This is a genomic window from Dysosmobacter acutus, from assembly GCF_018919205.1.
Classification (GTDB): domain Bacteria; phylum Bacillota; class Clostridia; order Oscillospirales; family Oscillospiraceae; genus Oscillibacter; species Oscillibacter acutus.
The window spans coordinates 1,711,202-1,767,349 of sequence record NZ_JAHLQN010000001.1 but is presented as its reverse complement, the minus strand read 5'-3'; the positions used below and the strand labels follow the sequence as shown (position 1 = coordinate 1,767,349).

Sequence of the window (56,148 nt, the reverse complement as noted above, 5' to 3'; positions counted from 1 at the left end):
TGTCTTTTCAAAAGATATGCAGAGAAAAAGTGCCTGCCGCGCCTTCTTTGGTTCGCAGCACTGTTATATCATTGACTTTATTCAAAAGTCAACCCGCAAGGCGCGCGTTTTTTTGCGCGTACGGGTCATGTGGATCGCCGCGCCCTTTTTTAGGTTCGGCCTCTGCGCAGCGCGGCTTTTCTTGATGGCACCGGCGCTGCGTATGGCGTTTTCCGGCTTTTGCGGAATACCCACTCTCTTTTTGGGCACATACTATTGATAACGGCCTTGACAAATACCCCACCTGGGTATATAGTAAATCAAAAAATACCCCCACGGGGTATTATAAAGGAGACATTCCCATGCGCGAAGAACAGTATCGAATAGAAGGCATGCACTGCGCCGCGTGCAGTTCCTCTGTGGAGCGGGTCACCCGGAAGCTAAGTGGTGTGGAGCGCAGCGACGTGAACCTGACCACAGGGCTGATGACCATCTCCTATGACGAGGCCCAGGTGTCGCCGGAGCAGATCATCGCCAAGGTGGAAAAGGCCGGCTTTGGCTGCCGGCCCAGAGAGGAGGAAAAGGCGGAGGTGTCCGCGGAAGAGGAGGCGGACCCGCTCAAAGCCAAGCGGCAGAATCTGATCGGCGCCGCAATGACCACCGTGGTGCTTCTCTATGTGTCCATGGGCCAGATGCTGCCCACTCCCCTGCCGCTGCCGGACATCCTCTCCATGGTGACACATCCGGTGAATTTTGCCATGGCGCAGCTGATCCTGACCATACCGGTGATGTGGTTTGGGCGGGACTACCTGATCGGCGGCTTCAAGGCCCTCTTCCATCTGAATCCCAACATGGACTCCCTTGTGGCCATCGGCAGCACCTGCTCCTTCCTCTACAGTCTGGTGATGACCTTTTTGATCTCTGATATCCCCCACCATGTCCACCACCTCTACTATGAGTCGGCGGCGGTGGTGCTGACGCTGATCATGTTAGGCAAATTCCTGGAGAGCCGCAGCGTGCAGAAGACCAAGGGCGCCATCACCGCCCTGATGGAGCTCTCGCCGGACATGGCCGTGCTTGCGCAAACCGGTGAAACCGTGCCCACCGGCTCCCTGAAGGTGGGCGATGTGATCCTCATCCGGCCCGGCGACCGGATCGCCGCCGACGGCAAGGTGGTCCGTGGTGAAAGCAGCGTCAACGAGGCCATGCTCACTGGAGAAAGCCTGCCGGTGGAAAAGCACACCGGCGACGAGGTCATCGGCGGCAGCATCAACGAGGACGGTGCTCTCCACGTCTCCGTGACCCGGGTGGGCAGCGACTCCACACTGTCAAAGATCATCCAGTTCGTGGAGGATGCCCAGGGGAAAAAGGCCCCCATCTCCAAACTGGCGGACCGGGTTGCCGGCGTATTTGTACCGGTGGTCATGGCCATCGCCCTGATCGCCGCCATTCTCTGGCTGGCCGCCGGGCAGGAGTTCTCCTTTGCCCTGCGCATCTTCACCTCCGTGCTGGTCATCGCCTGCCCCTGCGCCCTGGGGCTTGCCACGCCAACCGCCATCATGGTAGGCACGGGCCTTGGCGCCTCCCACGGCATATTGATCCGCAGCGGTGAAGCGCTGGAGACCGCCCACAAGATCGACACCGTGGTACTGGACAAAACCGGCACCGTCACCGAGGGAAAACCCGCCGTCACCAGTGTGTTCCCCCTGGGCATGGACCAGGAGGAGCTGGTGAACATCGCCGTGGCTGTGGAGTCCAGCTCCGCCCATCCGCTGGCAAGGGCGGTGCTGGAGTATCAGGGCAGCTCCCCCTATCGGACAGCGGAGTTTGAAAACCGCTCGGGGCTGGGCCTGCGCGCTGTGTTGGAGGATGGCCGTGTGGTGCTGACCGGCAGCCGCCGCTTTCTTGAATCCGAACACATCGACTGCTCCCCCCTGCTGGAGCGGGCCGGTCAGCTGGCCGGCAAGGGCCAGACCGCGCTGCTTTTCGCCGTGGACGGCAGGGCCGCTGGCCTCATCGGCGTGGCAGACGCCATCAAGCCCTCCAGCGCGGAGGCCATCCGGCGCCTGCGGAAGATGGGCCTGCACACCGTGCTGCTCACCGGGGACAGCAAAGCCGCGGCGGAGCAGATCGGCGCCCAGGCCGGCGTGGACGAGATCATCGCCGAGGTACTCCCGCAGGACAAGGCCGGCAAGATTCAGTCCCTTCAGGCCCAGGGCAAGCAGGTCATGATGGTGGGCGATGGCATCAACGACGCCCCGGCCCTGGTCCAGTCCGACGTGGGCTGCGCCATCGGCGGAGGCAGCGACATTGCCATTGAGTCCGCGGACCTGATTCTGATGCGCAGCGACCTGAGCGACGTGTCCCGGGCCATCCGTTTAAGCCGACTTACCATCCGCAACATCAAGCAGAACCTCTTCTGGGCCTTTTGCTACAACACCATCGGCATCCCCATCGCCGCCGGCGCGCTGTATCTGAGCCATGACCTTCTGCTCTCGCCTATGTTTGCCGGCGCGGCCATGTCCCTGAGCTCCATCTGCGTGGTCACCAACGCCCTGCGGCTGCGGACCAAGAAACTGTAAAGGAGAATCGCCATGGAAGACTTTTGCGACCGCAGCCGGCATAAGCACCGGGAACAGCCGGAGTACGAAGCACTGATCCGCCGGCTGAACCGGATTGAGGGCCAGGTGCGGGGCATCCGGGGCATGGTGGAGAAGGATGCCTACTGCACGGATATCCTGACCCAGGTCTCCGCCGTTCAATCGGCGCTGAACGCCTTCTCCAAAGAGCTGTTGGGCAGCCATATCAAGACCTGCGTGGTGCAGGACATTCAGAACGGGCACACGGAGGTTGTGGACGACCTCCTGACCACCATACAAAAATTGATGAAATGAGGCTTCAACATGAAAGTAATCAACGTCCCCGACATGATGTGCGAAAATTGTGTCAGCCGCATCACCAAGGCGCTGACCGATGCGGATTTGAAGTTCACCGTCAGCCTGGCCGACAAGACCGTCACCATTGACGGCTGCGCCCAGTGCCTCCAGACGGCTCTGGGCGAGTTGGAAGACCTGGGCTTTACCCCGGAGGCCAAATAGGCAAAAAAAGGCCCGCGCCATGTGGCGCGGGCCTTTTTTTCTCTTATCTGCGGGAGAACATCTCCGTGTCCTCTCCCTTTGCGATTCTGGACACCGTGCCGGACAGAGCCAGCAGGGCCAGCAGGTTGGGCGCCACCATCAGGCCGTTGAACATGTCGGACATATTCCACACCAGATCTACCTTCAAGGCGGAACCCAGCACAATGCAAACCACCACGATCAGCGCATAGACCTTGACGCCCGCCTTGCCAAAGAGCGCCTTGACGTTGGTCTCGCCGAAGAAGTACCAGCCCACAATGGTGGAGAAGGCGAAAAACAGCATGCAGATGGCGATGAAGATCGTACCGAAGCTGCCAAACGCCCGGTCAAAGGCCATCTGAGCAAGGACGGATCCGGTCTCACCGGAGGAAACCGCGCCGGAGGAGATGATGACCAGCGCTGTCAGAGTCAGGATGACAAAGGTGTCGATGAACACGCCCATCATGGCCACCTCGCCCTGGTCCTGGGGCTTTTGCACCTTTGCCAGTGCGTGGGCATGGGGTGTGGAGCCCATGCCGGCCTCGTTGGAAAAGAGCCCTCTTGCAACGCCAAAGCGCAGGGCCTTCTGGATGGTGATGCCCAGGACACCGCCGCCCATGGCCTGGGGATTGAAGGCCATGACAAAAATCTGCCGGATGGAGTCCAGCAGCACGGCATGGTTGATGAACAAAATCACCACGCAGCCGGTGATGTACAGCGCCGCCATAACGGGCACAACCTTCTCGGTGAAGGCGGCAATACGTTTGACACCGCCAAGGAAGATGAACGCGGCGATCACCGCAAGCACAATGCCCACATACAGCGGCTTCACATGGAACGCGGCCTTAAAGGACTCGCCGATGGAGTTGGACTGCACCATATTGCCCATAAAGCCCAGGGCCAGGATGATGGCCACGGAGAAAAAGCCTGCCAGGAACCTGCCGAACTTTCCCTTGAAGGCTGCACGGATATAGTAGATGGGGCCGCCGGTGACCGCGCCGTCCACCACAGTCTTATACTTTTGCGCCAAAACCGCCTCGCCGTAAATCGTGGCCATGCCGAAAAAGGCGGAGACCCACATCCAGAAAATCGCGCCCGGCCCGCCGGAGGCAATGGCGGTGGCCGCGCCGGCGATATTGCCGGTGCCCACCTGGGCCGCAATGGCCGTTGTCAGCGCCTGAAAGGAGCTCATCCCGTCGTCGCCCGCCTTCTTTCCCCGGAGGCTGAAGTTGCCGAACAGCCGCTTCCAGCCCGACCGGAACCTGCGCACCTGGATGAAGCGCAGACGGATGGTGAAATAGATCCCGCTGCCGCACAGCAGAACCAAGAGGATGTTTTTGTCCCAAAGGTAGGTATTCAGTGTCTTTACAATCTGCTCCAATACTTCCATTTCTACTCTCCCCTGTTTTTTTCCGGCAGACAGCAAAAAAGCCAAATGCAGGAAATCCTGCACTTGGCTCCATAAGACAACAAGAGGACCGCTTATTTTCAAACGCCTCTTTTCTGTCTACTCTGTCCTTTTGCCTGAGAGATTTGCGCATTGCGCGCATTGCACCTTCGGCACTCAATCTGAGTTTCTCCAGAGCCACATCTGTTCATAGTCCCCGTCCGGTTCCGGACACCTGAGAGTTTTACTCCTTCGGTAAGCATTTACGCTGTTTTTCTATGAACTTCGTCTGCCGTTATTTCATTATGCTCTTACATTATCATGGCCTCAATATGAAGTCAAAGTAGTATCCTTCATGTTTAACATGAAGATTTCTCATGTTGCGCACAACTGATTGACCGTCCCACCCAAGCTTTTTTGGTCTTTTAAAATGAATCTTTTCCTGCACATCGGCAAAAGCGCCGCTTTTGCCTGATTCAGGCGGAAAAGGCACACATAAAACCGGACAGGCGCGGAAGACTATGGGTGAGGTGAGCGAATATGGATCCGCTGCGGGACCTTCCCATGGGATTCGGCATGGCCCTGGTGCAAAACCAAAGTGCCATGGAGGCCTTCTCCTCCATGACGCCGGAACAGCAGCAGGCGATCATCAGCCAAACCCACCGCGTACACTCCAAAGAAGAAATGCAGACCCTTGTGGAGAGCATTGTCCGCTGAGCCGGGCAATGCTCTTGATTTTCCTACAGCCGCTTGACTGCGTCCGTGGCCAGCACAGAGCGCTCACATTCCTGGGCGGAAAGCGTGATCTGCCAGCACAGCGGACTGCCCCGCATACATTTGGCCGCATAGCTGAGCCCATTGGTACGCTCGTCTAAGAACGGCCGGTCAATCTGATCTGGATCGCCCAGCAGGATGATCTTTGTGTCCTTTCCCGCGCGGGTGATGATCCCCTTCACCTGATTGGGCGTCATATTCTGCACTTCATCAATGATCAAATAGGTCTTGGAAATGGAGCGGCCGCGGATAAAATTCAGCGCCTCTGTCTGAATGATTCCCCGCTCGAATACCTCCTTCACCTTGTCGCCAAGGAGCGCCTCGTCTTCATACCGGCTTTTTTCATCCGAATCCAGGAGCTGCTCCAGGTTATCCACCACCGGACGCATCAGCGGAGCGATCTTCTCCTGCTCGTCGCCGGGCAAAAATCCGATATCCTCGTCAAACTGTGCGTTGGGCCGGCTGACCAGAATGCGGCGGTACTCCCGGTTGTTGTAGACTTTCTCCAGGCCAACCGCCAGGGAATAAAAGGTCTTTGCCGTCCCGGCCATCCCCTTAATGATCACCAGCGGCGCCCGCTCCGCGCTCTGCATCAGCGCCTCCTGGATAAAATACTGGCCCATATTCCGGGGCGTCACGCCGTAGGGCTTGCTTTTTTTGTAGCTCAGCGGGACCGCCTTTTCCCCCTCCACCCGGCCCAGCAGCGTTTTCTTTGACGTCTGATCTGGCTGGATTGTCAAAAATTCATTTTCCGTCAGCTCCAGCGGGATTCTCTCCCCATGGCTGTCCGCCGTGTAAAGCGCGGAAACCGGCACCCCGCTCTTTTTGAAGTCCTTCACCAGTTCCTCCGGCAGGTAAACTTCTGCGCGCCCGGTGTACTGGGCGTCGGCATCGGTGACCTGCTCGGTGGTGAAGTCCTCCGCCCGGATTCCCAGAATCTGGGCCTTAATGCGCATAACCAGGTCCTTTGTGACCAGGATCACCTGCCCCTCCCCCTGGCTCAGCCCCCTGCAGACTTTGAGAATCCGGTTATCCGGCCGCTGCTCCGGCAAATCCTCCGGCAGCGCCACATCGGTAAAGTTTTTTTCCACCCTCAATATGCCGCCGCCCGCAAGCGAAACACCGTAAAGCAGGTCCCCTTGGGAGCGAAGCTCTTCCAGAGACCGGATCGCCGCCCTTGCGTTCGCACCCCGTTCGCCGGCAGATCGTTTCAGTCCATCCAATTCCTCTATCACCGCCAGAGGAAGGACGATATCGTTGTCCTCGAAACAGCTAAGGGCATAGGGCGCCTGGATTAAAACGTTTGTATCAATGACGTATGTTTTCTTCATACCGGGTCCTCTTCCCGCCGCGCTTTTTGGGTTGGAGCGTCCTTCCCGCGCGGTGAAGGGAAGCGCTTCCGTCTATCCGTGGAGCCACCGCTTTACGCGTTCGATCAGGGAGATGCGCGCCTCCGTTTCCGCCGGCACCGCCCTCTGCGCATCCTCCATCAGCACCTCTTGGCTGTTGAGCGGGGCATGGCTGCCGGGGACAGGGCGGTAAATCCCATCGCTGCCCATCCGCCGCGCCTTTACATTGTCCAGCCGCTGCGCCTCAATCAGTCGGTGGATTTTTTCCCTTGCGCTCCGGCTGTAAACGGGGCATCCCACCTCCACCCGGCGGTCCATATTGCGGGTCATGAAATCGGCGGAGGAGAGATACATCTTCTCATCCTCGCCGCTGCCAAAGAGATAGATGCGGGAGTGCTCCAAGTACCGGCCCACGATGCTGGTCACCTGAATATTTTCGGTCTCCCCTGCCACGCCCGGCAAAATACAGCAAATTCCCCGGACAATCATCTCAATCCGCACGCCGGAGCGGGATGCCTCCCGCAGCTTTTGGATGAGATCCAAATCGGTAATTGAATTGAGCTTGAGAAAAATCCTGCCCTGGGACCCTTTCCGTATCTCTCCGTCAATCAGCTCGATCAGCCGGTCTTTCATGGCGTAGGGCGCGACGAGAAGGTGCTGGTAGTTTCCTCTCAGGTTTCCGATGGCCATATTTTTGAAAAATTCGTTGGCGTCGTTTCCGATATCCAGATTGGCGGTTATGTAGGAGAGGTCCGTATATTGGGCGGCGGTCTTTTCATTGTAATTTCCGGTGCCGATCTGGGTGACATAGGAGATGCCCGAGCGCTCTTTCCGGGTAATCAGGCAGACTTTTGAATGGACTTTGTATGCGTCGAATCCATAGAGGATCCGGCAGCCCGCCTCCTCCAGCCGCTGGGACCAGTCGATGTTGTTCTGCTCGTCAAACCGGGCCCGCAGCTCAATGAGCACCGTCACGTCTTTTCCGTTCTCCGCCGCCGCGCAGAGATACTCCACCAGCTTGGCCCGGCTGGCCAGACGGTAAATGGAAATTTTGATGGAAATAACCGAGTCGTCTCTTGACGCCTCCCGCAGCAGCTGCAAAAAGGGCTCCATGCTCTCAAAGGGATAGGAGAGAAGCAGGTCGCCTTTTGCCGCCTGGCGGAGGACGCTCTCCCCCGCAGGCAGAGTTCTTTGCGGGGCAAAATCCGGATACACCAGATTCCGGCGCACCAGCGAGTCCACATGATCCGGCAGGGAGAACGCAAAGGACAATTTCATAGGCGAATGGGTCACGTACACCTGCTCTCTGCTCAGCAGCAGTTTTTCACAGAAGTATTGCAAAAATTGCCCGGAAACGCCGCAGCTGAGTTCCAGGCGGACCGCAGCCAATTTGGTGCGCTGGCGCAGCAGCTTTTTCATCTTGTTGCGGAAGTCCTCGTCCACCTCGAAGTTTTCATCGTTTGGTGTGATGTCCGCATTGCGGGTAATGCAGAAAACGGTTTTTTCCTCCACATCATAAGACTTGAAAATCTTCTCCACCTGGGACAATATGATGTCTTCTGTGAACACATAGCGGACATCGGCGCCCGGCAGATACACAACCTCCGGCAGCGATGCCGGCACGGGGATTACCCCGAACACCTCCGGTCCTTTCCCCTTGAGCCGCGCCCCGATATGCAGCACCTTGTTGACAAGATGGGGAAAGGGATGATGGCTGTCCACAATCTGAGGCGACAAGATGGGGTCTATCTCATTTTGATAAAGCTGTTTGATGTATTTCTGTTCGCTTTTCTCCAGCTCCTCCAGTTTGAGCGCCGTAATCCCATAGGAGCAGAGCTGGCTGTTCAGCCGCGCGTATATCTCGTCCTTTTCCACAGTCAGCGGCCCCACCGCCTGGTAGATCTTCTGAAGCTGCTCCTCCGCGCTGAGCCCCGTCTTATTGTCCACCGCTCCTTTTTTGATCAGTGACAGGTCGTGGAGGCTGCCCACACGAATCATGAAGAACTCGTCCAGGTTGCTGGTAAAAATTGCCGCGAACTTCAACCTCTCCAGAAGCGGCACGCTCTCATCCGTGGCCTCCATTAACACCCGTTCGTTGAACCGCAGCCAGGAGAGTTCCCGGTTTTGCATGTACTTATCCATTGGCCTCGCCGCCTTCCAGCATGTAGAGCAGATACCCCTCCCGGACGCCATAGGGGCTGGCGGTGAATTGGCGGCAGCCATAGCGCTCCGCCACCGCCTGCAGCACCGCCAGCCCGGGTAGCAGTGTGTGCAACCGGTCCGGAGCGGCCTTAATCATGGCGGGCACCAATTTTCCCCGGTCACTTTTCACCAGTTTCAATATTTTTTTCATTCGCCGGCAGGGATAGCCTCCGTAGCCGGAGGTTTCATCAAACAACTCGTCGCTGAGCTGGCAGCTGGCCCGGGCGGTACCCCCGACTCCGCACAGCACCGCCGTGGGCTGTTCCCCGCCGGGGAAGTCCACCGGCCGCAGCAGCCGCGCGGCGTGCTCCGCGATCTGATCCAGCTCTTTTTTAGTGGGGACGATTCCGTGTACATAGGCGGTGTAGAGGCTCAGCGATCCCATGGGCAGCGACCGGGTGGCCACCACCTCGCCCCGGGCGAACAGCACCAACTCCGTGCTTCCGCCGCCCACGTCCACCATCAGCCCATCTGACACCGCAAGGCTTTTGATGGCCCCGAAATAGTCAAATACAGCCTCTTCATCCCCCGTCAGCACCCGGACCCTCACGCCGCACTCCGCCCAGAGCGCGTCCAATACCTCCTCCGTGTTGTTAATATTGCGCAGGGAAGCTGTTGCAAAGGCAAAAAAATGCTCCACCTCCACACTCTTCAGCGTTTGAAGAAACCGGTTCAGCACAGTCACCGCTTTGCGGATTCCCTTGGCGCTGAGACAATTTTTTTCGTCGATATAGCCCACCAGCCCGGCAGCCGCCTTGCTGTTGAGCATCTGATGAATCTCCCCGTCAACCACTCGGTAGAGCACCAACCGAATGGTGTTGGATCCGATGTCAATCACTGCATACATGGTTTGCTTCCCCTTGTTCTTTCTATACTCAATTACCAGTATAGCGGAGCGCATGTTAAATCCTCCATCGGAACCATGTTAAATCCAGGAAAATTCCGCTGTTACAGGCAACGGGCAGGGCGCCATTTCAAATTTGAAATGGCGCCCTGCCCGTTGCCTGTTCGGTTTTAAAACAATACTACTGATTGCCCGCTTAAGTACTCCTCCAGACAGAGGCCCTGCTCCGTGAGTTCGCGGGCAGCCTCCTTCCCCACATATCGGTAATGCCACGGCTCATAGGAGACGCCGGTCAGCTCGCTTTTGTCCGTGGGGTAGCGGAGGATAAAGCCGTACTCCGCGCAGTGCTCCATCAGCCACTGCTGCACCTCGGTCTGCTCCTGCTGTTCATCCAGTACCTGATAGGCAACATCCACGATGTCCACCGCCAATCCCGCCTGATGCTCACTGGTCCCGGGGCGCGCCACCCAGGCGGAGGCCTTCTCCTCCGCCTCCTGCCGGTCACAGCCCTGCCGGAGGTAATAGCTCACCTTTCTTTGAAAGAGCTCCTCCTGCTTGTCCCATGTGCGGTAGGACGAGCAGATCAGGGGCTGGAGGCCCTCCGCTCTTGCGTCGTCCATCATCTTCTGAAGGTCCGGATAGATGCGGCTGTCCACGCTGTGACCGCCGCGCAGTTTGGTCATCTCATGAATCTTGTAGTCCTCGCTCAGCAGGTGATCCCTGTTGACCAGCAGCAGCTGCCACTCCTCCGTGTCCTTCTTCTGCTCCGCCACCGGCGCGATAGCCTGCACCGGACCCGCCCCGGCGGATGTCCCTCCCGCACGGTATCCGCCTTCCATATCCACTTCCGCCGCCAGTGCCCTTCCAAGCAGGAGTCCGCTTAAAAACAGCACCGCGCACAGCAGCAACAGCTTCCAAGAGACGCGGCGCCGGCGCCGTGCGTGCCGGGGCGCGACAAAGTACTCCCGATCTGGAATCTCTTCTTCATATCGCATCATTCTGTTCTCAGCCATGGATACACTCTCCTTCTTTGGTGTATACCTATGATACGATATCAAGTCGTCATTTTCGTCACATTTTTGTATCAAATTGGCATCAATTGACTGTCTTTGCTTCTGCGCCGGCGGGCCAGCGCTGAACCACAAAGTCCCCTCTGTGGCCCACGGGTCCGAAACTCAGCCAGTCGCCCCTTATATCAAAGGAATAGACCAGCTCATCCGTGCCGTCCACCGCGAACAGGGCCGAGCCGTCGCCCTCCCCGATGAGCTCCGCCTCTATCCCCATTCCAAGGAAGTACTGAATCCCGCCGTCCACCGCTTCAGAGAGGTAGGAGTCGTATTTGGGGAGATAGGGTACGTTGAGCTCCGCCTGAAGCACCAGGCCGCTCTCCTCATCCAACACGCCGGAGAAGTAAAACCCGTCCCCGCCCACGGACCAGATGTGGACAAAGCTTGCGCTGGCGCCATCCCCCATCCTGCGGCACACCTTTCTGATTCCATCGATTTTGGGCAGTTCTTCGGTGATGGCCTCCTTGGGCAGGAGATGAACGTTGGACAGCTGCTCCAGCGTACTGCCGGCCAGCTCCCCGAGCCATGCCTGCAGCTCCTCTGAGTTTCCCAATTCCTGCTCCACCGTTCCGATTTCCCCCTCCGCCAGCGTTCCATAGCTGTCGAAGAGCAGCTCCATCTTCTCCTGCAAAGTGGACGGCAAAACGGGCAGGTTCTGTCTGGCGTCCATGACCTCGGCGTGCACCGTGCCCATCAGCTCCCGGTCCCGGATTCCCGAGACCCACTGTGGCAGACAGAGGGAGGCCAGCACCGCGGCACCGGAGAGCACAGGCAGCAGCCACCGTTTCCATCTGATCACGCCCCGCCGCCCCCTTTCAGGTGGACGCGTACCTGAGTACCCTGGCCCACTATGCTGCGAAACTCCATGGCCCCGCCGTGGAGCGCCACGATCTTCCGGCACACCGCAAGCCCCATTCCCGCGCCGCCCTGGGCACGGGCCCGGGACTTATCCACCATATAAAAGGCCTCGGTGACACGGCTCAGGTCCTCGGGGGGAATGCCCTTTCCCGTATCCGTCACCCGGATACAGTAGCCTCCCTCCTCCTCAATGCCTTCCAACAGGATGAGTCCGGGGCCGGAGATGGCCTTGCGGGCGTTGTCCAGCAGATTGAGACAAACCGTCTCCATCAAATCCGGCTCAATGGGCACAAGGGCGGCCTTAGCGCGGAGGCGCAGACGGATGCCCTGCTTCTCCAGCGCCGGCCGCAGCACGCCGCCCACCCGCTCCAAAAAGGCGTCCATGGGTGATTCCCGGAGGACAAAGTCCTGCTTTTCCAGCACGATCAGGTCCATCAGCTTCCGGGACAGCGACTCCATCCGCCGCCCTTCATTGAAAATATAGCTTGCGCTCTGGCGCACCTGCTCCGGCGAGGCAGGGCGGGAGCGCAGCAGGTCCGCATAGCCGATGATGGAGGTCAGGGGCGTCTTTGTTTCGTGGGCAAAGCTGTTGAGGAAGTCCTCCTGCCGCCGGGCCGCCGCTTTCAGCTCCTCCACCTGGGCCTCCAGCCGGGCCGCCATCACATTGAAGTCAGCGGAGAGCTGTGAGAGCTCGTCGTCGCCTTTCACGGCCACCCGCTCGGAAAGCTCGCCCGCCGCCATCCGCTTTGTGGCCGCCGACAGCCGCCCCAGGGGGCGCAGCATCACCACGGACACCGACAATGAGACCAGCCCCACCGCCGCCACCAAGCCCAGCATCAGGTAGAAAAAAGTCCTGTACTGCTCCTCACGGGTGAGAAACAGCTCCCCCACCTTCCGGCAGTTTTCAAGGTAGAGCGTCCCGCCGCCGATGGCCAGGGGGCTTGCGGCGTGGATATAGTAGCTGCCCCAGCCCCGCCTCAGCTCCCAGCCCCGCTGGCCGTCCTCCAGTTTTGCGGTCATGGCGGAGTCCATGGGCAGCGTCCCGCTGCCGGAGAGCTGGTTCCCGTCCTGGTCGCTGAGACGGAAGGCCACGGTCCCCCGAGAGGTGGTGATGGTCAGCCGGGAGGCGGCCGTGGCCACGTCCTCCTTGGTGACGGAGGGGAAGTACAGGTCCATCTCCCGCCCCAAGGTGTAGCGCAGCAGATCGTTTTCCTCATACACCGCCGTCACCTCCCTCTCCAATGAGGAGCGGAAAAAGGAGTCAATGAGAAAATAACCGCCCAAACTACAGGCCAGGACGGTGATGAGCACCGTGGAGCAAAAGAGTTTCCAGAACAGCCGCATGTCACACCTCCAGCCTGTACCCCACTTTATAGACCGCCACCAGCCGGTCCTCCAGTCCCAATTTTCTGCGCAGACGCTGGATGTGCAGGTCCACCGTGCGGCTGTCCCCCAGGTACTCCTCGCCCCAGACCCGCTCGTAAATCCGGTCCCGATACAGGGCCACGTTCCGGTTTTGGCAAAAGAGCAGCAGCAAGTCATACTCCTTTACAGTCAGTGCCACCGCCGCCCCATTCTTTTTCACCACCCGGGAGGCGGTATCGATCTCAATGTCCGGCATCAGGGAGATCACCCGTCCGCTCTTGCCGCAGCGGCGCAGCACCGTCTCCACCCGGGCCAGCAGTTCCATCAGCTCAAAGGGTTTGGTGATATAGTCCTCCGCCCCCATGCGCAGCCCCTTCACCCTGTCCTGAAGCTCGCCCTTGGCGGTGAGGAAGATCACCGGCACATCCAGTTCCTGAGAGTACTCCAACAGCTCATATCCGTTCACCCTGGGCAGCATGATATCTAACAGCACCAGGTCAAACAGTTCTTTTTCCATTAGGTCCGCAGCGGCGTCCCCGTCCGGCGCCCAGCGGCAAGAATATCCCGCCTCCTCCAGCGCCGTGCGCACCAGGTTGGCAATGGGGGCCTCGTCCTCCGCGATCAGGATTCGATTCAACGCACTCACCTCTTTTCTACAGTTTGCGTCAACGTTCCATCATTTTTGTATCATTTCCCTACTGTACCACACCTGAGCCAAAAAGGAAAACCCTCCCGCGGCGTTTCCCGCAGGAGGATTTCCCCTCACGATTCACTTTTTCCCTCTCCAAACTCCACAAAGGCCGCCTCCGCCTGCTGCTGGGCCCGCATCAGCAGCGCCCTCGCCCCGGCAACATTTCTCTGGTCCAACTCCTGTATGGCATCTGTGACGTCATTGAATAGTACCACATACGGCTTTCGATATTCGTTGTCCAGCACGTTCCTGACCGCTGCAATGACAAAGGCGGAAAAGGTACATTCTTTTCCGGCAATTGCGGCCTCGACCTCCTCGATCACGTCATCCGGAAAGCGAATTGTTTTATTGGTTGTTGCAGGCAGTTTTGGAATTTTGAAAGGTGCCATCTTCCCCATCCTTTGCAATCTCTTTTCCATGATTTTACTACATCCGACATCTTTATGATGCATTGCATTTGCAATGCATCATAAAGCGCCCGACCGCGGGAAAAGCTAAGCAAGGGTGATTCCATGAAATATCAGGACCCAAAGATGGAGGAGTACTTCAACTCTCTGCCCGTGCAGGTGCGCTCCTTCATCAACCGATCAGGCGCCGACATCTGCTCCCCGGGAGAGCTGACCATGATCGGTGAACATTTGAAGCACAGCCTCAGCACAGAGGAACCGGAATCCAAACAATAACCGCTTCCCATACCATGAACAGAGGTGATCTGAATGTCCTATGTCAATCCGGTGCTCCGGCCCAAGCTGGAGTCGCTGTCCATTGATCTCAAAAATGAAATCCTCTCCCGCGACGTCCATCTGAACAATCTCCATGATCTCATTGCGGTTCTGGAGCAGATCGTGGAAGAAGCGGAAGCCGCCCCATAACGGGACGGCTTCTCTCAATTCCAAAGCGGATTTGCCGCTCCCCCCGGGGAAAATTCCCCGGGGGCCTTCTCCCTTATCTGATTTCAACGCAGTCCTGTAGTCCTTTTCGGTCGGTTATGCGACAGGGGAAAGGGAAAAGTGTCCGGCCACAAGGGCAAGGAACTGGGCATTACGGGGCTTGGCCGGCAGCGGCGCTCCAAAGAGCTCCGTCAAAATCGGCGTTTTCTGGTTCCATATGATGGCAATCGCGGACCGGATGTTCCGTTCCACCGCCTGCCACGTCGTCCCGTAATGCCTGGCCACCTCCGGGTACAGCCACTTTGTCACAAGCGCCAGCCGCTGCGGATTCTCCACCGATAGGTAGATCGCGTAGGAGATCCGGAAAAAACCGGTGTAGTTCGCTGTCAGCCCCATCCGGTACAGCAGATCATATATTTCCGAAAGCAGCTTCTCCCCATCACGCCACGTCTCCACGCTCCCCCTCCTCCTGCAAAAGCTTCCTGAATGCGCGCAGCAGAGACAGCACCCTTTCCTCCGGTATCGTTATCAGAAAAAAGATCACCGAGAGTGCGGAGAAGCTGTACTTGCCATGCTCCTGGTCGATGTACGAGCGGGGTGAGATATGCAGAAGCTCCGCCATGCGCTCCTGGCTGTATCCCATCTCCTTGCGGAAGGCATAGATCGAGTTGCGGAGAAATACCTGAAGCAGTGTTTTGTATTGACGCATCAGCAAAACCTCCCCAATTCGACAGAATATAGGAAAATTTTACCTAATGCCGGGTCACGCCGCTATGAGGTACACCTCAGTCAACAGTCAAATACGTAAACTTTATTCCCCCGCAATACACTGCCAAGGGCCATTTGCTTTTCAAACGCTCTGCCTGAACCGCGCCCGCTCACTTTCTTACAATACTTCTTCATGTTCTTTTCATCCTTTGACATACTACCCCTCTTTTCTTATCCCGCGGTTTCGTTCCTCCGTTTTCAAACAGCGCTCTATCGACATATCCTCTCCCTGCTGCTTGACGGTCAATAGGCGCCCCGTCCCTCTGCGGCCCGGCTCACCATCTCTTCCTCACCTTCCGCATCAAGCAGCCACGCCACGTCCACTTTCAGTATTTCCGCCAGAGTGCGCAGCTCGTAATCCGCTATGATCCGGTCCCCCATCTCCATCCGGCTGATGGTATCCCGCTCAAGGCTGACTCCACGGATCTGAAGCTGTGCCGCCAGCTCCGTCTGCGACAGCTTCAGCGCTCTTCTTGCCTTCCGGACGCGGGACCCCGAGACGTTTTTCATCCCGTGATACGTAAAAATCTTCATGTTTCCTCATCCTTTCTGTGGGAATGTCCTGCATTTTTTTGACATTAACACAGAAAAAACACGAAATTGCGCGAATGCTCTGCAAATACTAAAATATTTTCAAACACAGACCCTCTGAGGTTTTGAAACAGCAGAACCGTATACGATGGTGAAGCGTTTGACAAAAATAGAGGAGAGGTCATCTGTACACTTTTTTTTATATGTACTTCAATAAAAAAACCTGGCCCTTGAAGCCTCCTCTTCAAGGGCCAGGTATGGGTCATCCTGGCAAAATACCCGGTGGACGCAGAGTTCCTCTTTATGAAACTCTGCGTCCACCGGGTATTTCTGATATGGTACGCCCGACTGGATTCGAACCAGCGGCCTTTAGAGTCGGAGTCTAACGCTCTATCCAACTGAGCTACGGGCGCGCATCTTTGTAAAGGATAGCACATAAAACCAAATCTGTAAAGAAAAATTTTTCAAAAAAAGATTGTTAAAAAATTTGACAAACTTGCTCCTTTTGCGATAAACTGAATACGGAAATTTACTTTATTGCAATGTTGTCAATTTGTGCATCTTTTTACCAGACGCAGGTAGGAGTAATCATATGAAAAAGCAGAACATATCCGACGCCGTGATCCGGCGCCTTCCCAGGTATTACAGACATCTGAACGATCTGTGCAACAAAGGTGTCATTCGCATCTCCTCGCATTCCCTGGGTGTGAAGATGGGGATCACTGCCTCTCAGATCCGGCAGGATTTCAGCTGTTTCGGTGAGTTCGGCCAGCAGGGATACGGCTACAATGTGGAGGAATTGCGCTCCGAAATCGGACACATCCTGGGCGTGGACCAGAGCCATCATCTGATTATGATCGGCGTGGGCAACTTAGGTCACGCCCTGCTCCAGAATTTTCGGTTCTCCCAGTGCGGCTTCACCGTGGATGCGGCCTTTGATATTGCGCCCTCCATCATCGGAACGGACATCAACGGCGTACATATTTATCATATGGACGAGTTGGAGGACTATATCCGCGCCCATAAGGTGGACGTGGTCTCCCTCACCGTGCCCAAATCCATTGCCCAGGATTTGGCGGACCGCCTGACAGCCCTTGGTATCCGCGGGTTCTGGAATTTTACCAACTTAGAGCTTGTCTCCTCCAACCCGGAAGTCAAGATCGAGAACATCCACTTTTCCGACAGTTTGCTGACGCTCAGCTACCGGATCGTCAATCCGTAAACGGAAGGAGTCCTATGAACAAAAGAGCACTGGGGCCCATTGCCTTTCTGGCCGCGGCCTGCTGTATTTTGGCAGCACTGGCCAGCGGAGGAGACAGCTCCGATCCGCTGGTCTCCCTCTCCTATCTCAACGGTGCCTTTACCGACAAGGTCAACAGCGCAGTGGATGCCCGGCTGAATGCGTCCGGCCAGACAAGTGCCGACGGAGGCGCCTACGCCGCATCCACACAGGAAATCCGCCTGAAGGAAGGGGACGTGTTGGGCGGCAGCACCGGCACGGACTGCCTGCTGTTAGCCGGCTCTATGAAAGTCACCTTCCCGTCCGGCGCCGTGGTGGACATCACCACCGGCAAAGAGGTTCCCAGCGGCACGGCTCTGACGGCCAACCACAGATATTTGGTGGCGGAGGATACCACGGCTTCCTTTACCGTCACGTCCAAGACCGCGGTGGTGCACTATGAGGGGCCCTGCCGGTTCACCCTCTCCGACTCCGTGGATTACAATGCCATTGCTTCGGCTTTAAAAGCCCTGCATCTATTTAAAGGAAGCTATACCGGCTATGGTTCCGGCTTTGACCTTGAGATGGCGCCTACCCGCATTCAGGCCCTCATCATGTTTATCCGCGTATTGGGCGAGGAAGAGGAGGCCCTTTCCTATACCGGCCCCATTCCCTTCACCGACATCGCCAAGGGCTCTTTGTCGGAGCACTATGTCTCCTATGCCTATTCGAGGGGCTATACCAACGGTTTCACCGCCACGCTTTTTAAGCCGGATCAGGCCATCTCCGCCAATCAGTACATGGAGTTTTTACTGCGCGCCCTGGGATACAGCTCCTCTGCCAACACAGACCTCTCGGCCACAATGGCAACGGCCCGCAGCGCCGGTGTCCTCACCGATGCCGAAGCGGCCATGCTCCAGTCAGACACGTTCCTCCGGGCCCAACTGGTGTATGTCTCCTATTACGCCTTGGATGCCGCTTTGAGCGGCGGCTCCGGAACCTTAGTGCAAAAGCTGATGGACAGCGGCGTCTTTACCTCCGATGAACTTCTCTCCGCCAGAGCCATGATAACCGGCAGCCGAATCTTTTAAACCGCCGTGCACCCTTTTCCCACGGCAGCATACTATGAGTTGAGACCGGTTCACCGGTCAAACATTTCATAGGAGGTTCCCGGTATGTGTAATCAGGGCTTCTTTGGCGGCGGCAACAGCTGCTGCTGGATCATCATTCTGTTGATCATCATTTGCTGCTGCTGTGGCGGCGGCAACAGCTGGGGTGGCTGTGGCTGCGGCTGCAACAGTGGCTGCGGCTGCAACAACGGCTGCGGCTGCAACAACGGTCCCGCCTGCTGCTAAGGGTATTTCACTTTCATAACGGGCTCCCGCGCCTTGCGGCGCGGGAGCTTTGCTGTGTGCTCCGCCGCACCCGGTCCCTGCCGGGCGGCGACAGGCTCCATATTGACAGCCCAACCTGCCGGTGATACGATAAATAGTAACTTTCTGAAACGCACATCAAAATATTCCACAAGATATGGTAAGAGAAATGAGGGCATTCCTGACATGACCATTACAAAAATCCGAAAGCGCGACGGCCGCATGGCAGAGTTTGACCAGGAAAAGATCGCAAGAGCCATTGCCAAGGCCTTTGATGCCACCTATAAGCCGGGCCAGACGGAGGCCGCCCGGCAGCTGGCCGCCGAGGTAACCTCCATCCTGGAGGTGGAGGGGATCGAAGAACCGGAGGTGGAGCACATTCAGGACCTGGTGGAGCGGGTGCTGATGGACAACGGCTATATCCAGACCGCCAAGGCCTATATACTCTACCGCAATGAGCGCAGCCGCGCCCGGGAGATGAACACCCGCCTGATGAAAATATACGAGGACATCACCTATGCCGATGCCATTGACAGCGACATCAAGCGGGAAAATGCCAACATCGACGGCGACACCGCAATGGGCTCCATGCTTAAATACGGCAGCGAGGGCGCCAAGCAGTTCTACCAGATGTTCGTCATGAAGCCGGAGCACGCCAAGGCCCACCGGGAAGGCGACATCCACATCCACGATCTGGATTTTTACACCCTCACCACCACCTGCACCCAGATCGACATCCGCAGATTGTTCTCCGGCGGCTTCTGCACCGGCAGCGGCACACTGCGGGAGCCCAACGACATCTCCTCCTATGCTGCCCTGGCCTGCATCGCCATCCAGTCCAATCAAAACGACCAGCACGGCGGTCAGTCCATCTGCGACTTTGACTACGGCATGGCCATGGGCGTTGCAAAAACCTTTCGGCGCGCCTACCGCCAGAACCTGTGTCGGGCGCTGAGTCTGGAATGTGGTGTGGAGGGCTGCGACGATGCGCTGCGTGAGCTGCAAAATGAGATCAACGAGCAGTCGGGGCTGCGGCCCGCCCTGTCGGACTGCGGCGCCTATCAGCAGGCAGAGCGGCCCGTCCTCATGGAGCGCTTCCACCTTGAAGAGGGCCAGGCTGAGCGGTATCAGTCCTTTGCCTGCCGCCAGGCCGTGCAGGAGACGGAGCGGGCCACCTATCAGGCCATGGAGGCCCTGCTCCACAACCTGAACACCATGCATTCCCGGGCCGGCGCCCAGGTGCCCTTCTCCTCCATCAACTACGGCTGCGACACCTCTCCGGAGGGGCGGCTGGTGATGGAAAAGCTGCTGCTGGCCACGGAGGCGGGCCTTGGCGGCGGGGAAACGCCCATCTTCCCCATCCATATCTTCCGGGTCAAGGAGGGAGTCAACTACAATCCCGGCGACCCCAACTACGATCTCTTCCAGCTGGCCATGCGATGCAGCGCCAAGAGGCTCTTCCCCAATTTCAGCTTTTTGGACGCTCCCTTCAACCTCCGGTACTACAAGCCCGGCCATCCTGAGACGGAGATTGCCTACATGGGCTGCCGCACCCGGGTCATCGGCAACATCTATGACCCGTCCCGGGAAATCTGCAACCGCCGTGGCAACCTGAGCTTTACCACCATCAACCTGCCCCGCCTGGGCATCCGGGCAAAGGGCGACATCGAAGTCTTTTTCGACTCTTTAGACCGGATGCTGGACCTTTGCGTGGAACAGCTGATAGAGCGATTTGAGATCCAGTGCCGCAAACATGTGCGCAACTACCCCTTTTTGATGGGCCAGGGCGTTTGGCTGGACTCGGAGCGGCTGGGCTGGAACGACGAGGTGCGGGAGGTGCTCCGCCACGGCACGCTGTCCGTTGGCTTTATCGGCCTGGCGGAGACATTGGTGGCACTCACCGGCCATCACCATGGGGAGGACGAACGCTCGGAGCGGCTGGGCCTTGAGATTGTGGCCCATATGCGCTCCAGAATGGACGAGGAGTCCCGGAAACGGGGACTGAATTTCACGCTGCTGGCCACACCGGCCGAAGGCCTTTCGGGTCGGTTTGTGAAGATTGACAAGCAGCGCTTCGGCATTCTCCCCGGCGTCACCGACCGGGACTACTACACCAACAGCTTCCACATCCCTGTCTACTACCCCATCTCCGCCTTCCGGAAAATCCAGTTGGAGGCGCCTTACCACGCCCTGACCAACGCCGGACACATCAGCTACGTCGAGTTGGACGGCGATCCGGTGCAGAATCTGGAGGCATTTGAAAAGGTCATCCGCTGCATGAAGGAGCAGGGCATCGGCTACGGCTCCATCAACCACCCGGTGGACCGGGACCCCCTGTGCGGCTACAACGGCATCATCAACGACGAGTGTCCGGGCTGCGGCCGCCGGGAGGACGAGGGCGACATGGGGTTTGAGCGGATCCGCCGCATCACCGGATACCTGGTGGGCACCCTGGACCGGTTCAACGACGCCAAGCGGGCGGAGGTCCGGGACCGGGTGAATCACTCCCTGACGCAGCGCTGAAAGGCGGGATCGGAATGCGTATTGCCGCCACGGTACAGGACTCCATTGTGGACGGGCCGGGCTTTCGATTCACCGTGTTCGTCCAGGGCTGCGGCCGCCGATGCCCCGGCTGTCACAACCCCGAAACCCACGACCCCGCAGGCGGGTCGGAGCACCCGGTGGAGGAGTTGGTGAGTCGGATGCTGTCCAACCCCCTGACCGACGGGCTGACCCTCTCTGGGGGAGAGCCTTTCGAGCAGCCGGAGGAGTGTTTGATGCTGGCCCGGGTCGCCCATGAAAACGGCCTGAATGTGTGGAGCTACTCCGGCTTCACCTACGAGCAGCTGCTCCGGGGCACACCGGCCCAGCAGGCCCTTCTGCGGGAGCTTGACGTGCTGGTAGACGGCCCCTTCCTTCTGGAGCAGAGGACCTTGTCCCTCCCCTGGCGGGGCAGCCGCAACCAGCGCCTGATCTCCGTTCCCCAGAGTCTGGCGACCGGTCAGACGGTTCTCCTCCGGCCATAGGGCCCAATCTATAAAAAAGCCGAGTGAATCTTCACTCGGCTTTTGATTTGACCCCTTGGACCGCTCTTCCCTTTTTTCGGCCCGCCGGGAACTGTGATCCGTCCGGATGGAACTTGTGACAGGTCCCCGCTGTGGGCAGCACGACCGCCGAGGCAGTCAGGTTGAAAAGCGTGTGGAAGACAGCGATCTCCACCGGCGTCACCGGCGCGGCCAGCAGGCCCCGCAGGAGGCACAGGGGCGTCCAGAGTACAGCGCCCACCAGATTGAACCGCAGATGGAACGCCGCGGCCCTCCGGCCCGCTCCGCCGCAGCTCAGGGCAGAGAGCAGTGTGGTGGAGCAGGTCCCCACATTGATTCCCAACAGCAGCGGCACCGCAGCCGCCCGCCGCAGCGTCCCGCCGGCGGCCAGCGCCTGAAGCATGCCCACGCTGACGCTGGAGCTTTGAAGCACACCGGTGAAGGCCGCGCCCGCCAAAAATCCCGCAGCCGGATGCTCCGCCAGAGAAGCCAATCGCAGGAAAAGCGCCGTGTCCCCTATCGGCGCGGCGGCGGCCACCAGGCTCCGCATTCCGCTGAGCAGCAAAAAAAGCCCTGTCAGCGCCGCCCCAGCCGTCCTGTGCCCGCTGGCAAGATACAGCCCCAGTCCGGCCACAGCCAGCAGGGCCAGCACCACCTGTTCTCCATCCGGCACACTCCACCCCAGACACAAAAGCCAGGCCGTGGAGGTCGTCCCCACATTGGCTCCGGCAATGGCCGCGGAAGCCTGGGAAAAGGACAGTAGCCCGGAGTCACAGAGCGAAACCGCCAGCACCGTGGTGGCGGAAGAGGATTGGAGCAGTGCGGTCACCCCAGCTCCAAGCAGAAAGCCGCCCCGTTTGGGCAGCGTATGTAAAGCCCCTCCCTTCTCAAACATCGCCTGCAGGCTTTCCCCCAGCAGCGACATGCCAAAGAGAAACAGCGCCAAAGCGCATAAAATCCCGGTCAGCACCTCCATACAGTCCCTCCATGGGACTCAGGATATGCGCCCTGGAATCGGAAAAGACCTTCCTCAGATAAGCCCCAGGTGTTCTGCCAGGATCTTCACCCCGATGAGGATCAAAATCACACCGCCGGCCAGCTCCGCCCGCTGCTTGTACCGGGTGCCGAAGACATTCCCCACAAATACACCCGCAAAGGACAGCACAAAGGTGGTCAGTCCGATGATGGAGACGGCTGTTCCAATGGTAACGTCCAAAAAGGCAAAGGTGATGCCCACGGCCAGCGCGTCAATGCTGGTGGCCACGGCCAGGATCAGAAGCTCTTTGTAATCCAGCCGCTGATCTGTCTCACACGACACCTCTTCTCCTCCCCCAAAGCTCTCCTTCACCATCTTCCCGCCGATAAACCCCAGCAGCAAAAATGCCACCCAGTGGTCAACGGAGACAATATAACTGGAAAACTGGGACCCAAGCCACCAGCCCAAAAAGGGCATCAGCGCCTGAAACCCGCCAAAAAACAGCGCAATGGCAGCGGTGTGCCTCAGGTTCACCGTCTTCATACAAAGTCCTTTGCACACCGCCACCGCAAAGGCATCCATGGAAAGGCCCATGCCAATCAGAAACAATTCCAGAGCTCCCAAACGTCTTTCTCCTCTCTGTCTATAGAATCACCGGCACGCTGGAGTGGAGCTCCAGGCGGTCCGGGGAAATCAGGCAGTCATATGCCAGTACCCGGACGCCATTCCGGGATGCCTGGCGCAGCGCCTCTCCAAATGCCGGATGGGTGTCGTCGTTGGGCGCCACAGCATGGATGCCCTCCATCTGCACCACAAAAAACAGCGTGGCGCCGTATCCCGCCTCCGCCGCCCGCTGCAGCTCCTCAATGTGCTTGACGCCCCGCTCCGTGGGCGCGTCCGGAAACCGGGCGAATCCGCCCTCTTCCAGTGTGACGCCCTTGACCTCCACAAATTCGGTCCCCTGTTCTGTGTCTATGCGGAAATCGAACCGGGAATGCCCATAGGTGTACTCCGGGTGAATCTCCCGCACTCCGGGCCAGTGGTCCGCCGCCCACTCCCCAAAGACATGGTTGGGCGCCTGGGAGTCCATGTTGATGAGCCGTCCTCCCTTGCGTACCGCAATCAGGTCATAGGGTGTCTTCCGGTTGGGATTCTCCGCTATTTCCAAAAAGACCTCCGCGCCGGGGAGAAGCAGTTCCCGGCAGCGGCCTGTATTTTTCACATGGCAGATCTGGCGCCTGCCCTCCAGGTCCACATAGGCGATGAACCGGTTCGGCCGCTCCAGAAAACGGGCGCGTTTGACATCCCGATACTGCATTTTACCCCGCCTTTCTACCCATACAGAGTGCAAGAACAGTGTCATTTTATCACGGTTTTCTCCAAGAGGAAAGCATAATTTTTGCAAGCTTTCCCCCGTTATTTGTATGTTTCACACAAAAAATTAACACAATTTTGTCAGCACATTAAAAAATTATGTCACGGAAGTCATTGTATTTCGTTCACAATTTTGTTACAATGAATTCAAATTGGCATTAAGGAGGATCAGTCATGGCGTATTCCAATGTGTTCGTATGCCTGCTGGGAATCGGAACCGTATTTTTCGGTCTGATTTGCATCATTGTTCTGGCCACTCTCATGAGCAAGGCATGCGGAGCAAAGGCATCGAAAGTCCCTGCGGCCGCAGCGCCTGCCGCTGCCGCATCCGCCCCCGTACCCGCCGAAGCGTCCATTCCGAATCGGCAGGAGATGATTGCCGCGATTTCCGCTGCCGTGGCGGACGAATTGGGCACCGATATCTCCGCTATCCGCATTCTGTCTATGAAAAAACTTTAAGTAATAGGAGAAGAAGAACATGAAGAAGTACAAAGTCAATGTCAACGGAACCGCCTATGAAATCACCCTTGAAGACATCTCCGGTTCCGCCCCCACCGCTGCTCCTGCTGCTGCGCCTGTTGCCGCTCCCGCGCCGGCCGCTCCCGCTGCCGCGCCTGCTGCTCCTGCCGCCGCTCCCGCCAATGGCGAAAAGGTGGCAAGCCCCATGCCCGGCACCATCCTCTCCATCAATGTCGCTGCCGGCGACGCGGTGAAAAAGGGCCAGGTTCTGATGATCCTTGAGGCTATGAAGATGGAAAACGAGATCATGTGCCCCTGCGACGGCACCATCGCCTCCGTGAATACCACCAAGGGCGCCACTGTGGAATCCGGTACGCTGCTGTGTGTCATTCAGTAAAGTCTTGAGACAGGAGTAAGAAAAATGGAAGCAATTCTGAATTTTATTCAACAGACGGGCTTTTACCAGTTCGGTGTGGGTGACAACTGGAAATGCCTGATCATGATCGTCGTCTCCTTCGTTCTGATGTATCTTGCAGTGGTGAAAAAGTTTGAGCCCATGCTGCTTGTGACCATCGCGTTCGGCATGCTCATCACCAATCTCCCCGGCGCGGACATGTACCATGAGGCCCTTTTTGCCGGCGGCCATGTGGACTGGGCCGCCTTCGGTGATCCGGCAGTGACCAAGGGCCTGATCGACTATCTGTACTTAGGCGTCAAGCTTGGCATCTACCCCTGCCTGATCTTCATGGGCGTGGGCGCCATGACTGACTTCGGCCCCCTGATCGCCAACCCCAAGAGCCTGCTTCTGGGCGCTGCCGCACAGTTGGGCATTTTCATGACCTTCGTGGGCTGCAACCTGTCCGGCCAGTTTACCCCGGCTGAGGCCGCCTCCATCGGCATCATCGGCGGCGCCGACGGCCCCACCGCCATCTTCGTCACCACCAAGTTAGCTCCCCAGCTGTTGGGCCCCATCGCCGTGGCCGCCTACTCCTACATGGCCCTGGTGCCTGTGATCCAGCCCCCCATCATGCGTGCGCTGACCACCAAGGAGGAACGCGAGATCGTCATGAAGCCCCTGCGAGTGGTCTCCAAGAAGGAAAAGATCATCTTCCCCATCGTCGTCACTGTGTTCGTGGCCCTGCTGGTGCCTTCCGCCGCTCCTCTGATTGCCTGCTTGATGTTGGGCAACCTCTTCAAGGAAGCCGGCGTTGTGGATCGCCTGAGCAAGACCGTCCAGAATGAGCTCATCAACATCGTCACCATTTTCCTGGGCATATCCGTGGGCGCCACCGCCACCGCCAGCACCTTCCTGGCCGGCAAGACACTGTTGATCATGGCCATGGGCGTTGTGGCCTTCGGCTGCGGCACCGCAGGCGGACTTCTGCTGGCCAAGTTCATGAACCTGTTCCTGAAGGAGAAAATCAATCCCCTGATCGGTTCCGCCGGCGTCTCCGCCGTGCCGATGGCCGCTCGTGTCTCCCAGGTGGAGGGCCAGAAGGCCAATCCTGCCAACTTCCTGCTGATGCACGCCATGGGCCCCAACGTGGCCGGCGTGATCGGTTCCGCAATTGCAGCCGGCGTGCTGATGGCACTGTTCGGCTAATAGGAGGACAACATGGAATTTTTAAGCAACAAGCCCCTGCTGATCACCGACACCATTCTCCGCGACGCGCATCAGTCCCAGGCCGCCACCAGAATGCGGCTGGAGGATATGCTGCCTGCCTGTGAGGTGTTGGACAGCATCGGCTACTACTCCCTGGAGTGCTGGGGCGGCGCAACGTTTGACAGCTGCATGCGCTTCCTCAACGAGGACCCCTGGGAGCGCCTGCGCGCCCTGCGCAAGGCCCTTCCCAACACCAAGCTGCAGATGCTCTTCCGCGGCCAGAACATCCTTGGCTACAAGCACTATGCCGACGATGTGGTCGACGCCTTCTGCCGCAAGTCCATTGAAAACGGCATTGACATCATCCGCATCTTCGATGCCCTCAACGACATCCGCAACCTGGAGCAGGCCATCAAGTCCACCAAGAAATACGGTGGCCAGGTGGAAGCCACCCTCTCCTATACCATCTCCCCCATCCACAGTGAGGAGTACTTTGTCAAGCTGGCAAAGGAGCTGGAGGAAATGGGCGCCGACGCCATTTGCGTCAAGGACATGGCCAATCTGCTCCTGCCCATGGACGCCTACTCCCTTGTAAAGCATCTGAAGGAAACGGTCTCCGTTCCCATTCACCTGCACACCCACAACACCACCGGCACCGGCGATATGGTCTATCTGATGGCCGCCATGGCCGGCGTGGACATTGTGGATACCGCTCTGTCCCCCATGGCCAACGGCACCTCTCAGCCGGCTACAGAGTCTCTGGTGGCCACGCTGAAGGGTACTCCCCGGGATACCGGCTTGGACCTTGGCAAGATGAGCGAAGCCGCCAAGCATTTCCGCAAGGTGGCCGACCGGCTGCAGGCTGAGGGCTCTTTGGATCCCAAGGTTCTCCATGTGGACACCAACACGCTGCTCTATCAGGTTCCCGGCGGTATGCTCAGCAACCTGATCTCCCAGCTGAAGCAGGCTGGGAAAGAGGATCAGTATTACGACGTCCTGGCCGAAATTCCCCGGGTCCGCAAAGATTTCGGTTATCCTCCCCTGGTGACCCCCTCCTCACAGATCGTGGGCACCCAGGCTGTCATGAACGTCATCACCGGCCAGCGCTACAAGACTTTCCCCAAGGAGTCCAAGGCCATGCTCCGCGGCGAGTACGGCAAGCTGCCCGGTGAGATCAATGAGGAGGTCCGCGCCAAAGCGGGCATCGCTCCTGAGGACGTGATTACCTGCCGGCCTGCCGATCTTCTGGAGCCTGAGTTGGAGAAGTATCGTGCGGAGTATAAGGACATCGCCAAGAGTGAGGAGGACATCCTCAGCTTGGCCCTGTTCCCCCAGGTCGCTCCCAAATTCCTGGATTACCGGGACAATCCCCACAAGGAGGAGCCTGTGGCCCCCCCCGCTGCCGCCGCAGATCCCAACGCGGTCCGCGAGCTGTATGTGGAGGATTGCAGCTGCTGATTCACTTTCAGCGCGTTGACTAGAAAACGAGGATGGTATTCATTACCATCCTCGTTTTCTATTTTGTCTCTGTCTGCGGCAACAGCGGGCTGTACATCATGATGGCATCATTGGTGAAAAGAAACTGCTCCTCAAGAAGTGCCCCGGATATATCAAAGATTTTACGGTACAGGGCGTTGTGACGCACATACCCGCCCCAATAGCCCTGCTCCATCCTGGCATCCCGCTCCACAATTTGATAGCGGACTGCGGGCGCCTCCATGGACCGCCACTCACCCTCCAGATGCGTCTCAGTCACCCGGAGACAAAGCTGAATATCCTGCTCTGTATCATTTCGAATCATCAGATCACGGTGGGGATAGGCACAGGTGGCCCCGCTGCCAAAGGGCTGTGTCCGGTTGGAGTCCGGAAATACATCGTGAGAATGGCGGTAGCGCTCAATCACAGTCAAAGGTGTGTGAAGTGTCATCCAGAAAATCAGGTTAGACAGCTGGCACAGGCCCCCACCCACATCACTTCCAATCCGCCCTAAAAAGAGCACCATTCCATCCAGATACCCCTTTCTCCGGCTGGGTTTACCGATCAGCCTCCAATAGCTGAAGGTCTCACCCGGATGGAGAATCAAGCCGTCTAAGCGGGCTACCGCCAACCGTAAATTTGTAACCTTATTCTTTTGCAGCTGCATCTCCTCGCCCTTCAGCTGGCGAAAAAGCGGTGTTGCATGGGAAAAGCAGACACATGGCAGCGGCTCCTTCTGCCGCGTAATCGCCCAGTGATACTTCCGGGAGCACCACAAAAGATACCTTTTTCCAGCGTAGTATGCTTTTCCAAGCCTCAGGCGCAACCAACTGCGATGGATTGGAGGTCGGAGCGTGGGATGATTCGGATCAATCATATGAAAGTACCCCTTTTATCAGATTTTATCAAATCAAAGAGAAAGCACAAGAGGGGGGCGAGCGGGCAGGAGGCAGGGCGGGATATTCCGTCAGACGCGGGAAGGAAGAGCGGAGAAGCAGCTCTTCCATAAGCAACGGCGGAAGGCCGCGCATGCTTGCAAAAAAAGCAGGCCGGACAGGTTTCCCTGTCCGGCCTTATCGTGTTGGCGCTACCTATCTTCCCGGGCCGTCTCCAGCCAAGTATTGTGAGCAGAAGCGAGCTTAACTGCCGTGTTCGGAATGGGAACGGGTGGACCCTCGCTCTAATCAGCACCAACTGTCATCCGGAAGCTCCGGAAAACAAACAAATTATAAGGTTTTTTGAGACTCTTGTCAAGCCCTTTTTGAGGACTTAGAACCGGAAGCAAACTCCCGCTCGCTTCCCATTCTCAACCCTCAACGGCTGACTTTGGTGCGCCTTCAGGGACTCGAACCCGGGACCCACTGATTAAGAGTCAGTTGCTCTACCAACTGAGCTAAAGGCGCATATTCGTCAATACGGGTTTCCCCGCAACTTGCTTTGATCTGGTGACCCGTACCGGATTCGAACCGATGTTAACGGCGTGAGAGGCCGCTGTCTTAACCACTTGACCAACGGGCCGCGTCGTCATCGGGGCAAACTGCGCTCGCTTCATTTCCGCCCCCGGCGGAAACTCCGTATTGCTCCGTTGCCCTTCCTTTTCGACACACAAACGCTGCGCTGCTTTGCATGCCGATTTACGTGGACATTGCTCTTTACGGGGTTCATGGCCGCTCCATGCACCCTCAAAACCGAACAACGATATGATGTCCTTCTATTTCAGGCCGCCTGCATTTTCATTGTAGGTCAAGCCCTCGGGCGATTAGTACCGGTCAGCTGCATACGTTGCCGCACTTCCACTTCCGGCCTATCAACCAGGTAGTCTTCCTGGGCCCTTACCTCATATAGAGTGAGAGATCTCATCTTAGGGGGAGTTTCACGCTTAGATGCCTTCAGCGTTTATCTCGTCCGTACATAGCTACCCAGCTATGCCCTTGGCAGGACAACTGGTGCACCAGAGGTACGTCCATCCCGGTCCTCTCGTACTAAGGACAGCTCCCTTCAAATCTCTTACGCCCGCAACAGATAGGGACCGAACTGTCTCACGACGTTCTGAACCCAGCTCGCGTGCCGCTTTAATTGGCGAACAGCCAAACCCTTGGGACCGAATTCAGCCCCAGGATGCGACGAGCCGACATCGAGGTGCCAAACCTCCCCGTCGCTGTGGACGCTTGGGGGAGATCAGCCTGTTATCCCCAGGGTAGCTTTTATCCGTTGAGCGATGGCATTTCCACTCACATACCACCGGATCACTAACTCCAACTTTCGTTACTGCTCGACCCGTCGGTCTCGCAGTTAGGCTCGTTTATGCGTTTACACTCACTGCACGATTTCCGTCCGTGCTGAACGAACCTTTGAGCGCCTCCGTTACTCTTTTGGAGGCGACCGCCCCAGTCAAACTGCCCGCCTAACAGTGTCCCCCGACCCGATTCAGGGCCGCAGGTTAGAAAACCAGCAATCCAAGAGTGGTATCCCACCGGCGACTCCACTGAACCTGACGGCCCAGCTTCCAAGTCTCCCACCTATCCTGTACATGAATTACCGATTTCCAGTATTAAGCTGCAGTAAAGCTCCATGGGGTCTTTCCGTCTAGTTGCGGGTAACTGGCATCTTCACCAGTACTACAATTTCGCCGGGCGGGCTGTTGAGACAGTGCCCAAATCATTACGCCTTTCGTGCGGGTCAGAACTTACCTGACAAGGAATTTCGCTACCTTAGGACCGTTATAGTTACGGCCGCCGTTTACCGGGGCTTCAATTCAATGCTTCGGCCTTGCGGCCTGACATCTCCTCTTAACCTTCCGGCACCGGGCAGGCGTCAGCCCATATACGTCATCTTTCGATTTAGCATAGACCTGTGTTTTTGGTAAACAGTTGCTTGGGCCTATTCACTGCGGCCCCTTTCGGGGCTCCCCTTCTTCCGAAGTTACGGGGTCAACTTGCCGAGTTCCTTAACAACCCTTCTCCCGTTGGCCTTAGGATTCTCTCCTCATCTACCTGTGTCGGTTTGCGGTACGGGCACCTTAGCATACACATGAGCTTTTCTCGCCTTCAAGCATCGCAGACTTCCCTACTATATTTTCGGTCCCTTTCGCCCGGGGCTACCAACGCCCGGGTTCTGCTATCTCAAAGTGTCCCTCATGCTTAAGGTTCGGTGGCTACGGAATTTCTACCGTATGTGCATCGACTACGCCTTTCGGCCTCGCCTTAGCCCCCGGCTTACCTTGGGCGGACGAACCTTCCCCAAGAAACCTTAGATTTTCGGCCATTATGATTCCCACATAATTCTCGCTACTCATTCCGGCATTCTCACTTGTGTACAGTCCACCTGTGCTTCCGCTCAGACTTCACCCCGTACACAACGCTCCCCTACCACGCGCGTTTTCACACGCATCCCAAGCTTCGGTTGTATGCTTAGCCCCGTTATATTTTCCGCGCAGAACCACTCGACCAGTGAGCTATTACGCACTCTTTTAATGAGTGGCTGCTTCTAAGCCAACATCCTGGTTGTTTTTGCAGCTCCACATCGTTTTCCACTTAGCATACATTAGGGACCTTAGCTGTGGGTCTGGGCTGTTTCCCTTTTGACAATGAAACTTATCTCACACTGTCTGACTGCTATGCATCAATTATCCGGCATTCAGAGTTTGATAGGCGTTGGTAATCTTATCGACCCCTCGACCATTCAGTGCTTTACCTCCGGTAATCTAACATAACGCTAACCCTAAAGCTATTTCGGGGAGAACCAGCTATCTCCGAGTTCGATTGGAATTTCTCCGCTATCCACAAGTCATCCGCCACCATTGCAACGGGGGTCGGTTCGGTCCTCCATGGGGTTTTACCCCCACTTCAACCTGCTCATGGATAGGTCACCCGGTTTCGGGTCTATGGCAACGAACTTCATACGCCCTATTCAGACTCGCTCTCGCTGCGCCTCCGGCACTGAATGCCTTAAGCTTGCTCGTTACTATAACTCGCCGGACCGTTCTACAAAAAGTACGTCATCACACTTTAACGTGCTTTGACTGCTTGTAAGCACAAGGTTTCAGGTTCTCTTTCACTCCCCTTCCGGGGTCCTTTTCACCTTTCCCTCACGGTACTGCTCCTCTATCGGTCATCAGGTAGTATTTAGGCTTGGAGGGTGGTCCCCCCTGTTTCCCACCGGGTTTCACGTGTCCGGCGGTACTCTGGATACTCACTGACGCAACTCATCTTTCGGATACGGGGCTCTCACCCGCTATGGCCGGCCTTCCCATGCCGTTCTCCTAAACTATTGCGCCGTTTTGTGAGTCCTCAACCCCAGAGAATAAATCCTCTGGTTTGGCCTCTTCCGCGTTCGCTCGCCACTACTTACGGAATCTCTGTTGATGTCTTTTCCTCGCCCTACTTAGATGTTTCAGTTCAGGCGGTTCCCCGCGTACGCCTATTTTATTCAACGCACGCTGACAGAGTATTGCTCTGCCGGGTTGCCCCATTCGGAAATCTCCGGATCAATGGATATTTGCTCCTCCCCGAAGCTTATCGCAGCTTGTCACGTCCTTCGTCGGCTCCTGATGCCAAGGCATTCCCCTTGCGCTCTTTTTAGCTTGACCTATTTCGAACAATCTTTCAATTGGTTCTCTTAGTTGAATTATGCAGGCTTCCTCAGAATTCTTTTTTTTGAAATTGTAATTGTTACCCTCATCTTTTCAGATGTTGTTCCACAATTAAATTACCTTCCGAACTTTTGTCCAGAAGACCTCTTCTGTTGCCTTACATGTCTTTCATCATATCATTGTTCAGTTTTCAAGGTGCACGCGTCCATGCAGGCTCCATATCACTCGCTTTCCCACAAGTGGCAAAGCTCGTTCATTTCGCTGCATCTCCTCTTCCTCCGCAACCGCTTTCGCTGGGTTGCGTCGGAGTTGGATACGACGTATTCTTTTTTCCGGCTCCTTTTGAAGCCAGATTGAAACATTTAATCCCTTAAATGCTTCAATCTGATCTCAATTGGTGGAGATAGTCGGGATCGAACCGGCGACCTCCTGCTTGCAAGGCAGGCGCTCTCCCAGCTGAGCTATATCCCCGGCTCTATTCCATTCCGCCCTCTTTCAGGTACGGCTTCCTTTTTTGTGGTGGGCCCGAGTGGGCTCGAACCACCGACCTTACGATTATCAGTCGTACGCTCTAGCCAGCTGAGCTACGGGCCCATAACCACCGAGGGCTGCACCCTCTAAATTAAACAACGTAACTACTCAGCCCGCGCCTTCCGGCTGACCTTAGGATGTTATACCAGAACCTCGGCCCTGGTAATGTCTCCTTAGAAAGGAGGTGATCCAGCCGCACCTTCCGATACGGCTACCTTGTTACGACTTCACCCCAATTATCGAACCCACCTTCGACCGCGCCCTCATTGCTGTTAGGCTACGGGCTTCGGGTGTTCCCGACTCTCATGGTGTGACGGGCGGTGTGTACAAGGCCCGGGAACGTATTCACCGCGGCATGCTGATCCGCGATTACTAGCGATTCCGACTTCATGCAGGCGGGTTGCAGCCTGCAATCCGAACTGGGACGGCTTTTAGGGGTTCGCTCCACCTCACGGCTTTGCATCCCTCTGTTTACCGCCATTGTATTACGTGTGTGGCCCAGGACATAAGGGGCATGATGATTTGACGTCGTCCCCACCTTCCTCCGTTTTGTCAACGGCAGTCTCGCTAGAGTGCTCTTGCGTAGCAACTAACAATAGGGGTTGCGCTCGTTGCGGGACTTAACCCAACATCTCACGACACGAGCTGACGACAACCATGCACCACCTGTCTCTACTTTCCCCGAAGGGCACTTAATGCATCTCTGCTTCATTAGTAGGATGTCAAGCCCTGGTAAGGTTCTTCGCGTTGCTTCGAATTAAACCACATAATCCACCGCTTGTGCGGGCCCCCGTCAATTCCTTTGAGTTTCAACCTTGCGATCGTACTCCCCAGGTGCAATACTTATTGTGTTAACTCCGGCACGCAGGGGGTCAGTCCCCGCACACCTAGTATTGATCGTTTACAGCGTGGACTACCAGGGTATCTAATCCTGTTTGCTCCCCACGCTTTCGCGCCTCACCGTCAGTTGTCGTCCAGTCATCCGCCTTCGCCACTGGTGTTCCTCCTTATATCTACGCATTTCACCGCTACACAAGGAATTCCGATGACCTCTCCGATACTCAAGAAAAGCAGTTTCAAATGCAGTTTGGAGGTTGAGCCTCCAGATTTCACATCTGACTTGCCTTCCCGGCTACACGCCCTTTACACCCAGTAAATCCGGACAACGCTTGCCACCTACGTATTACCGCGGCTGCTGGCACGTAGTTAGCCGTGGCTTGTTTTCAGGGTACCGTCTTCTACTCTTCCCCTGTCAAAGAAGTTTACAACCCGAAAGCCTTCTTCCTTCACGCGGCGTTGCTGGGTCAGACTTGCGTCCATTGCCCAATATTCCCCACTGCTGCCTCCCGTAGGAGTCTGGGCCGTATCTCAGTCCCAATGTGGCCGGTCAACCTCTCAGTCCGGCTACTGATCGTCGCCTTGGTGGGCCGTTACCTCACCAACAAGCTAATCAGACGCGAGGCCATCTTTCAGCGATAAATCTTTGACATATCGACCATGCGGTCAATATGCATCATGCGGTATTAGCAGTCGTTTCCAACTGTTGTCCCCCTCTGAAAGGCAGGTTCCTCACGCGTTACTCACCAGTCCGCCACTAAGCATTCCCTTCCGTTGTCCGAAAACTCCTTCAGGGGTGCTCCGTTCGACTTGCATGTGTTAAGCACGCCGCCAGCGTTCGTCCTGAGCCAGGATCAAACTCTCTATAAATTCGTATCAACACAGGCCGTGGCCTGAGCTAATCTTGACTTACAGAGCTATTTCCATAGCTTCTTGTTTTTCGCTCCGCGTTCGGGTAATTGACTAAACCCCTACTTGCAAAGCCTTTATCGGCGCGCACCGTGATTTCTCACAAGTGCGCTTACCGTCTGGTGCTTTCTTTTCGTTACGTTGTTTAATTTACAAGGTGCACGCCTCACCGGCGGAACATTGCTATTATACCCCATCTCCCCCACTCTTGTCAACCTCTTTTTTCAGCTGCTGCAAGGCTTTGCGGGATCGGTCCACAGTGTTCCGTGTGGGATAGCTTGATTAGGATACCAAAGGTTTTTACAAAAGTCAAGCCTCTTTTTTCATTTTTTACACTTTTTGCTCAGATTTGTGTAAAAGGCCCTCTTTTTTATGAAAAACACCGGAAGGGCATTCAGCTGCTGCGGCAGCCTCCTGCCCCTCCATAAGCAAATCTGATTACTTTCCTTCTTTCTGGCAGCCGACGCAGGAGGCGCAGCCGTGAGAACATTCCCAGAGGTGATCCGCCACAGGTGCCCACTTCTCCGCTTTCTCCCTGCATTTTTCTGTAAGGTCATGGACATCCTCCGGGTCCTGGAGGTCTGTGGAATGGGCGCCGGAGCTCTCCACCATTTGGGTTAGGCGGCCCGGATTGTCCAGCAGCGGGCAGGGGCGCAGATGGTTTTCATTGAAGGGCTGGTTGTTGTGATAAGCCATGAACATAGGGGACCGATAGGCTTCTATCAGTGTCTTCTCCCGGATGTTGGAGTCGGAATAGTGGATAAACGCACAGGGCTCGATGTCGCCGTTGGCGTTGATGTGGAGGTAACAGCGGCCGCCGGCAATGCACCCCTGCACGTATTCCCCATCGTTCCAGAAGTCCATGGTGAACAACGGCTTGGTCTTTCTAAACTCCCGGATGCGGCGGTACATAAACTCCCTCTGCTCCGCAGTGGCCATCAGATCGGTGGGGGCCCCCACTCCAACGGGCATATAGGTGAAAAACCAAGCGAATTTCGCGCCCCACTCCACCATGGCGTCAAAATACTCCTCCGAGCCGATCATCTTATAATTCCTGCTGGTATAGCAGCAGGAGACGCCAAAGGGCAGCTTTTTCTCCCGCAGGATCTCCGTGCCGCGGCGCAGCTTTTCAAATGTTTCCTTCCCCCGGCGGAAATCCGTGTCCTCTTCAAACCCCTCCACGGAGATGGCCGGCACAAAATTCTTGACCCGCAGCATCTCATCGGCAAATGCCTCGTCGATCAGCGTGCCGTTGGTAAAGGCCAAAAACTGGCAGTCGGAGTGTTTGTTGCACAGCGCGATGAGATCGTCCTTTCGGACCAGGGGCTCGCCGCCGGAGTAGATGTACATATAGGTGCCAAGGGCCTTGCCCTGCTCGATGATGGAGTCCAGCTCATCAAAGGACATGTTCATCCGATTGCCGTACTCCGCCGCCCAACAGCCGGTGCAGTGCAGGTTGCAGGCGGAAGTGGGGTCCATCAAAATGGCCCAGGGGATATTGCATCCGTATTTTTCCCGGTTTTCCGTCAGTTTTGGATTGGAAATCATATTGGCGTTCACCACAAAATTGGTGAAAAGCGTCTTGCGCACCTCACTGTCCACGTCGGTCCACAGACTTTTGGCCAGTTGGAACCAGTTGTTGTCCGGGTCGGAGAGCGCCTGGCGGACCGGACCCAGCTGGCGGGCAATCCCACCGTCCTGATCCAGCTTCTCTGCCAGATCCAGCATTTTGGGGATGTTATTCTCCGGGTCCCGGTCCAGATATTCATAGGCCTTGTTCAGGGAGAGTTTTTTAATGGCATTGGTGAGGTTCATACCGCCACATCCTTTCTCTTTTCTAAGTCCAGATATATCCCACCGCCCATAAAATGAGTATAGTCAAAACCCCCAATCTGTCCAAAATTCCGACACCTGCCGAAAAAAGGCGGAACCCATCGCAAGATTGCGATGGGCTCCTTCCAAACGGCACGCCATTATTTTTCCTCAAAGTTTTTCAGCATCAGTCTCAGGCTCCCGTCCACAGCCCGCTCAAACTTCTCCAGCCGCAGCAGCTGGGACCGGCGCATACCGGTTTCAATCCAGTTGCACATGAGGCCGGCGGCCCCCCTGGTGCAGAGGTCCGTCACAAATTCCCGGTTTTCCAGGGAGACCTTAACGCCTTCAGCCTGCTCCTCCACGACGGCCGCCACATAGGGGCGCATCGCCTTGTTTACGTACCGGGTCACTTCCCCGTGGGAGACGGAGTTATATACGTTCAGGATCAGGGCCCGGTTCTGGGTCAGGTGATCTGCGAGGCGGTAGAGCACCTCGCTCCAGCTGCTGTAATTGATCTCCTCCCTGGCAATTTCGGCAAGTTCCTCCCGAAAAATCCATTCCACCAGGTCGTACACATCGTGAAAGTGGTAGTAGAAGGTCTGGCGGTTCACGCCGCAGTCCTCCACAAGGTCTTTCACCGTGATTTTATCCAGGGGACTTTTCGCCAACAGCTTTTTCATGGAGTCTGCAAGGGCCCTCTTTGTGGTCTGCGCCATAAAATCCTCCGTTCCCACCGCCGCTTTTCCTGTTCCTTTTTATTTTATAATTGTATTTGTGTATAGTATAGCTGATTTTCTTAACGGAAAACAGCGGTATTTTTCACAAGATTTTAACGCCCGCCCTGCCGCTTTGCCTGCCGGGGACCGCGCAAAACATCCGCGGAGGTGTCCTCCGCGGATGTTTGTACTCAGCCCAAAAGGAGAGGCTGAATCTGGCGGCCCCGCATCGCCTCTTCCACCGTGGCGGATATCAGCGTGAAATCCGCCATCAGCGAACAGGGCTTTGACAGGGCGTTGTCCTGCCCAAAGGGCACAAAGTAATAGTTTTTCCGCACCAGCAGCTCGCCGATGTTTTTCGCGCCGCCGGACAATCCGTCGTTGCTTGCCATGGCGATGACCACAGGGCGGCCGTTGCGCAAATGTGCCTTTGCCGCCATGGTGACGGCGGTGTCCGTAATGCCGTTGGCCAGTTTGGCAATGGTGTTTCCCGTGCACGGTGCAATCACCAGCACATCCAGCAGGCCCTGAGGGCCGATGGGCTCCACCGACGGAATATCCTTCCAGGCCTTTGTGCCGGTGATTGCCTCCACTTTTTCCACAAAGGCCTCGGCCTCGCCGAACCGGGTATCGGTCGCCGCGCTGATCTCCGACAAAATGGGGATGACGGTGGCGTACTCCCGGGTTATCTGTTCCAGCTCACTAAGTATTCGGTCATGGGTGCAGAAGGAGCCGCAAATTGCGAACCCCACTCGTTCCGTTTTCAAACGGTCTCACCTCGTTCTTCGAGAATATGATATACCGCATCCCGGATCGCGGCGGCAGCTGTCTCCGGCGCAGCTTTTCCCGGCAAACCCCGGGCCCACAGGAATGGGATCCCCAGCTCCTCCGCCGCCGCGCCGTCGATCCCCTGCCGGGAGGCAAGGTCTATGCACAGGCACTTCGGCGGCAGCTGCCGCAAAAGGCCGCGATTCAGGATGAGAGAGGGGGCGGTGTTGAATATCAGCCGGGGATTTCGAAGCTTTCCCGTCAGGTCTTCTGTGGAAATGGCCTTCATGCCGTCTGCCAGGGCCCAGGAGCGGGCCGCATAGCTTCTTGCCGCAACTGTGACGGAGGCGCCCAATCCACGGAGCCGGCGGGCAAGGAGCTTTCCGATCCGGCCGTAGCCGATCACTATGCACTCCGTGCCCCACAATGTAACAGGCAAGTGCTCCATAGCCAGCTGGAGCGCTCCCTCCGCGGTGGCAACCGCATTGATCACCGTGAGCTCCTCACGAAGAAAATAATCCTCCAGTTCCAGTCCCTGTTCTTTCGCACCCTGTATGGCTTCGGGTCCGGCCTGGCCGGCGCAGATCAGTTGGGACGGTGTTAAAACACGCCACAGCTGCGCAAGCGCAAGCGTTTCCTTGGTGCAGTTAAGCATGCCTCTCTCCCGGGACAGCGGCAGCGGCAAAAGCACGCACTGTGCCTCCGCAGTCTCTTTCAGGGCACCGGCGTCACAATCCGGTACCCCCCATGTAATCACTTGATGTCCGTCCTCTGCTATCAGCCGCGCGAGGCAGGTTTGCCGCGTATCTCCGCCAAGCAATGCAAATGTCCGTTTCATTCAACTCCCCCTCTGCCTTTATGCTATGCCCCGGCCCATGGGAGGGTGATTGATTGCTTCCGGATTTTGTGGTATGATCCCGGGGAACGCAAGATTCATTCTATGGAGGATTTTTATGAGCAGATACCCTTATCTTTTGTTGGACGCGGACCACACGCTTTTCGACTTCAACCGCGCCGACCGTCTGGCCTTTTCCGCCACCAGCCGCTACGGCGGTTTTCCCGACACCCAAGAGATGTATGAGGCCTTTTCCCGGATCAACCAGGGTCTCTGGAATCAGTTCGATCAGGGTCTTATCACCAAGGAGTTTCTGGTGGTGGAGCGATTTGTCCGCTTTCTGAAAGCCATCGGATCCAGCGCCGACCCGGAGGGCTGCAACAGCGTCCAGTTGGAATCCCTGAGCCGCGGTTCCTTTCTCCTGCCCCACGCGGAGGAGGTCTGCCGAACTCTCTCCCGGACCCACCAGCTCTATATCGTCACCAACGCCGTGGCCTCGGTGCAGAAAGGACGCCTCTCCGGCAGTGCCATTGCGCCGTACATAAAAGCCGCCTTTATATCAGAGGAGGCCGGCGCCGGCAAGCCGGACCCGGCCTATTTTGACTATGTCTTCTCCCGCATCGACGGCATTACCCGGGAAAACTGCCTAATGGTGGGCGATTCCATCGCCACGGACATCCGGGGCGCCAACAATGCCGGGCTCCCCTGCTGCTGGTTCAACCCCAATGGGCTGAAGCCTCCGGCGGACCTGCGGATCGACTATACCATCTCCGATCTGCGGGAGCTCTGCCAGATCGTATGAACAATGCCGGCGCCCTTTCCCGGGCGCCGGCATTTATTCAAAAAGAGCCGTCCTTTTGTCCGCTCTTCCCCCGCCGGGCGATGTCCAGCAGCTCCCGGCGGTCGTTTGCCCTGACGCCGTCCACCACCAGGTCCAAAAGGTGCTCCAGCTCCCGGCCGATCTCCGTCCCCCGGTAGCCCAGCTCCATCAGGTCCCGGCCGTTGACCGCCAGCTGCCGCAAAGACAGGCACCTCCCCTGCCCCACCAGTCTGGCGCAGAGTTCCTCCGTCCTGTCTATCTCTGTTTGAAAGGCCTGGCTGGCCTGGGCCATATTGTCCGCCCGCTTCACCTGGAGCAGCAGGCGGAACCTCTCCTCCCCCAGCTTCCGCAGCGCCCGGGCAACGCCTTTCTCCGTGCGGGGAATCACCCGGTCGTGCCACTCCACCAAGGTGAGAATCAGCTCCCGGCGCTCGTTGTCCATCTTCAGCCGGCGCGCTATGGCTTCGGCCATCTCCCGGCTGAGCCGGGGATGGCCGTAAAAGTGCCCGATCCCCTTCTCATCTACTGTAAAGCTTTTTACCTTCCCAATATCGTGCAGCAGCATGGTATAGCGGAGGACCGCCTCGGGAGGGACGGCCTCCATGGCACGGATGGTGTGCTCCCACAGGTCATAGCAGTGATGGGGGTTTCGCTGGTCAAAGCCCACCATGGGCCCGATTTCCGGCAGGAAAACCGCCAGCACATCGGGATACTCCCGTAAGATCGGGGCCATGTGCTTCCCGCAGATGAGCTTGGTGAACTCCGTATAAATCCGCTCCGCCGCAATGGCGCGCAGCCGTTCCCGGTCGCGCCGGAGGGCGTAGGAGGTCTCCCGTTCAATGGTAAAGCCCAGGACCGCGGCAAAGCGCAGCGCCCGCATGATCCGCAGCGCATCCTCCTCAAACCGGCGCTCCGCCTCCCCCACGCATCGGATGATCCCCCGGCGCAGGTCCTCCCGGCCGCCCCAGCAGTCCACGATGGTCCCGTCCGCATTCATGGCCATGGCGTTCACCGTAAAGTCCCGCCGGGCAAGGTCCTCCCTCAAAGAGGCGGTGAAGGTCACGTGTTCCGGGTGACGGCCATCCAGATACGCCCCATCCCGCCGGAAGGTAGTCACCTCAATGCTCCGACCGCCGCTGCGGACGGTGACGGTGCCGTGCTTGACGCCCGTGGGGATCGTTCTGCCGGGAAAAATCCGCTCCACCTGCTCCGGCAGGGCGCTGGTGGTCACATCCCAGTCCTGGGGCTCCGCGCCCAAAAGCGCGTCCCGAACGCAGCCGCCCACGCACCAGGCCTCATATCCGGAACGGGAGAGTCTTGCCAGCACCTCGGCAACATCCTGTGGAATCACTTTCTTCACCTGCCCATAGAGATTATTGGTTGCACTTGATAGGAGGATGGATTATAATAAAGCGATTTGAAATTGTTTCCTTTCCTCATAAAAGGGTAAACTGAGTCTAAGGAAATTATACACAATCGTCCGGCGGTTTGCAATTGCCGCCGGTAATCGGGAAAGGGCTGTCTGCATGATGAATAATCCGAAAAACGTACGCGAATACCTGCGGCCCGGCCTGCGGGTTCATCTGGCCGGGATCGGCGGTGTGTCCATGTGCCCTCTGGCGGAAGTGCTTCGCGGGATGGGCCTGGCAGTCCAGGGCTCGGACATGGCGGAGGGCGATTTGGTCCGTCACCTGCGTACCCTTGGAATTCCCGTCGCAATCGGCCACAGCGCGGAAAACTTGGGCGAATGCGACTTTGTGATCCGCAGCGCCGCCATTCACGACGACAATCCCGAGATTTCCGGCGCCGTGGCCCGGGGAATCCCGGTCTATGAGCGGGCCCAGGCCTGGGGCGCCATCATGCAGCACTATCCCAACGCCCTGTGCGTGGCGGGCACCCACGGCAAAACCACCACCACCTGCATGTGCACCCATGTCTTCATGGCCGCCCAGTCGGACCCCACGGTCATGATCGGCGGCACGCTGCCTCTGCTCCATTCCGGCTACCGGGTGGGAAAAGGCGATACCATCATCCTTGAGTCCTGCGAATACTGCAACTCCTTTCTCTCTTTCTACCCCACCGTGGCGGTGATTTTAAATGTGGAGGCCGACCACTTGGACTTCTTCAGGGACCTTGAGGACGTGGAGCACTCCTTCCGGCGCTTCGCGGAGCTGGTTCCTCCCTCCGGCTACGTGGTGGCCAATGGCGACGACCCGGGCGTCAGGGAGTCCCTCCGGGAGCTGGATCGTCCGGTCTTCACCTTCGGCCTGGGCGCCGGCGCCGACTGCGCGGTCGAAAATCTCAGCGAGATTGAGGGCCGCCCGGTCTTTGATGTAACGGTCCAGGGTCGCCATTACGCCCACGTGGAGCTCCATGTCTACGGAAGACACAACATCTACAACGCCCTGGCCGCAGCGGCCGCGGCGTATGTCCTTGGACTGCCCGCCTCAGCGGTGGAAGAGGGCCTCTCCGCCTTCACCGGCGCCGGACGCCGGTTCGAGTACAAGGGCCGCTACCACGGGGCGGACGTTTATGACGACTACGCCCATCACCCAGGAGAGCTCCATGCCCTGCTCACCACCGCCAGTGGTCTGGGCTACCAGCGGATCATCTGCGCCTTCCAGCCCCACACCTACTCCCGCACCCACGCCCTTTTTGACGAATTTGTCCAGGAGCTGAAGCTGCCGGACGTGGCGGTGCTGGCTGAGATTTACGCGGCCCGGGAGAAAAACACCATCGGCATCTCCTCCGCCGACCTGTGCCGGAATATCCCCGGTTCCGTCTACTGCTCCACCCTGGATAAAGTGGCTGACGCACTGGAGGAGCTGGCCCGCCCCGGAGACCTGATACTGACCGTGGGGGCGGGGGACATCTACCGGGCCGGAGAAAAATTGTTGGAGAGGGATTGACAATGTACGTTACAAAAGCCTTTGAAAATACCCCCCCTGAGGGAGAGCTGCTGCCTCAGGAGCGGTCGGCCTTTGACCTGCTGCACCAGCTTAATATCCCCTACGTCCGGGTCTCCAGCGAAAGCGCCGACACCATGGAAAAGTGCGCCGAGGTCAGCCGGGTCTTAGGCGTGCCCATCTGCAAAAACCTCTTTTTGTGCAACCGGCAGAAGACGGAGTTCTACCTGCTGGCCATGCCGCCGGAAAAGCCCTTTCACACCAAGGACCTGTCCCATCAGATCGGCTCGGCCCGGCTCTCCTTTGCGCCGGAGGAGATGCTCTGGGAGCTGCTCCACGTCACCCCCGGCTCCGCCACCATCTTAGGACTGATGCACGACCGCGGCCACCGCGTCCGATTGCTGATGGACCGGGAGACCTATGAATCGGAATACATCTCCTGCCACCCGTGCATCTGCACGTCCTCTTTGAAACTCAGGACAAGTGATATTCTGAATGTATTCCTGCCCTACACCGGCCACGAGCCCACCATTGTGGACCTGTAGCGCCGTCGGATTGCTCTGTGGTTTCCGCCGCCCGGGAAGGCGCCTCCGCCGCGGAGGACCATCAGAATCCGCTTCCATGGATTCTCCATGTTCCCCGGCCCGGGCCCCTTGTCAGCCTCAAGGCAATCAGCCTTCCCGCACTTGATCAAACATACGCGCCGTCTCCGGTCTGGACTCCGGAGGCGGCGCTTTTTGCTGCAAAAAGCGGGGTAAACGCGTAAATCTTCCATCAAACCGGCCCAACGTCACAGTTTGCATCTGGTTCTTGACAACGCGCCTCCCATACTGTATACTGTTTAAAAACAGTATACAGTATGGAGAAAAGAGGATGAGCATGGCGACAAATACAACCTCTGTAAAAGAGGCCATCAAGGATCTCATTGTGAAAAACCGCTGGAGTGTGGGAACCCGGCTCCCCAGTATACGGGAGCTCTCTGACCAGCTCCAGATCAATAAAAGCACGGTCCACACCGCCTATAAGCTTTTGGAGGAGGAACACTGGATCACCATTAAGCATGGCGACGGAGCCTATGTGGCAAGCTGCAGCGAGGAACTGGACCAGGATGAGTCCATTTGGGATGGCGTGCGGCGTTATGTGACTACCGCCCGGCTGATGGGCCGCTCCATGGAGGAGGTGCAGCAGACGTTTGCCGGCGCCATAGGCGATGTCTACCGCAAGCCTCTGATGCGGATTGCTTTCGTGGAGTGCAGCCCTTACGATCTGGAGGGTATCTGCAACGAGTTGCGGGTCAAGCTTCCCATTGAGGTCACACCGCTGCTGGTGGACGATGTGCTGCAAAAGCCGGAACTGCTCTCTGAGTTTTCTCTGGTCTGCACCACCTATTACCACATCCAGGAGCTGCTCAGCCTCCAGGCGCAGTATCCGGGTAAAATTCTTGCCATGCACCACTTACCCAATGCCAAATCCGTCTCCGAGGTGACGGCCTACAGCAAGAGCGCCCGGGTGGGCCTGGTGGCCAGCAACCAGCAGACCCTTTCCCTGCTGCGCGGATTTCTGCTCATGTACGGGTACACCCATGTCCAGGGCGTATGCGATTTGGATGATCCCCATGCTTTGGAGCAGGTCTTCGCTGCAAGCGATGTGGTGGTGGCCAACTATGCCGCCGTCTCTGCTCTTCATGGGATTGCGTGTGCAGTGCCTGTTATCACCATACAGTTCCACGTAGATGAAGATTCCATCGAGCATCTACGCAGCACCCTGGCCGCGCTGTGAGGCGCCTGCCCAATTCCACTCAACCAGACCTCCGGAGGTGATGCCATATTTTCCTGGGTTTACAGCGGATTTGAGACTATACCATCTAAACAACAAGGAGGTCTTGAAAATGAGAAAGAAGTTATTTTCCCTTGCTATGGTTCTCCTTTTGGCACTTTGCGCGGGCTGCGGCGCGACAGGCGGCGCGCCGGCTCAGAGCACGCCGTTGAATAACGGCGCAGAAGACGGGCAAGGCACCGCTCCGGACTATGTGCTGAAGCTTGGCACTCATCTCAACGTAGGCAGTATCGGCGACATCACCTCCAACGATTTTGCCGGCTTGCTGGCGGAAAAAACCGACGGCCGCGTCAGGGTGGATGTCTTTTCCGGTGCCCAGTTGGGTCAGGAGTTTGAGGCGGCCGAGGCGGTGATGATCGGCTCTATGGATTTGACTTATGTCAGCACCACCGCCTACAACGACGTTGTGGACGGATTCGCCGTGGACTGCCTTCCCTTTTTGTTCGACAGCGATGAGGAATTCTACTACATCTTCAATGAGTCCGAGGTGGGGGAGGTCCTGGGCTCCAACATGATTGACCGGGGCGCCCGCATCCTGACCTGGATTCCCTGCGGATTCCGCCAGATGTACTTCTCCGGCAGGGAAATTACCTCCTTCACTCAGATCGAGGGTATGAAAATCCGCGCCCCCGAGAGCATGCTCTACCTTGAAATGCTGCGCGCCATTGGCGCCAATCCCATTTCCGTCACTTGGGGCGAGACCTACAGCGCCCTGCAGACCAGCCTGGCCGAAGGGTGCGAGTGTCCCTACACCTCCATTACCGACGCCAACATGCAGGATGTGGTCAAGTACGGTCTGATCACCGACCATATGATCCTGTGCCAGGCCGTGGTGATCAACGAGGCCCTGTTCCAGTCATTCCCTTCCGATATCCAGCAAGCGGTTCTGGACGCGGGCCGGGAGGCCGGTGAAAACGCCTTCGCCCGCGTGAAGGACCAGGTAGCGGACGCCCGCAAAAAAATTGAGGACTCCGGCGTGGTCCTTCACGAGCTGCCCGACGGAGAGCTGGAGCAGCTGCAGGAGCGTATGGCTCCTGTCCGGGAAAAGTGGATTGGGGATGACCCGGTTCGTCAGGAAATCGTGGACCTCATCCTGAAGGTGAAAGAAGAGTATAAAGCCATGTGACGCACCAAGGCCCTGGCCGCAGCAACGGCCAGGGCCGGGTAAGGAGAGAATAGTATGAAGCTTCTTAAAAAATTTGCGGCCGGCTTCTACCGCGCTCTGGATTTTCTCACCAATTTTACCCTTGTTGCGCTGTTCGCCGCCCTTGTGTTGATCCTGGCCGCCGAAATTATAGGCCGCGCGCTGTTTTCCTTTTCCTTTATCTGGAGCCAGGAAATTGCCAAATACCTGTTTGCATGGATCGTCTTCATCGGCTCCGGCGCAGCATTTGCAAAAGGTGGCCACCTGGCAGTGGACGTGCTGCTCAATAAATTCCCAGTCAAGCTTAAATTCGCGCTGAGCCTGATTTTTTATCTCATGATGCTCCTGTTTTTGGCCGTCATTTTGAAGACCGGTCTGGATTACTCGGCGCTCAACTACTCCAAGCCGCTCTACAGCACTTATGCCACCAATCTTGGCGTCATCTATCTTGGGCTTCCCATTGGATGCGGCATCATGATCTTAAACATCCTGCGTGAGCTCTGCAAAATGCTGAAATACCGCACCGCCTATTTTGACCAGAAGGGAGATGTCTTCTGATGCTGATAATGTTCCTTGCCTTCGCCATCTTTCTGGCGCTCGGCATGCCGGCGGCTTTCTCCATGGGCATCTCCGGTCTGATCGGCATTTTCACCTTGGACGGCGTGGCTTCCGTTGTGATTCCCCAGAAAATTTTCATGGCGCTTAACTCCTTTCCACTGCTGGCGGTTCCCCTGTTTGTGCTGACAGGCGAAATTATGAACACCGGCGGCATCACGCGACGAATCGTATCGTTTTGCAACTCCATGCTGCGGCACTGGCGCGGCTCGCTGTCCCACGCCAACATTGTCACCAGTATGCTTATGGCCGGCTTTTCCGGCTCCGCCACCGCCGACGCGGTATCCGTGGGGGCCATCATGATCCCCGCCATGGTGGAGGACGGCTATTCCCCTGAATATTCCGCCGGCGTGACGGCCGCCTCCTCCTGCATTGGACCCATCATACCGCCCAGCATCATCATGGTTCTCTACGGCGGCATCACAGGACTGTCCATTGGAAAACTCTTCATGGGCGGAATCGTGCCCGGAGTCCTTATCGGCCTTTCCCAGATGCTCATAACGGTGTACTTTGGAAAAAAGCTGGGCTGGCCCAAGTATCCCCGCTCCACATGGGCGGAAAAATGGACGGCCACAAAAAGCGCCGTCTGGGCCCTGTTCGCCCCGGTTATCATCATCGGCTCCATGCTCAACGGCATCTGCACCGCCACCGAGGCGGCCACCATCGCTGTGATGTACTGTCTCTTTGTCAGCATTGTCATTTACCGGGACATGTCTTTGAAAGACATTCCAAAGATACTGCTGCGGGCCGCTCTGAACACGGCGGTTCCCTGCCTGATTATCAGTTTCGCCTCCCTGTTCGGCTTTGTCATCACCCGGGAGAATTTCGCCAGCATTCTGGTGGGCTTCCTCTTCCGCATTTCCACCGACCCCAATGTGGTCATGCTGCTGGTCATCGTGCTGCTGATGATTGTGGGGCTGTTTGTGGACGGCACCGTGGCGCTGATAACCTTTGCGCCTATCCTCTTCCCCCTGGGAGAAACCATGGGCTTCTCTCCCATCCACTTCGCCCTGATCATTCTGATGGTCATCATGATCGGGACAATTACCCCGCCGGTGGGGCTGCAGCTGTATGTGGCCGCCTCCATTGCCAAGGTCCCGGTCACCAAAGTGGTCATCTGGCCCTTTGTCATCGCCATGCTGGCCGTCGTTTTCCTTTGCGCCTACGTTCCGGCCATTGTCACCTTTGTCCCCGGCCTGTTGATGCCATAGCACAGCCAAAACTACAGGGCCCGGCCCTGAACTACAATCTGGAGGTTCTGTCTATGTATCATCCGCGCTACGAAAAGCTCAAGCGTCAAATGGAGGCCGATGGTCTGGATCTTGTCATCGCCTGTTCTCCGGAGAACTCCTATTACTTTATGCAGACCTACATTGTAACGCAGACCACGCTGCGTGACAGGCTGGGGCTGGGACTCTTTCCCCTGGACGGCGAGCCCGCTTTCGTCGCCTGCAGCGTGGAGCGGTCCATTGCAGAGGCGGAGTGCTGGATCAAGGACAAACGCTACTATACGGAATTTGTCCAGTCCCCCATGGAACCTGTTATCCAGATTCTGCGGGAAAAAGGCTTTGCCCGCAGAACCATCGGACTGGAAATGGATTACCTGACCACCCGTTTCTACCGGGAACTGACCGAAGCCCTGCCGGAGGCCACGTTTGTCTCCTGCACCAATACGCTGAAAAAAGTCCGCATGGTCAAAGAGCCCCTGGAAATCGAGTGCCTGTCCCGAGCCGCCCAGGGCATTTGTCAAGCGGTGGAGAAAGCCTTCTCCGAAACTTCCGTGGGCGACACAGAGCGCATGCTTGACCACCGGATCAAGCGGAATCTTTTGGACCTGGGCGCTCAGGACTTCACCTTCTATTGCATGGGCACGGGAGAGAAATCCCTGTTGGTCCATGCCCTTCCGGACGACACTGTTTTCACGCAGGGCGAGGTGATGCGCATGGACTACGGCGCCCGCTTTTCTCTGTACAACGCGGATTTGGCCCGGACCGCGGTGATCGGGCCGGGCTGCCGCAAGCACATTGAGATTTTCCAGCGGCTGTGCGAGGTATATTATGAGGTGGTTTCCACCATGCGTGCCGGCGTCTCCACACGTGAGCTTTTCGATCTGTGCAAAACAAGGTGCGCCGCCGCCCGCCTTCCCTTTACCATGCCCCACATCGGACACTCTCTGGGCATCGACCTCCATGAAGAACCCATGCTCTCCCCGTCTCAGGAATTCATTTTACAGGAAAACATGGTGTTCAATGTGGAGCCGCTGATCACCTGTGACGGGCGGCTGTACCACATTGAGGATACCATCCTTATTAAAAAGGACGGCTATGAAGTGCTCAGCCAGCCTCAGTTCAATCCTCACATTCTATATATCCGATGAATTTCTCCCGCCTCGGGCGGCGCCTGTCCCCAATGTCCGCGCATTTAAGATCGAAAAAAAGCCCCGCAGCTTCCGCTGCGGGGCTTTTTTCTTCCTTCCGGCCCAGAGCGCGGCGCTCCTTTGACTCAACAGAGGGCCTATTTCACCAAATCGTCCAGTGAAAACCGCCGGACCTTTCCCGGCGGGTCCAGGCTCTTTGTGGCCACGCCGGCCACAAAGCCCTGGAAGGTCTCCACAAAGTAAAAGTGCTCGCCCGGCATAAGCTCCGTCTCCGCCCCAAGCAGCATCCCAACCCCGCTGCCGGAGCGCTTGGCCCTGGCTTCCCGCCGGACCCAGCTCTCAAAAAAGGCCTTTTCCGTGGCCACGCCGGCCAGGCGCTGCACGGCCCGCTGGCTCACCGGGCGGATTCGCTCGATGTCCACGCCCAGTGGGCGGTCATGGAGCCCTACCAGCACGGCCCCCCGGGTGTGGCTGAGGTTGAAGTGGACGGTTGGAAACTGGGGGAAGAAGGGTTTTCCCATGGACTCAAGGCCGATCTCCGGCAGCTCTTTCCAACCCAACTTCTCATAGAGGGCATAGCGCAGCAGCATATAGGCGCAAAGCGGCTCACGCCGCCGCTCCCGTTCCCGGATGCGCAGCGCCCGCTCCCGCCGTTCCGGCGGCATCAGCGACAGCAGGTCCGCCTCCTCCTTTTCGGTCAGCGGGCGCGTCAGCTCAACGGCCCACAATTCCATGTCCACAGCTTTCCCCCCTTTTTTCGGCTTTATTTTACAACCAACCGGCCGCTCTGTAAAGTAAACTTACTGTAAACAGCCCCAATCTGAGCTCCCACTCCTTTTTTTCGAAAATTTTCAGAAAAAAAGAGGATTTTTTTATTTTATGGGGTATATCATATGTGAATCCTTCGATAAGAGGGACTTTTTGCCGTATAATTCAGGCTGAATTGGGCGAAACTCATGGAAAGGAGGCGGCAAAATGCCTTTTCCGCAGAGCTTTTTGGACGAGCTGATCGATAGAAGCGACATCGTGGATGTGGTGGGGAGCTATGTACAGCTGACCCGTAAAGGCAGCAACCTGTTCGGGCTGTGTCCATTTCACAGTGAGAAGACCGGCTCCTTTTCCGTCTCGCCGGACAAGCAGATCTACTACTGCTTCGGCTGTAAAAAGGGCGGCGGGGTGGTCAACTTCATTATGGAGGAGGAAAACCTCTCCTTCCCGGACGCTGTCCGCTTCCTTGCAAAACGCGCGGGCATGGAGGTGCCGGAGGAGGACGGAGACCGTGAGGCCGGCCGACGCCGGGCCCGGCTGCTGGACTTAAACCGGGAGGCGGCCCGGTTTTATTACCAGATGCTTCAGCAAAAAGAGGCAGAGGCGGTGGCCGCCTATCTCAGCCGGCGCCGGATCACCCGTGCCACCGCAGTGCGGTTCGGCCTGGGCGCCTCTTTGGATGAATGGGACGCCCTCACCCACGCCATGGGAAAAAAGGGCTACACCAAGACGGAGCTCCTGGCCGCCGGACTGGCGGTCCAGGGGAAGAACGGCGGCATCTACGACAAGTTCCGCAACCGGCTGATGTTTCCGGTCATCGACGTGCGGGGCGACGTGGTGGCCTTCGGCGGCCGGGTGATAGATCAGTCGGAGCCAAAGTATATGAACACCTCGGAAACAGCCGTCTACAGCAAACGGCGCCTTCTCTACGGGCTGAACCTGGCCAAAAAAACCAAACGGCCCAACATTATCCTCTGCGAGGGCAACATCGATGTGGTGATGCTCCATCAGGCCGGCTTTGACAACGCCGTGGCCTCCATGGGCACCGCCCTCACCGTGGAGCAGACCCGCCTCCTCTCCCGCTACACCAAGGAGCTGGTCCTCTGCTATGACAACGACGGAGCGGGCAGGATCGCCACGGAGCGGGCCCTCCAGATTTTGAACAACTCCGAATTCTCCGTCCGGGTGCTTCAGCTCCCGCGCCGTCTGAACAATGGGGAGTACGTCAAGCAGGACGCCGACGACTTTATCAAGTTTCAGGGAAAGGACGCCTTTGAGCGTCTGCTCTCCGGCAGCGAAAATGGCATGGAATTCCGCATGGCCCAGGTTGCCGCGAAATATGATTTAAATGACGACACGGCCCGGGTGGCCTACAGCGAGGAGATCAGCGCCCTGCTCTCCACTCTCTCCAACGCGGTGGAGCGGGAGGTCTACGCCGTCCGCGCCGCTGAGACTGCCCGGATATCCCCGGAAGCCATGCGCTCGGAGGTACAGCGCGCCCTGAAGCGGCGCCTGAGCCAGGAGAAAAAGGCCCAGCTCAAAAAGGAGCTCAATCCGGCCGCGGAGCTCCAGCCCCGCCAGCGCTCACTGCGTTATGAAAATGTCCGCTCCGCCCTTGCCGAGGAGGGGATTCTCCGGCTGCTGGCGCTGGACGACTCCCTGAAGCCGGAGGAGTTCTCTCTGCCGGAGGAGAGGTTTTCCTCACCGCTGCTGCGCCGGATCTACGCGGCGCTCAAAGATGCCAGGGCCCAGGGCAGGCCCCTGAGCATCGCCGCAATGGCCAGCGACCTTACGCCGGAGGAGATGAGCCATCTCACCGGCGTGATGCAAAAGCCGGAGGTCCTGGCCAACAGCGCCCAGGCGCTCCAGGACTACATACGGGTGGTCAATGATGAATATACCAAGCGAACCCGCCAGGCCGGTCTGGACCCCCTTCTGGCGGCGCAGGAAAAATACAAAGAGAAAAAGGGAAGGAAAGCGTAAATGACAAAGAAAAAAGAATCCGATCTTCTGACCGAGCAGGCGGACGCCATCCTGGCCGCCGCCGAGGCCGAGGACACAAAAAAAAATAAAGACGACTCCCCCGCACCCGAGGCCAAGGCCGCCCCTGGTCCGTTGGATGAAAAGCTGATCGCCTCCCTGCCTGCCGCCGCCGTCATTCAAAGCAGCGAAAAGCTGCGGGATTTGTTGGCCAAGGGCAGAAAGAAGGGCAAGTTAGAATCTGCGGAGCTGATGGAGGTCCTGGACGACATGGACCTGGACAGCGACCAGATGGATCACATCTATGATTCCCTGGAGACTCTGAATATCGAGGTGGGCAACGACGAGGACCTGCTCCCCGATCTGCCCGACGACGCGGAGCCTCCCATCGAGGAGATCGCTGAGATCGAGGAAGAGGAGCTGGTAGACCCCAATACCCTGGTGGACAGCTTCTCCATTGACGATCCGGTCCGCATGTACCTCAAGGAGATCGGCAAGGTTCCTCTGCTCTCCCCGGACGAGGAGGTGGAGCTGGCCCAGCAGATGTCCGACGGCAACGAGGCCGACCGGAAGCTCCAGGAGATGGACAAGGCCCGCAGGGCCGGCGAAGCCGTTGACGCGGAAGAGGAGGCCAGGCTGAAAAAAGTCAGCCGCACCGGTGAAAAGGCCAAGCAGAAGTTAGCGGAGGCCAACCTCCGTCTCGTGGTCTCCATCGCCAAGCGCTATGTGGGCCGCGGGATGCTGTTTCTGGACCTGATCCAGGAGGGCAACCTTGGCCTCATCAAGGCGGTGGAAAAATTTGATTACACCAAGGGCTACAAGTTCTCCACCTACGCCACCTGGTGGATCCGTCAGGCCATCACCCGCGCCATCGCCGACCAGGCCCGCACCATCCGCATTCCCGTACACATGGTGGAGACCATCAACAAGGTGATCCGCGTCTCCCGGCAGCTGCTTCAGGAATTAGGACACGATCCCTCCCCCATGGAGGTGGCGGCCGAGATGAACATGCCTGTGGAGAAGGTCCGGGAAATTCTGAAGATCGCCCAGGAGCCCGTGTCTCTTGAGACGCCAATCGGCGAGGAGGAGGACTCCCATCTGGGGGACTTCATTCCCGACGAGGGCGCCTCGGAGCCCTCTGAGGCCGCCTCCTTCACGCTGCTTAAGGAGCAGCTGGTGGATGTGCTGTCCACGCTGACGCCCCGTGAGGAAAAGGTTCTCAAACTGCGCTTTGGCATTGAGGACGGCCGCACCCGCACCCTTGAAGAGGTGGGTAAGGAGTTCAACGTGACCCGTGAGCGCATCCGTCAGATTGAGGCGAAGGCCCTGCGCAAGCTGCGCCATCCCAGCCGCAGCAAAAAGCTGAAGGACTTCTTGAACTGAGAAAAAGGCGCCGTTTCCGGGAAACGGCGCCTTCTCCCTGCCCCAACGGGCACCACCTAAATTTTACTGCGGAGAACGACCTATGAACAAATTAGCTGTCGGCATACTGGCCCACGTGGATGCGGGAAAGACCACGCTGTCGGAGGCGCTGCTCTACCGGAGCGGAGCTCTGCGCACCCTGGGCCGGGTGGACCATCAGGACGCCTTTTTGGATACGGATCACATAGAGAGGGAACGGGGCATCACCATCTTTTCCAAGCAGGCCATCCTCCCTTTGGAGGGTCTGGAGCTGACGCTGCTGGACACCCCGGGCCACGCCGACTTTTCCAGTGAAATGGAGCGGACGCTTCAGGTGCTGGACTATGCCATTCTGGTCATCAGCGGCACGGATATGGTTCAGGGCCACACCCAGACCCTCTGGCGCCTTTTGACCCGCTACCGCATTCCAACGTTTTTGTTTGTCAACAAGATGGACCTGGCCGGAACGGATCGCTCCGCCGTGATGGAATCGCTTAAGGGGCGGCTGAGCGAGAGCTGCGTGGACTTTTCCGAAAGCGGCGACTCCCTCTGGGAAAGCGTGGCCATGTGCGGTGAAGCAGCGCTGAGTCAGTATCTGGAACATGGCCAAGTGGAAGAGGCGGAGGTCGCCGCTCTGATCCGCCGCCGCCAGCTCTTCCCCTGCTACTTCGGCTCGGCGCTGAAATTGGAGGGTATCGACGGGTTCTTGGACGGCATCCGGCGCTTTGCCCGCCGCCCTGACTACAGCGCGGAGTTCGGCGCAAAGGTTTTCAAGATCGCCCGGGATCCTCAGGGGAACCGGCTGACCTATCTGAAGATCACCGGCGGCAGCCTGAAGGTCAAGGCCCTCCTTTCCGGAGGACAAAGCCCGGAAACCTGGTCGGAAAAGGTAGATCAAATCCGCATTTACTCCGGGGCCAAGTTCGTCCCCACGGAGGAGGCGGAGGCGGGGACGGTCTGCGCCGTGACCGGGCTGAGCCGCACCCGCCCCGGCGACGGCCTCGGAGCGGAGCCGCCCTCCCCGGAGCCGGTGCTCTCGGCGGTGCTGGCCTACAGGCTGCTGCTTCCCAAGGGGTGTGATCCCCACAGCGCCTGGTCCAGACTGGTCCAATTGGAAGAGGAGGACCCCCAGCTCCACATCGTCTGGAACGACCAGCTGCGGGAAATCCATCTTCAGCTGATGGGCGAAATCCAGCTGGAGATTTTAAAGCGGCAGATTTCAGAGCGCTTCGGCCTTTCGGTGGAGTTCGGTCCGGGCAGCATCGTCTACCGGGAGACCATCGCCGCGCCGGTGGAGGGCGTTGGGCATTTCGAGCCGCTGCGCCACTATGCGGAGGTCCACCTTCTTCTGGAGCCCGGTGAGCCGGGCAGCGGCCTTCATTTTGCCTCCGTGTGCGGTGAGGATGTGCTGGACAAGAGCTGGCAGCATCTGGTGCTCACCCATCTAAAGGAGAAAACCCACTTGGGCGTTCTCACCGGATCGCCCATCACAGACATGAAAATCACTCTTACCGCCGGGCGCGCCCACGTCAAACACACCGAGGGCGGCGATTTCCGCCAGGCCACCTACCGGGCTGTCCGTCAGGGGCTGATGGGGGCGCAGAACATTTTGCTGGAGCCCTGGTATGACTTCCAGCTGGAGCTTCCTGCCCAGTATGTGGGCCGGGCCATGTCCGACCTTCAGCGCATGTCCGGTCAGGTGGAGCCGCCCCAGGCCCAGGGTGAGGTCTCCCTTCTCACCGGCTGTGCGCCGGTCAGCAAGCTTCAGGGCTACGCCTCCCAAGTCACCGCCTATACCCGGGGTCTGGGGCGGCTGCTGTGCGACCTGCGGGGCTATCAGCCCTGCCACAACCAGGAGGAAGTGGTGGCCTCCATCGGCTACGACTGCCAGCGGGATGTGGACAATCCGGCCGACTCCGTGTTCTGCTCCCATGGCGCCGGGGTAGTGGTCAAATGGAACGAGGTGCCCGCCCGGATGCATCTGCCCAGCTTTCTGCGGCCCCAGCAGACGAAGACGCTTCCTCAGCGCAGAAGCGTATCCGCCGCCTATACCGGCTCTGCTCAGCAGGACAAGGAGCTGGCCGAAATTTTTGAGCGGACCTATGGTCCCGTGAAGCGCAGGGACCCCTTCCGAAAAGAACCACCCCAACCCGCTCCTCCGGAAAAGCGTCCCATCCGCCCGGCGGACAGCCGTCCGGAATACCTGCTGGTGGACGGATACAACATCATCTTTGCCTGGGACGAGCTGAAGGCTGTGGCCCAGGACAGCCTGGACGCCGCCCGGAAACTGCTGATGGACCTGCTCAGCAACTACCAGGGGTACCGCAAGTGCGTGGTCATCCTTGTCTTTGACGCATACAAGGTACCGGGCAACCCCGGCTCCGTCAGCCGCTACCACAACATCCACGTGGTGTACACCAAAGAGGCGGAGACGGCGGACGCCTACATCGAGCGCGTCACCTATGAGATCGGTCGGGAGCACCGGGTCCGGGTCGCCACCTCAGACGGACCCGAGCAACTCATCATCCTGGGCCATGGCGCCCTCCGGGTCCCGGCCAGTGCCTTCCACGCGGAGGTCGAGCAGGTGGAAGGTCAGATTGCCGCGATTTTGGAGCGAAACAACCGCCGGGAAAAGTCCCGGGCCATCCAGGCCGCGCTGGAGCGGGCGGAACAGGAGAAATAGCGTCTTTCCAATGGGTGGACGGCTCGGAGGCCAACACCGGTTCCATGCAAAAGCAAGAGCCCCTGGAATGCTCCAGGGGCTTCTTTTTTCGCTTGTATCACTCCCGCTCCAGATAGGACAGGATTCTGGCCGCCTCCTGCCCCGCCAGGGCATGCACGCCGTCGAAATCCACATAGGGGTTATAGACCGCCTCCAGGGCGTCATGGGACTTCTTTGCCTCCCGCAGCGCCTGAATCGCCTCCTCCCGCAGCAGTTCGACCATGCGGAGGGAGAATCGGAGCTGACTGCGGCTTGTGATCTCCGCCATGGAGTCCACCCGAATGCGCCGGTAAACCTGGCCCGTGTAAGGTTCCTGATCGTCTGAGGTGACAAAGGCCAGCCCCAGGTCGGGGATCAGCAGATGGCGCAGGGTTTTGGGATCCTCCGGGCTGGGGCAGGCAATCACATCGTGCCCTGACGCGAGGGCCGCCTGATGGAACCGCTCTATCATTCCGCCGGCCAGGTGGTAGTGATCTGTCAGCACATAGACTTTTGAACAAAGTTCCTCCACCGTGTCAAAGAAGCAAATGTGCCCCTTGTAGGTGACGCTGCCCAAAAAGCGCAGAGTGGTCTTCCCGACCCGGCCGTTTTTTTTGCGCAGCTCCCGGGCGATGATTCCCCGGGCGCGGCGCTCCGCCTTCACCTTGTTTAGACGAACCTGCTCCATGGCGTCGCATTCCACCTGGTGCGCGGCCTTCAGCCGCCGGAACGCCCGGGCGTAAGCCGCGTGGCACGCGTCGCTGTGGGCGATCACCTCGCTGCGGCAGGCCTTCGCGGCCTCTATGTCGTAGAACTGCCCCAAGTTGACATAACGGTCTACTGCCGCCGGATACTGTGCCTCGATCACGTGGGAGAGCGCAACCCCGGGACACTTTCCAACTGGGAACCCAGCGGCCGGAAAGGCGGCAGGTTTAAAATCTCCAGATGACTTTGACCTCCTGTCGGCCGGTTTCCGGGTCCCGTTCCCCGATTTCAATCTGTTCTATCAGCCGCACCACCAGTTCACGGGGAACCGTCTTCAGCTCCAGCAGCTCCCATGCCCGCTCCATCAGGTCCTCCCTGCCGGCGGGCGCCTCCTCTTCCATTTGGGAGAGCCGCTGTTCCAAGCGGCTTCTTTCCTTCTGAAATGCCTGATTCAGCTCTAAAAACTGCGCCTCGCTGAGTATGCCGGACGCCTTATCCAGATAAAGGCTTCTCATCGCCTGGCCGCGCCGCTCTATCTGGAGGGCCAG

The 56,148-nt window shown here is 57.9% G+C and carries 52 protein-coding genes, 5 tRNA genes, 3 rRNA genes and 1 riboswitch (2 of these 61 only partly in view); of the genes, 26 read left to right on the top strand and 34 right to left on the bottom strand.

Features of this window, described 5'->3' with window-relative positions; genetic code table 11:
- Window positions 1–11, bottom strand: partial view of a MarR family transcriptional regulator gene (locus tag KQI82_RS08520; RefSeq protein ID WP_216632368.1) — the beginning only. The gene continues 655 nt to the left of window position 1, outside the view; the window shows 11 of its 666 coding nt (coding positions 1–11); the start codon lies at window positions 9–11; its stop codon lies beyond the left edge, outside the window.
- 330 nt (window positions 12–341) lie between these two features.
- Between KQI82_RS08520 and KQI82_RS08515 the strand changes: the two genes are divergently transcribed.
- The 3 genes from KQI82_RS08515 to KQI82_RS08505 are packed head-to-tail and all read left to right on the top strand — an operon-like array spanning window position 342 to window position 3,077.
- Window positions 342–2,561, top strand: a complete 2,220-nt coding sequence (locus tag KQI82_RS08515; RefSeq protein ID WP_216632367.1) for a heavy metal translocating P-type ATPase — start codon at window positions 342–344, stop codon at window positions 2,559–2,561.
- 12 nt (window positions 2,562–2,573) lie between these two features.
- Window positions 2,574–2,873 carry a metal-sensing transcriptional repressor gene (locus KQI82_RS08510; protein WP_216632366.1) on the top strand — a complete coding sequence of 100 codons (300 nt, stop codon included), beginning with the start codon at window positions 2,574–2,576 and terminating at the stop codon, window positions 2,871–2,873.
- Window positions 2,874–2,882: 9 nt separating this feature from the next.
- Entirely contained in the window at window positions 2,883–3,077 is a 195-nt protein-coding gene (locus tag KQI82_RS08505) for a heavy-metal-associated domain-containing protein (protein WP_216632365.1), read from the top strand.
- 43 nt (window positions 3,078–3,120) lie between these two features.
- Here KQI82_RS08505 and KQI82_RS08500 read toward each other — a convergent pair whose 3' ends face one another.
- A complete protein-coding gene (locus tag KQI82_RS08500; protein ID WP_216632364.1) occupies window positions 3,121–4,485 on the bottom strand; it encodes an alanine/glycine:cation symporter family protein in 1,365 nt (454 codons plus the stop codon).
- A gap of 112 nt (window positions 4,486–4,597) precedes the next feature.
- A riboswitch (glycine riboswitch) is annotated at window positions 4,598–4,688 on the bottom strand.
- Between the two features lie 334 nt (window positions 4,689–5,022).
- Here KQI82_RS08500 and KQI82_RS08495 point away from each other — a divergent pair.
- Window positions 5,023–5,199: a hypothetical protein gene (locus KQI82_RS08495; RefSeq protein WP_216633747.1), complete on the top strand. Its 177-nt coding sequence runs from the start codon at window positions 5,023–5,025 to the stop codon at window positions 5,197–5,199.
- Window positions 5,200–5,222: 23 nt separating this feature from the next.
- Here KQI82_RS08495 and KQI82_RS08490 read toward each other — a convergent pair whose 3' ends face one another.
- From KQI82_RS08490 to KQI82_RS08455, 8 genes are all read right to left on the bottom strand, one after another.
- A complete protein-coding gene (locus KQI82_RS08490) occupies window positions 5,223–6,587 on the bottom strand; it encodes a PhoH family protein (protein ID WP_216632363.1) in 1,365 nt (454 codons plus the stop codon).
- Window positions 6,588–6,659: 72 nt separating this feature from the next.
- Entirely contained in the window at window positions 6,660–8,747 is a 2,088-nt protein-coding gene (gene ppk1 / locus KQI82_RS08485; protein ID WP_216632362.1) for a polyphosphate kinase 1, read from the bottom strand.
- Window positions 8,740–9,654: a Ppx/GppA phosphatase family protein gene (locus KQI82_RS08480; protein ID WP_216632361.1), complete on the bottom strand. Its 915-nt coding sequence runs from the start codon at window positions 9,652–9,654 to the stop codon at window positions 8,740–8,742. The genes ppk1 and KQI82_RS08480 overlap by 8 nt, the downstream gene beginning before the upstream one ends.
- A 167-nt stretch (window positions 9,655–9,821) precedes the next feature.
- Entirely contained in the window at window positions 9,822–10,664 is an 843-nt protein-coding gene (locus KQI82_RS08475) for a M15 family metallopeptidase (protein WP_241426666.1), read from the bottom strand.
- Between the two features lie 82 nt (window positions 10,665–10,746).
- Complete coding sequence (locus tag KQI82_RS08470) at window positions 10,747–11,517, bottom strand: hypothetical protein (RefSeq protein WP_216632360.1); 771 nt, start codon at window positions 11,515–11,517, stop codon at window positions 10,747–10,749.
- Complete coding sequence (locus tag KQI82_RS08465) at window positions 11,514–12,920, bottom strand: sensor histidine kinase (protein ID WP_216632359.1); 1,407 nt, start codon at window positions 12,918–12,920, stop codon at window positions 11,514–11,516. The genes KQI82_RS08470 and KQI82_RS08465 overlap by 4 nt, the downstream gene beginning before the upstream one ends.
- A 1-nt stretch (window position 12,921) precedes the next feature.
- Window positions 12,922–13,578 carry a response regulator transcription factor gene (locus KQI82_RS08460; protein WP_216632358.1) on the bottom strand — a complete coding sequence of 219 codons (657 nt, stop codon included), beginning with the start codon at window positions 13,576–13,578 and terminating at the stop codon, window positions 12,922–12,924.
- Window positions 13,579–13,703: 125 nt separating this feature from the next.
- Window positions 13,704–14,021, bottom strand: a complete 318-nt coding sequence (locus tag KQI82_RS08455) for a YlcI/YnfO family protein (protein WP_216632357.1) — start codon at window positions 14,019–14,021, stop codon at window positions 13,704–13,706.
- Window positions 14,022–14,144: 123 nt separating this feature from the next.
- Between KQI82_RS08455 and KQI82_RS08450 the strand changes: the two genes are divergently transcribed.
- Window positions 14,145–14,315, top strand: a complete 171-nt coding sequence (locus KQI82_RS08450; RefSeq protein WP_216632356.1) for a hypothetical protein — start codon at window positions 14,145–14,147, stop codon at window positions 14,313–14,315.
- Window positions 14,316–14,348: 33 nt separating this feature from the next.
- On the top strand, window positions 14,349–14,504 hold the full coding sequence (locus KQI82_RS08445) for a hypothetical protein (protein ID WP_187331904.1): 156 nt from the start codon (window positions 14,349–14,351) through the stop codon (window positions 14,502–14,504).
- Between the two features lie 114 nt (window positions 14,505–14,618).
- On the opposite strand, the gene KQI82_RS08440 is transcribed toward KQI82_RS08445, so the two are convergent.
- From KQI82_RS08440 to KQI82_RS08425, 5 genes are all read right to left on the bottom strand, one after another.
- Window positions 14,619–14,978, bottom strand: a complete 360-nt coding sequence (locus tag KQI82_RS08440; protein WP_338148964.1) for a sporulation initiation factor Spo0A C-terminal domain-containing protein — start codon at window positions 14,976–14,978, stop codon at window positions 14,619–14,621.
- On the bottom strand, window positions 14,962–15,231 hold the full coding sequence (locus KQI82_RS08435) for a helix-turn-helix transcriptional regulator (RefSeq protein WP_216632355.1): 270 nt from the start codon (window positions 15,229–15,231) through the stop codon (window positions 14,962–14,964). Before KQI82_RS08435 ends, KQI82_RS08440 begins: the two co-directional genes overlap by 17 nt.
- Window positions 15,232–15,311: 80 nt before the next feature.
- Complete coding sequence (locus tag KQI82_RS15770; protein WP_277602912.1) at window positions 15,312–15,446, bottom strand: hypothetical protein; 135 nt, start codon at window positions 15,444–15,446, stop codon at window positions 15,312–15,314.
- Between the two features lie 87 nt (window positions 15,447–15,533).
- A complete protein-coding gene (locus tag KQI82_RS08430) occupies window positions 15,534–15,824 on the bottom strand; it encodes a helix-turn-helix domain-containing protein (protein ID WP_216632354.1) in 291 nt (96 codons plus the stop codon).
- A 333-nt stretch (window positions 15,825–16,157) separates the two neighbouring features.
- Window positions 16,158–16,234: transfer RNA gene (locus KQI82_RS08425), tRNA-Arg, on the bottom strand.
- 179 nt (window positions 16,235–16,413) lie between these two features.
- Between KQI82_RS08425 and KQI82_RS08420 the strand changes: the two genes are divergently transcribed.
- From KQI82_RS08420 to nrdG, 5 genes are all read left to right on the top strand, one after another.
- A complete protein-coding gene (locus tag KQI82_RS08420) occupies window positions 16,414–17,043 on the top strand; it encodes a redox-sensing transcriptional repressor Rex (RefSeq protein ID WP_216632353.1) in 630 nt (209 codons plus the stop codon).
- Window positions 17,044–17,057: 14 nt separating this feature from the next.
- Window positions 17,058–18,131 (top strand): S-layer homology domain-containing protein, encoded by a 1,074-nt coding sequence (locus KQI82_RS08415; RefSeq protein WP_216632352.1) that lies wholly within the window; start codon window positions 17,058–17,060, stop codon window positions 18,129–18,131.
- Window positions 18,132–18,215: 84 nt separating this feature from the next.
- Entirely contained in the window at window positions 18,216–18,395 is a 180-nt protein-coding gene (locus tag KQI82_RS08410; RefSeq protein ID WP_216632351.1) for a hypothetical protein, read from the top strand.
- Between the two features lie 204 nt (window positions 18,396–18,599).
- Entirely contained in the window at window positions 18,600–20,936 is a 2,337-nt protein-coding gene (locus tag KQI82_RS08405; protein WP_216632350.1) for an anaerobic ribonucleoside triphosphate reductase, read from the top strand.
- Window positions 20,937–20,950: 14 nt separating this feature from the next.
- Window positions 20,951–21,439 (top strand): anaerobic ribonucleoside-triphosphate reductase activating protein, encoded by a 489-nt coding sequence (gene nrdG, locus KQI82_RS08400; protein WP_216632349.1) that lies wholly within the window; start codon window positions 20,951–20,953, stop codon window positions 21,437–21,439.
- 31 nt (window positions 21,440–21,470) lie between these two features.
- Here nrdG and KQI82_RS08395 read toward each other — a convergent pair whose 3' ends face one another.
- The 3 genes from KQI82_RS08395 to sfsA are packed head-to-tail and all read right to left on the bottom strand — an operon-like array spanning window position 21,471 to window position 23,751.
- Window positions 21,471–22,433 carry a Na/Pi cotransporter family protein gene (locus KQI82_RS08395; RefSeq protein WP_216632348.1) on the bottom strand — a complete coding sequence of 321 codons (963 nt, stop codon included), beginning with the start codon at window positions 22,431–22,433 and terminating at the stop codon, window positions 21,471–21,473.
- A 54-nt stretch (window positions 22,434–22,487) separates the two neighbouring features.
- Window positions 22,488–23,027 (bottom strand): manganese efflux pump MntP, encoded by a 540-nt coding sequence (locus KQI82_RS08390; RefSeq protein WP_216633671.1) that lies wholly within the window; start codon window positions 23,025–23,027, stop codon window positions 22,488–22,490.
- A gap of 49 nt (window positions 23,028–23,076) precedes the next feature.
- Window positions 23,077–23,751 (bottom strand): DNA/RNA nuclease SfsA, encoded by a 675-nt coding sequence (sfsA, locus tag KQI82_RS08385; protein ID WP_216632347.1) that lies wholly within the window; start codon window positions 23,749–23,751, stop codon window positions 23,077–23,079.
- A gap of 230 nt (window positions 23,752–23,981) precedes the next feature.
- Between sfsA and KQI82_RS08380 the strand changes: the two genes are divergently transcribed.
- Genes KQI82_RS08380 through KQI82_RS08365 form a run of 4 tightly spaced genes read left to right on the top strand, consistent with a single transcriptional unit; the run spans window position 23,982 to window position 27,327 of the window.
- The gene (locus KQI82_RS08380) at window positions 23,982–24,266 is read left to right on the top strand and encodes an OadG family transporter subunit (protein ID WP_216632346.1); all 285 of its coding nucleotides are present in this window, start codon (window positions 23,982–23,984) and stop codon (window positions 24,264–24,266) included.
- A 19-nt stretch (window positions 24,267–24,285) separates the two neighbouring features.
- A complete protein-coding gene (locus KQI82_RS08375) occupies window positions 24,286–24,663 on the top strand; it encodes an acyl-CoA carboxylase biotin carboxyl carrier protein subunit (protein WP_216632345.1) in 378 nt (125 codons plus the stop codon).
- Window positions 24,664–24,687: 24 nt separating this feature from the next.
- Window positions 24,688–25,869 (top strand): sodium ion-translocating decarboxylase subunit beta, encoded by a 1,182-nt coding sequence (locus tag KQI82_RS08370; protein WP_216632344.1) that lies wholly within the window; start codon window positions 24,688–24,690, stop codon window positions 25,867–25,869.
- A gap of 12 nt (window positions 25,870–25,881) precedes the next feature.
- On the top strand, window positions 25,882–27,327 hold the full coding sequence (locus tag KQI82_RS08365) for an oxaloacetate decarboxylase subunit alpha (RefSeq protein WP_216632343.1): 1,446 nt from the start codon (window positions 25,882–25,884) through the stop codon (window positions 27,325–27,327).
- Between the two features lie 58 nt (window positions 27,328–27,385).
- On the opposite strand, the gene KQI82_RS08360 is transcribed toward KQI82_RS08365, so the two are convergent.
- From KQI82_RS08360 to KQI82_RS08305, 12 genes are all read right to left on the bottom strand, one after another.
- Window positions 27,386–28,012, bottom strand: a complete 627-nt coding sequence (locus tag KQI82_RS08360) for a VanW family protein (RefSeq protein WP_338149003.1) — start codon at window positions 28,010–28,012, stop codon at window positions 27,386–27,388.
- 412 nt (window positions 28,013–28,424) lie between these two features.
- Window positions 28,425–28,540 (bottom strand): 5S ribosomal RNA (gene rrf, locus KQI82_RS08355).
- 132 nt (window positions 28,541–28,672) lie between these two features.
- Window positions 28,673–28,748 (bottom strand) — tRNA-Lys (locus tag KQI82_RS08350).
- Window positions 28,749–28,788: 40 nt separating this feature from the next.
- A tRNA-Glu gene (locus tag KQI82_RS08345) sits at window positions 28,789–28,863 on the bottom strand.
- 221 nt (window positions 28,864–29,084) lie between these two features.
- Window positions 29,085–31,933, bottom strand: a 23S ribosomal RNA gene (locus KQI82_RS08340).
- 398 nt (window positions 31,934–32,331) lie between these two features.
- Window positions 32,332–32,407 (bottom strand) — tRNA-Ala (locus KQI82_RS08335).
- Window positions 32,408–32,453: 46 nt separating this feature from the next.
- Window positions 32,454–32,530, bottom strand: a tRNA-Ile gene (locus KQI82_RS08330).
- A 114-nt stretch (window positions 32,531–32,644) separates the two neighbouring features.
- Window positions 32,645–34,174: ribosomal RNA gene (locus KQI82_RS08325) — 16S ribosomal RNA — on the bottom strand.
- Together the 16S, 23S and 5S rRNA genes with 4 tRNA genes alongside form the textbook arrangement of a ribosomal RNA operon.
- Before the next feature lie 477 nt (window positions 34,175–34,651).
- The gene (locus KQI82_RS08320; RefSeq protein WP_216632341.1) at window positions 34,652–36,028 is read right to left on the bottom strand and encodes a radical SAM/SPASM domain-containing protein; all 1,377 of its coding nucleotides are present in this window, start codon (window positions 36,026–36,028) and stop codon (window positions 34,652–34,654) included.
- 158 nt (window positions 36,029–36,186) lie between these two features.
- On the bottom strand, window positions 36,187–36,744 hold the full coding sequence (locus KQI82_RS08315) for a TetR/AcrR family transcriptional regulator C-terminal domain-containing protein (RefSeq protein WP_216632340.1): 558 nt from the start codon (window positions 36,742–36,744) through the stop codon (window positions 36,187–36,189).
- A gap of 191 nt (window positions 36,745–36,935) precedes the next feature.
- Window positions 36,936–37,511 (bottom strand): dipicolinate synthase subunit B, encoded by a 576-nt coding sequence (locus KQI82_RS08310; RefSeq protein WP_216632339.1) that lies wholly within the window; start codon window positions 37,509–37,511, stop codon window positions 36,936–36,938.
- A complete protein-coding gene (locus KQI82_RS08305) occupies window positions 37,508–38,350 on the bottom strand; it encodes a dipicolinate synthase subunit DpsA (RefSeq protein ID WP_216632338.1) in 843 nt (280 codons plus the stop codon). The genes KQI82_RS08310 and KQI82_RS08305 overlap by 4 nt, the downstream gene beginning before the upstream one ends.
- 115 nt (window positions 38,351–38,465) lie before the next feature.
- On the opposite strand from KQI82_RS08305, the gene KQI82_RS08300 reads away from it, so the two are divergent.
- Window positions 38,466–39,149 (top strand): YjjG family noncanonical pyrimidine nucleotidase, encoded by a 684-nt coding sequence (locus KQI82_RS08300; protein ID WP_216632337.1) that lies wholly within the window; start codon window positions 38,466–38,468, stop codon window positions 39,147–39,149.
- Window positions 39,150–39,186: 37 nt separating this feature from the next.
- On the opposite strand, the gene KQI82_RS08295 is transcribed toward KQI82_RS08300, so the two are convergent.
- Window positions 39,187–40,527, bottom strand: a complete 1,341-nt coding sequence (locus KQI82_RS08295; protein WP_338148963.1) for a CCA tRNA nucleotidyltransferase — start codon at window positions 40,525–40,527, stop codon at window positions 39,187–39,189.
- Window positions 40,528–40,693: 166 nt separating this feature from the next.
- Between KQI82_RS08295 and murC the strand changes: the two genes are divergently transcribed.
- The 7 genes from murC to KQI82_RS08260 all read left to right on the top strand — a co-directional run bounded on the left by murC (window position 40,694) and on the right by KQI82_RS08260 (window position 48,045).
- Entirely contained in the window at window positions 40,694–42,076 is a 1,383-nt protein-coding gene (gene murC / locus KQI82_RS08290; protein WP_216632336.1) for a UDP-N-acetylmuramate--L-alanine ligase, read from the top strand.
- A 2-nt stretch (window positions 42,077–42,078) separates the two neighbouring features.
- Window positions 42,079–42,618, top strand: coding sequence for a prolyl-tRNA synthetase associated domain-containing protein (locus tag KQI82_RS08285; protein WP_216632335.1), 540 nt, complete (start codon window positions 42,079–42,081; stop codon window positions 42,616–42,618).
- Window positions 42,619–42,952: 334 nt separating this feature from the next.
- A complete protein-coding gene (locus tag KQI82_RS08280) occupies window positions 42,953–43,852 on the top strand; it encodes a GntR family transcriptional regulator (RefSeq protein ID WP_216632334.1) in 900 nt (299 codons plus the stop codon).
- A gap of 109 nt (window positions 43,853–43,961) precedes the next feature.
- Window positions 43,962–45,035 carry a TRAP transporter substrate-binding protein gene (locus tag KQI82_RS08275; protein WP_216632333.1) on the top strand — a complete coding sequence of 358 codons (1,074 nt, stop codon included), beginning with the start codon at window positions 43,962–43,964 and terminating at the stop codon, window positions 45,033–45,035.
- Window positions 45,036–45,089: 54 nt separating this feature from the next.
- Window positions 45,090–45,611: a TRAP transporter small permease gene (locus KQI82_RS08270; protein WP_216632332.1), complete on the top strand. Its 522-nt coding sequence runs from the start codon at window positions 45,090–45,092 to the stop codon at window positions 45,609–45,611.
- The gene (locus tag KQI82_RS08265; RefSeq protein WP_216632331.1) at window positions 45,611–46,879 is read left to right on the top strand and encodes a TRAP transporter large permease; all 1,269 of its coding nucleotides are present in this window, start codon (window positions 45,611–45,613) and stop codon (window positions 46,877–46,879) included. The genes KQI82_RS08270 and KQI82_RS08265 overlap by 1 nt, the downstream gene beginning before the upstream one ends.
- Window positions 46,880–46,932: 53 nt before the next feature.
- Window positions 46,933–48,045 (top strand): M24 family metallopeptidase, encoded by a 1,113-nt coding sequence (locus KQI82_RS08260; RefSeq protein WP_216632330.1) that lies wholly within the window; start codon window positions 46,933–46,935, stop codon window positions 48,043–48,045.
- A 137-nt stretch (window positions 48,046–48,182) separates the two neighbouring features.
- Here KQI82_RS08260 and KQI82_RS08255 read toward each other — a convergent pair whose 3' ends face one another.
- Complete coding sequence (locus tag KQI82_RS08255; protein WP_241426817.1) at window positions 48,183–48,779, bottom strand: 4'-phosphopantetheinyl transferase family protein; 597 nt, start codon at window positions 48,777–48,779, stop codon at window positions 48,183–48,185.
- A 241-nt stretch (window positions 48,780–49,020) separates the two neighbouring features.
- On the opposite strand from KQI82_RS08255, the gene dnaG reads away from it, so the two are divergent.
- From dnaG to KQI82_RS08240, 3 genes are all read left to right on the top strand, one after another.
- Window positions 49,021–50,796 (top strand): DNA primase, encoded by a 1,776-nt coding sequence (gene dnaG, locus KQI82_RS08250; protein WP_216632328.1) that lies wholly within the window; start codon window positions 49,021–49,023, stop codon window positions 50,794–50,796.
- Window positions 50,797–52,176, top strand: a complete 1,380-nt coding sequence (gene rpoD, locus KQI82_RS08245; RefSeq protein WP_216632327.1) for an RNA polymerase sigma factor RpoD — start codon at window positions 50,797–50,799, stop codon at window positions 52,174–52,176. It begins immediately after the preceding gene.
- Between the two features lie 82 nt (window positions 52,177–52,258).
- A complete protein-coding gene (locus KQI82_RS08240; RefSeq protein ID WP_216632326.1) occupies window positions 52,259–54,877 on the top strand; it encodes a translation factor GTPase family protein in 2,619 nt (872 codons plus the stop codon).
- A gap of 97 nt (window positions 54,878–54,974) precedes the next feature.
- On the opposite strand, the gene KQI82_RS08235 is transcribed toward KQI82_RS08240, so the two are convergent.
- Window positions 54,975–55,763 carry a hypothetical protein gene (locus KQI82_RS08235; RefSeq protein ID WP_216632325.1) on the bottom strand — a complete coding sequence of 263 codons (789 nt, stop codon included), beginning with the start codon at window positions 55,761–55,763 and terminating at the stop codon, window positions 54,975–54,977.
- Window positions 55,764–55,827: 64 nt separating this feature from the next.
- Window positions 55,828–56,148, bottom strand: partial view of a recombinase family protein gene (locus KQI82_RS08230; protein ID WP_241426664.1) — the 3' end only. 1,218 nt of this gene lie beyond the right edge of the window; 321 of the gene's 1,539 nt are visible here — the last part of the coding sequence; the start codon falls outside the window, past its right edge — the gene reads right to left on this strand; it ends in the stop codon at window positions 55,828–55,830.

Bases quoted from the DNA above. Each gene is read 5' to 3' on its own strand.
- KQI82_RS08510 (WP_216632366.1), top strand. From the start codon at position 2,574: ATGGAAGACTTTTGCGACCGCAGCCGGCATAAGCACCGGGAACAGCCG.
- KQI82_RS08320 (WP_216632341.1), bottom strand. From the start codon at position 36,028: ATGAACCTCACCAATGCCATTAAAAAACTCTCCCTGAACAAGGCCTAT.
- KQI82_RS08380 (WP_216632346.1), top strand. From the start codon at position 23,982: ATGGCGTATTCCAATGTGTTCGTATGCCTGCTGGGAATCGGAACCGTA.
- KQI82_RS08280 (WP_216632334.1), top strand. From the start codon at position 42,953: ATGGCGACAAATACAACCTCTGTAAAAGAGGCCATCAAGGATCTCATT.
- KQI82_RS08495 (WP_216633747.1), top strand. From the start codon at position 5,023: ATGGATCCGCTGCGGGACCTTCCCATGGGATTCGGCATGGCCCTGGTG.
- KQI82_RS08375 (WP_216632345.1), top strand. From the start codon at position 24,286: ATGAAGAAGTACAAAGTCAATGTCAACGGAACCGCCTATGAAATCACC.
- rpoD (WP_216632327.1), top strand. From the start codon at position 50,797: ATGACAAAGAAAAAAGAATCCGATCTTCTGACCGAGCAGGCGGACGCC.
- KQI82_RS08260 (WP_216632330.1), top strand. From the start codon at position 46,933: ATGTATCATCCGCGCTACGAAAAGCTCAAGCGTCAAATGGAGGCCGAT.
- KQI82_RS08410 (WP_216632351.1), top strand. From the start codon at position 18,216: ATGTGTAATCAGGGCTTCTTTGGCGGCGGCAACAGCTGCTGCTGGATC.
- KQI82_RS08240 (WP_216632326.1), top strand. From the start codon at position 52,259: ATGAACAAATTAGCTGTCGGCATACTGGCCCACGTGGATGCGGGAAAG.
- KQI82_RS08370 (WP_216632344.1), top strand. From the start codon at position 24,688: ATGGAAGCAATTCTGAATTTTATTCAACAGACGGGCTTTTACCAGTTC.
- KQI82_RS08390 (WP_216633671.1), bottom strand. From the start codon at position 23,027: ATGGGCCTTTCCATGGATGCCTTTGCGGTGGCGGTGTGCAAAGGACTT.
- KQI82_RS08360 (WP_338149003.1), bottom strand. From the start codon at position 28,012: ATGCAGCTGCAAAAGAATAAGGTTACAAATTTACGGTTGGCGGTAGCC.
- KQI82_RS08405 (WP_216632350.1), top strand. From the start codon at position 18,600: ATGACCATTACAAAAATCCGAAAGCGCGACGGCCGCATGGCAGAGTTT.
- KQI82_RS08365 (WP_216632343.1), top strand. From the start codon at position 25,882: ATGGAATTTTTAAGCAACAAGCCCCTGCTGATCACCGACACCATTCTC.
- KQI82_RS08255 (WP_241426817.1), bottom strand. From the start codon at position 48,779: ATGGAATTGTGGGCCGTTGAGCTGACGCGCCCGCTGACCGAAAAGGAG.
- murC (WP_216632336.1), top strand. From the start codon at position 40,694: ATGATGAATAATCCGAAAAACGTACGCGAATACCTGCGGCCCGGCCTG.
- KQI82_RS08455 (WP_216632357.1), bottom strand. From the start codon at position 14,021: ATGGCACCTTTCAAAATTCCAAAACTGCCTGCAACAACCAATAAAACA.
- KQI82_RS08490 (WP_216632363.1), bottom strand. From the start codon at position 6,587: ATGAAGAAAACATACGTCATTGATACAAACGTTTTAATCCAGGCGCCC.
- KQI82_RS08445 (WP_187331904.1), top strand. From the start codon at position 14,349: ATGTCCTATGTCAATCCGGTGCTCCGGCCCAAGCTGGAGTCGCTGTCC.
- dnaG (WP_216632328.1), top strand. From the start codon at position 49,021: ATGCCTTTTCCGCAGAGCTTTTTGGACGAGCTGATCGATAGAAGCGAC.
- KQI82_RS08270 (WP_216632332.1), top strand. From the start codon at position 45,090: ATGAAGCTTCTTAAAAAATTTGCGGCCGGCTTCTACCGCGCTCTGGAT.
- KQI82_RS08285 (WP_216632335.1), top strand. From the start codon at position 42,079: ATGTACGTTACAAAAGCCTTTGAAAATACCCCCCCTGAGGGAGAGCTG.
- KQI82_RS08275 (WP_216632333.1), top strand. From the start codon at position 43,962: ATGAGAAAGAAGTTATTTTCCCTTGCTATGGTTCTCCTTTTGGCACTT.
- KQI82_RS08480 (WP_216632361.1), bottom strand. From the start codon at position 9,654: ATGTATGCAGTGATTGACATCGGATCCAACACCATTCGGTTGGTGCTC.
- KQI82_RS08465 (WP_216632359.1), bottom strand. From the start codon at position 12,920: ATGCGGCTGTTCTGGAAACTCTTTTGCTCCACGGTGCTCATCACCGTC.
- KQI82_RS08265 (WP_216632331.1), top strand. From the start codon at position 45,611: ATGCTGATAATGTTCCTTGCCTTCGCCATCTTTCTGGCGCTCGGCATG.
- ppk1 (WP_216632362.1), bottom strand. From the start codon at position 8,747: ATGGATAAGTACATGCAAAACCGGGAACTCTCCTGGCTGCGGTTCAAC.
- KQI82_RS08505 (WP_216632365.1), top strand. From the start codon at position 2,883: ATGAAAGTAATCAACGTCCCCGACATGATGTGCGAAAATTGTGTCAGC.
- KQI82_RS08475 (WP_241426666.1), bottom strand. From the start codon at position 10,664: ATGGCTGAGAACAGAATGATGCGATATGAAGAAGAGATTCCAGATCGG.
- KQI82_RS08430 (WP_216632354.1), bottom strand. From the start codon at position 15,824: ATGAAGATTTTTACGTATCACGGGATGAAAAACGTCTCGGGGTCCCGC.
- nrdG (WP_216632349.1), top strand. From the start codon at position 20,951: ATGCGTATTGCCGCCACGGTACAGGACTCCATTGTGGACGGGCCGGGC.
- KQI82_RS08500 (WP_216632364.1), bottom strand. From the start codon at position 4,485: ATGGAAGTATTGGAGCAGATTGTAAAGACACTGAATACCTACCTTTGG.
- sfsA (WP_216632347.1), bottom strand. From the start codon at position 23,751: ATGCAGTATCGGGATGTCAAACGCGCCCGTTTTCTGGAGCGGCCGAAC.
- KQI82_RS08450 (WP_216632356.1), top strand. From the start codon at position 14,145: ATGAAATATCAGGACCCAAAGATGGAGGAGTACTTCAACTCTCTGCCC.
- KQI82_RS08415 (WP_216632352.1), top strand. From the start codon at position 17,058: ATGAACAAAAGAGCACTGGGGCCCATTGCCTTTCTGGCCGCGGCCTGC.
- KQI82_RS08395 (WP_216632348.1), bottom strand. From the start codon at position 22,433: ATGGAGGTGCTGACCGGGATTTTATGCGCTTTGGCGCTGTTTCTCTTT.
- KQI82_RS08305 (WP_216632338.1), bottom strand. From the start codon at position 38,350: ATGAAACGGACATTTGCATTGCTTGGCGGAGATACGCGGCAAACCTGC.
- KQI82_RS08420 (WP_216632353.1), top strand. From the start codon at position 16,414: ATGAAAAAGCAGAACATATCCGACGCCGTGATCCGGCGCCTTCCCAGG.
- KQI82_RS15770 (WP_277602912.1), bottom strand. From the start codon at position 15,446: ATGTCAAAGGATGAAAAGAACATGAAGAAGTATTGTAAGAAAGTGAGC.
- KQI82_RS08435 (WP_216632355.1), bottom strand. From the start codon at position 15,231: ATGCGTCAATACAAAACACTGCTTCAGGTATTTCTCCGCAACTCGATC.
- KQI82_RS08300 (WP_216632337.1), top strand. From the start codon at position 38,466: ATGAGCAGATACCCTTATCTTTTGTTGGACGCGGACCACACGCTTTTC.
- KQI82_RS08515 (WP_216632367.1), top strand. From the start codon at position 342: ATGCGCGAAGAACAGTATCGAATAGAAGGCATGCACTGCGCCGCGTGC.
- KQI82_RS08315 (WP_216632340.1), bottom strand. From the start codon at position 36,744: ATGGCGCAGACCACAAAGAGGGCCCTTGCAGACTCCATGAAAAAGCTG.